We start from the raw sequence: 57671 nt of genomic DNA on the forward strand, positions 1-57671 counted from the left end.
CACTTCCATTTTACCAAGGAAAGGCTTCTTTTTGTTTTACAATTTGGAAAACAGGTCTGTCCCTAGCCATTTTTATGACTTATGGGACAGCCCCTCCTTAACTATTCGAAAACCTGTTCAAGCTATTTTAGTTAATCCGCAAAATAATCTTCAGGCACATAACGAATCTCCGACTTCGCATAGATGCTTAGCGTGTGACTCTCCCTGTCGTATACTACCCGTTCACCATCGGCGTAGTACCAGTGTTTCAAAAGGGGCCGGTCCTTGCGTTGGACGAATCGAAATACGTTCAGTTCCTGTCTAAGCTTCATAATCTGTTCCACAATCTGCTCGTCCAGACCCGTAACGGTAAATATGAAACCTGTACCCTCCTGTTGGAACCGATAGGACAGCGAATCTGTTTTGCTATTAGCTAATCCTCGCCCGGTCACCGCATGTTTAACCATAAACCATTCCTGTTGCGCCATACGTGTATATCCTCCTTCATCTTGGAGTTCATTTCATCAGCCATCTACGGCAAATCAATAATCATATAGAACGTATCTTCGTTTCCTTGCAGTTCGATTGAATCCCGCTGTTCCACACGAGCCGTGTCGCCTTCGTTCAACAGGTACTCTCCATCCAATCCCAGCTTGCCTTCGATGGAGAAAATGTACATTCGGCGGCCTGCATCCTGATTAAAGGTTAACGTTTCGTCTTTGGCTAATCGGCCAAGGTAGATCGTCATATCCTGATGAATGGTCGCAACTCTTGGTCCCCCATCTGGGGATACAATCGGCACAAGTGCTCCTGCCAATGCCGCTGGATCAAATGATGTGGTCTCATAGGAGGGCTCTAACCCTTTTGTCTGTGGCATGAACCAGAGCTGAAGCAAACGTACTTCTTCGGTATCGGATGCATTATGTTCGGTATGAATCATGCCACTGCCTGCTGACATCCGCTGGATACCACCAAAGCCTGTAACGGCTACATTGCCCAGGTTATCTTCATGTCGCAACTTGCCGTTCAATACGATGGATACAATCTCCATATCACTATGCGGGTGAGCCCCAAAACCGCGACCAGGCGCAATCACATCGTCGTTCGCTACCCGCATCGGTCCAAACGCCGTATTCTCCGAGTCTTGGTATTCTCCGAAAGAAAAGCTGTGACTACCCCGGAGCCAGCCTCGATCGAAGCTGGAGCGGGCATCGGATGGAATGACGTTAATCATAAAATGCATCCTCCTTATTTTTTCTTAGTAGCATACTTATTCTCATTGTAACAAACTATAGGCATGTCGTCCAAACAAGGTGAACCGGCTGTCGCCGTCCTCTAGCGGCTCAGCGTGTTTCATTCCGAAGAAATATAGAGAAGGATGGTGAAATAACATAACTTCCCTATATTTCAAAAAAAGTTCTCTACTGATCAGCCCGGTTCGCAAATACAATTCCCGAACCGGCCTGGCCAATAAAGAACCTCGTTACAGGACTCACCCTGCACTTCATTATTTTTTAACAATCGTTAGTCAATTCAGGCACTCACATTCTGACGAGCGTTCCCCTGTCTGGAGAACAGATAATCCACGGCCAGGAAGCGGCTTCCTGTGAAGAGCAGTGTCAGGGAACCCGCCAGCAGCAGGTAATCTAACTCGGTACCACTCAGGAACGGCTCACCCATTTTGGCTGTAAACAGAACGCCAACCATCACGATAGCAAACAGGGCTGCAAACACACGTGTTCCCAGACCCAGAATCATCGCTGCACCACCTACCAACTCAATGATGGCTACAACGGATGCAAGAAATCCAGGAATACCAATACTTTCGAAGAAACCTACCGTACCGCTGATTCCACCTTCGAATTTACTCCAGCCGTGCAATACAAAGACCAAACCGATCATAATCCTTGAGAAAAATAATCCAATCTCTACACTTTTATTATTCATGTTCATCATCCTTCCTAGTGTTATACTCGAACTCACATATAGCTAAGTTGATTCATCCAATGGACCAAACAAACAAGATAGACAGCAACAGGAAAACAGTAGCCGACATCAGAACGGCGTAGCGTGGTAACCTCAGCGTGACGTCCTGTTCCGGGTCCAGCAGACGTGAAATTCGGACATTCACCGACGTATCCGCAAATGAGGATTGAACGGTCAGTTCTTTGGCCCCCCAAGGTTCAGGACAAGCACGGAGCAGCTTGAGCAAAGCACTGCCAATGCCTGCCATATTGCCTGTACGCTCAATAGCCTCATTGTCCGCCAGAATTTCTCTCACAATATTGTAATGTTTCGAAGTATGCTTCAATACGGGAATATACGGCATCATGATTGCAAATACCGATAACAGTGTTGTCTTCAGTGGGTCACGGTGCCACAGATGATGGACTTCGTGGTACACAACTGCAGTCTCCTCTTCTGCATCCAGCATCGTCAGAAGCCCCGTGGAGAGTACGATGCAAGGTCTCCATAAACCAATTGTAAATGCAACCGGTGAATGCTTGTCCACCACAATGAATCTCGGCTGTCCGAGATGGTGATACTTGGACTCCAGTTCGCGAGACAATGCACGCACCTCCATGGAGCGAAGCTTACGTACGGCTGCTCTGGTTTTCATCATACGCACCATTAACAACCAGCCTGTTCCCGCAAATGTCAGCAATACCAGTGCCAGCAGGAAATGTCCCACGGATAACCAGCCCAGTCGACTCATCCAATGATTGCAGAGCCAGAGCAGGTTAAACGGGATATCCCAGCCAAAAATTTTGTACATCGCGTACATGAACATCTGCATGAACACGAGTAACGGAATGCCAAACCCGACGGTAAACAAAAGTTTCGAGCGGGTCTTCCACATCTTAATCGCTATCCTTTTTCCATTGTTTGATCTTCTGTTCCAGGCGTTCAATCAGACCCGCATCTGCTTCGTCCAGCGCATCCAGCATATGATTCAATGCCAAAGCTCCGAATTCATCCACCAACTCATGTGACAGTTCCTTGGATTGGTCGTTCATAAACTCCTCCTTACTCTGTACCGGTTGGTACAAAGATGTTCTGCCCTTTTGTGACTTTCCGAGAAGTCCCTTGTCTACGAGCCGGTTCATCACAGTCATGACTGTATTAAAATTGACGTCTTTGTCTTGTTCAAGTGCGGTCTGCACTTCACGGATGCTACTGCCAGGATGAGCCCATAAAATGTCCATAATCTTGGCTTCCAGCGGACCGAAAAATCGGTTGAGCCCACGCTCACCCACTTTGAAATTGTGTATTCTCATTTTCTGACACCCCTCACACTACCCATTGTAGTGCCAACAAATGAGAAGTCAACCTCTATGTCAGCTATTTTATGTAAATGATTTGTAAATTTGTTTTCCATTTCAGTAAAAAAGGCCAAAGACCGGGAAATTCCGCACGTTCGCGGTTTTCCCGGTCTTCACCGAATATCAGTCCGTATGATGTTGTGTGAGTACAGGGTCAAACTGCACTTTATTTTCCATCCTGTGACGGCATATGTGCAGAAATATCCACGCCGAGTCCATGAGCTAAACGTCCGCCAAGCTGTCCATCCGCCCGGAAGAAGTGGCACAGGGCACGCATTTGAATATCAACAGATACGCCCTTAAGGTCATTGATCAGATTATCAAGCAAATGCTGCTGCTCTACAGGAGTAAATGAACGGAAAAGCTCACCTGCCTGCGTGTAATCATCCGTCTTCTCGATTTTCTCTCTTGTAACATGCCCTTGCAACGGAACCTGACTGTCCCGGTATGCTGGATCTTCTTGCGGGCTGTTTCCGGAACTGTTGGGTTCATAGTTCACCGGAGATGGGTCCTGATTCACATTCATGAGTCCATCACGCTGATGATTACGAACGGGTGCGTACGGGCAATTCACCGGAATTTGTAAATAGTTCGGTCCAAGCCGGTGACGCTGTGTATCTGGATAGGAGAATAGGCGTCCTTGCAACAATTTGTCTTCGGAAGGCTCAATTCCGGGTACAAGCGCACTAGGAGAAAAGGCCGCCTGCTCCACTTCAGCAAAGAAGTTTTGCGGATTCCGATTCAGGGTCATGGTCCCTACAGTATGGAACGGCAATACATCTTCAGGCCATGTTTTGGTTGGATCGAGAGGATCAAAAGCAAAATCATCCATTTGCTCCGGCTTCAAGAGCTGTACCTGTAACTTCCACTGCGGGTATTGCCCGTTCTTGATATGTTCATGCAGGTCCCGGGTAGCATGGTTAAAGTCTTGCCCCTGTACCTCGGCAGCTTCCTGACGAGAGAAGCCTCGCACGCCTTGTGCAGACTCCCATTTGTATTTCACATAGTGGACCTGTCCCTGTGCATTAATCCATTTGAAAGCATGTACGCTGAAACCATCCATCTCCCGATAACTTGCTGGTGTGCCCAGATCAGAGAACAACCAGGTCATCATATGTGTTGATTCCGGTGAGAGGGTCATAAAGTCCCAATATCGGGCGGGTTCCTGAATGTTCGTATCTGGAGCTGGCTTCAGAGAGTGAACCATGTCGGGAAACTTTATGGCATCACGAATGAAGAACACGGGCAGATGGTTGCCGACGATATCATAATTACCTTCCCGGGTGTAGAATTTGACGGAAAATCCACGCGGATCCCGTGCAGTCTCTGGTGATCCCGTACCGTGAATAACGGTCGAGAAACGAACCAGCACATCCGTCTCCGTACCCGGATCTTGCAGGAAGTCCGCTGTGGTATAAGCCTTCATACTCTGCTCCAACGTAAATACGCCATGAGCTCCTGTACCCCTTGCATGTACAACTCTTTCGGGAATACGTTCACGGTCAAAGTGGGCTATTTTCTCAATAAGATGGTAGTCTTCAAGCAGTGTTGGTCCTCTTCTGCCTGCTGTGCGGGAATTCTGGTTATCACCGACAGGTGCTCCCTGATTGGTTGTCATACGTTCTGTCATCATGTCGTCCTCCTCTAATGGGTCTCACGGCTGTTATATATCTACTATATAAAATCATATTCGGCTTCGGTTTAAATATACATTTAGACTTGATCTAACTGTTAAATTGATTCTAACATGTCCTACTCTGCTCTTGCATGAGGTTCACATGAGATTAAGATGAGGTTCTTCAACACTTCATGAATGAACCATGAACATGTTTTTAAGAAAGTGATTCGGATTTACTCTATCTATTAGGTTTTACCCAAAAATACATGAGGTGAACGATAAAATTAGATAAAAAAAAGCGGACTAATCCGCCAGGCGGTAGCCCACTCCTCTTACAGTTACGATATATTGCGGCGAAGACGCGTTATCGCCTAATTTCTTGCGCAAGCTTTTGATATGAACATCGACCACATTACTTCCACCTGTAAAGTCCGTCTCCCAAATATCACTGAGCATCTCCTCACGGGAAATGACCGCACCTTTGGCGTCAATCAGCTTGAGCAACAGATCATATTCGGTCTTGGTCAGATGAATCCGGTTATCATCGCGCTGTACACTCATCCGTTCACGATCGAGCCACAGATCCTTGAATACGATCCGTTGCCCTTCCTCAGGCAAGAAGCCACGGTTGGGCAGAGCAGGACTGTTGCCAATCATGCGCTGCACCCGGTAAAGAGCTTCCTGCGGGCGTGCAGGCCACACCAGCAATTCCTCTTGAAGCATCGGTCCACTTGCGCTGCCAATCATCTTCTCACCGACCAGATACAGACAAGGCGTTGTATGTTCCGCTTCCCGGTTCAATCGGCTGCTGATCCCAGCGAATGCATCTATGGTTCCGGCAACAGACAGATCATAGATCAACAGATCAAAGACAAGACGTTCATGTAGATCCGGTTCCCAGCGATGGAAGACCAGTACATCAAAGCAGCTGTCTGTCAGAGCCTTCACCAATTCATGGACCTGTCCCGGCATTGGGCTAATCAGAATGACACGCCGTGTAGTCGGACAATTATCCACAACCGGTGCTGGATCGGACAAGGCAGGTTTGACCCGAAGGGGCAAACGGCGACCAGGCAACCTTACTTTTACTTGATCCGTTTGTTTCTGCATTCCCCGCAGACACCTCCAAAGACCACATGTGCATGGTCGATTGTATATCCGGTTTCTTCAGCCACCTGTTTCATCCATTGTGGAGGAACCTCCGTCATCACCTCGTCCACTTTGCCGCACACTTCACACATAATGTGCTGATGATCATCCATACGGGCATCGTACCTGCTTGCTGTCTCTCCGAGTTTAAGTTCCCGTATCAGTTCTTTGTCCGTCAGATAACGAAGAGAATTATACACCGTACCATAGGCCAGATTATATCCTTGTTCCACGAGTCGGTTCATGACATCAGCAGCTGTAGGGTGATCCTCCGAATGACGCACCACATCATATACCGCTTGCCGTTGTATCGTCAGATTTAAAGTTCTCACAACCATTTCTCCTTTATTATTGATCCATTTTATATGAAATCAGACACTGATCTTCTACTTATGATGGCCTTCTCTAAAAGAAAGAATAAATTTTGATTTAGATTAAGTATAAATCTTATTGTATATTGAAGTCAATATCACTCTAACATCCTGTATATGCAAATAAAACACCTTTCCCAGCAATCCCCTCATAAATTTGGGATAATATGGTTCGCTACAGCACCACTTTTCAGATAAAATATAGGGATGTGCGTAAAAAGGGGGAATGTCGGTTGTTTAGCACTTTTTTCATTAATATCTGTGTCATGATTACATTTATGTATGTGTCCGGGATCATCGCGAAGTTCTATAGTATCCGATTGCCTTTTCCCTCGTTACGTGTTCAGTTGATCGGCGGCTTATTATTCGGTATATATGGCACAGTACTCATGAATTATTCTTTCCCTCTGAACGAAACTACGATTGTAGATCTACGGCATCTGGCCATCGTTACCGCAGCGGTATATATGGGAGGATTGGCTTCGGTATTTACGGGACTTATGATCTCGGTCCTTCGTATTCTGATGTTCGGCATATCATCCTCTGCCATAGATGCAGGATTTGTGATGACTCTGATTGGACTGTCCGGTGTATACTTCGCCTATGCTCCCTGGTCCAGACTGACCAAAATAATTACAATGAATCTGCTTGGCATGACATTAATCTTTATCATCCTTATGTTGAATACGGACAGCATGAATTCATTAATGAAGATATATCCGTTACAAATGACCATTTCCTTTGCCGGTGGATTATTTATCTATTTCATCGCAGAATTCATTAATAAATCCAATGAAATGTTATTTCTATTGGAAAAAAGAGCATCTACCGATCATCTTACCAACCTGAGCAATCGACGACAGTTCGAAAAATCACTTCAACTGGAACTCCAGCGTGCGCGGGATTACCAACAGAAGCTTTCCTTGCTTGCCATTGATATTGACCGATTCAAAAAGGTAAACGACACCTATGGTCATTCCGCTGGCGATGCGGTCCTGAAGCAACTGGGACAACTGCTCGTTGAGCATGCACGTTCTGCTGATATCGTGTCACGAAACGGTGGGGAAGAATTCGCCATTCTCTTGCTCGACTGTGGACACCGTCAGGCCGTAGCTACCGCCGAATCTATACGGCAGGCTGTAGAGAAATACCATTTTGCTCTGCCCGACGGGCACACGACACGTCTAACCATCTCCATTGGCGTAGCCGTGTATCCCGATCATTGTGATGATCATGACGATGACGATTTCTTCGAACAGGCCGACCGTGCTTTATATGAAGCCAAGAATACAGGGCGTAACCGTGTATGTGCCTTAACTTTTCGCTCCTTGCCTCTTACACTTTAAAGTAATATCTAACCTTTCAATAAACAACCTTTCAACGTTCTCCAAAAAAGGGATGTCTCGTTCGCCTATTCAGGCGTACAGGACATCCCTTGCTTTATGGATCATTACATATCATCTCAGCTTGTGTGCTGACAGGAGATCAAGCAAGGATGCTCTCAATCTCCTCGACAATGGCAGCATCCAGCTTCACGCCAGATGCAGCCGCGTTTTCTTTTACCTGCTCGGGACGACTCGCCCCTACAAGTGCACTGGATACATTGTTCTGGCGCAGAATCCAGGCAAGGGCCAGTTGACCAACCTTCAGATCCAGCTTGTCCGCCACTTCAATCAGTTGACGAACTTTCCCGATACGATCCGCATTGATCTTTCCTTCGTCCCATCCTAGCTTGGCAGCACGGCTATTCTCTGGGATATCGGAAACGGACGTATATTTCCCGGTCAATAGACCTTGAGCAAGCGGGGAATATACGACTTGTCCGATGCCTTTACGCTCGCCGAGCGGGATAATCTCATTTTCGATATAACGGTCAAACATGTTGTACACCGGCTGATTGACCACGATACGATCCAGAAGCAGACGATCTGCTGTACCCAACGCAGCTTCCATCTGAGCCGCTGTCCACTGGCTGACACCTACATATAACACCTTGCCTTGGCGTACCAGATCATCGAGCGCGCGGAGTGTTTCTTCAATTGGTGTTTCGGTATGATAACGATGGCAGTAATAGATATCCACATATTCAACGCCCAGGCGCTTCAAGCTGGCTTCACATTGCTCCTTGATATGTTTGCGAGACAACCCCTGGTCATTCGGACCATCACCCATTTTGCCAAATACTTTGGTTGCAAGTACATAAGAGTCACGGGAATATGCTTTGAGCGTCTGCCCCAGCAGTTCTTCTGCTGCACCCCGTTCGTATACATTGGCAGTATCAAAAAAGTTAATGCCTTCATCAAATGCAGTTTCAATTGATTTCACCGCATTCTCACGTTCCACATACCCTCCGTACGTCAGCCAGCTTCCCAGGCTGATCTCGCTTACTTTCAGTCCGCTTCCACCTAATCTGCGATAATCCAATGTACATCCTCCTCTGTTGGTTATAAAGATGAAGTTCACTTTCTATTGTAACGTAACCAGCTCGGAATAAAAGGGCTTTGGCTCAGAAAATGGAAAATGAAAAGAAGCGCACCTAAGGTGCGCCGAATAAAGATTTATCTATGATCATGATTTAAGGCAAAGTAATGCTCAATGCATTCAACAGATCAGCCTGTCTGACCGGCTTGGTCAGAACAGCATCAAAGGCTTCTGCTTCATGCAATTCAATGTGCATACCATAAGGAACAAGAACAATGACGGGCAAATTCTGCAGTCGCTGTTTCAGTTCATGTACAAAATCGACCGCACCGCCTTCCAGTAACCCCATATCCACCACGGCTACATCCGGCATGAATCCTTCCTTAATCCAATCATGCGCTACTGTCAGACCTGAGGTCATATGTACATCCATCTCCCACCTACGCATCAGGGAAGAGACGCCTTGCAAAATGTCAGGGTCCTTGGCAAGCAACACCTTTTTCCCTTTTAACCGCTGCTGAACACTTGCGAGTTGAGGTAACTCCCAGTATCTGCGCAACGGAAGGGAGATGTTAAATTCCGTCTCATTTTCCTTCACACTGCTCACCTGAATACGGCCATGCATGAGAATGGCAAGATTCTGGCTTACAGCTAAACCCAGATTGCTTCCAATCAGTTTTTGGATATTCAAATTTTCATCTTGGCTGTTAAAGGTTTGTGTCTTCTTGTCCGATAACATCTGACCCGTGTACTTCACCTTGAGCAGAAGTGTACCGGTCTCCTCCAATTCTTCTCCGTTCACTACTGCTGTGATCAGAACCGAACCTTCACGCGTTGAATCGAGAGCATACTGAATGACGTGTGCAAGCAACTGTCCAATCTTGACTTCATCACCAACGAACACTTGAGATACATTCAGTTCAAGATTTAATCCCAACTCAATGTTCTTGCCCGTCGCAATCCCGGCATAGAGATACACGGTATTTTCAATGGTGCCTACCAGATCAAACGGATCATCATGTATAACCGTTTTACCTGCTTCATTAATGTTGAAATTCATCATATTATTCAGCAAGGAAAGCAGAATATTGCCGCTTGTCTCAATCATGTTCACATATTCGGACTGCTCCTCGGGCATATCTGGTGTGCGTATCAGATCTGTCAGTCCCAAAATACCGTTCAAGGGATTGCGAATCTCGTGACTCATTAGCTTCAACATCTGTGTTTTGGTCATGGCCTCAGATTCGGCACGTTCTTTCTCTGCCTGGAGCTGTTCTTGCATTTGTTCCGAATCACTCAATTTCAGCTCCTGAACATGCAATGTGCTTTCCAGATCAACAACATAACCCAGAAATACAGCCATCGCCTTCAGTGTCTTCATATCGGTTTCGCTGATCACATAACCAGGATCATCCATCAGACAGATGGTGCCAAATGTTTCGCCCGATCTTCTCATAATAGGCACGCCCACGAAGAAGCGATTGCCAAGTCCGCTCGTAACGCCCATGGATCGTGTCATCGGATGTTCACATGTATCCGGGATCGTAAGAACGCTACCGTTGTCTCTTAAAACCAGGCTGCAATATGAATCCGTAAATGGAAGTGCACTGCCTTTAACAACTAACTCTTCCGTACGATTAAAGGCCTCCAAAATGACATTGGTCACCCCGTCATTCGTGGCAACAAAGATGGTATTGACCTTCAATATACCGCTTAATACGTCTACGATATGGGCCGCAGCTTCCTTTATATCTTCATAGAAACCTCTCGTAATGCCTTCTGCCGTCCCCATGATCCACCCCTTTTGTCTTAGCTGCACTTTCTAATCTGTATATCAGAATGTTTAATCACGTACAAGGGTTCATCAAGAATCCGAATAGCTGTCACAATCTATACTTATATGATTAACACTGTAGAAGTAAAAGAGAATCATTCTGCCTGCCGATAGCCCGTTTTCGGACAAAAGCAGGTCTTTAACTGATGGTTTAAAGACCGAAAATGTATTGCAAATCGCCTTTTCAGATTGATTAAAGTCCATCTTGTCCGACTTCGTATAATTATCCTTGCAGGTAACTAGCAATTATACGCTTCTACTCAGACTTTGGGAACCTTTGTCCGCAGCAATTAAAGGAAAGTCCACTTGGTCCAGTAAGTTGTGTGACCATTATCACACCCAAAAAACCACATATAGTTTATAAATGGATAAGACGAATCTACATATAGTATTTAACATGAATTGAATGATATCCAAAATCATTTTAGGAGGAACCTTACATGAACATGCTTGAGTATGCCACTCCACCGGCATCCGATCTATTATCCGACCTGGGAAGACGAATTATTGGCGCAGAAGACGCCGATACGCTGAGGGAAAATGCGAATCTGAACGGAGACTCCTTCAGCGGTAAAATGAGCAGGCTCGGTTCGGAGACCGCCAAGTGGCATGCTCTGCGTCATGTGTTGCCGGAAGAGCTTGCCCAAGCTGTGGAGAATGGGGATCTGTATGTACACGATTTGGATCAGTATGCTCTTGGAACGACCAACTGTATCTTTATCCCGTTTGACCGTCTCCTTGCTGCGGGTTTCAACACAGGCAACGGATCAGTTCGCACACCTCAGACGATCATGTCCGCAATGGCCCTGGTTGCGATCATCTTCCAATCCCAGCAGAACAGTCAATATGGCGGTGTATCGGCCAATAAGATTGACTGGGATCTGGCCCCTTATGTACAGCGATCGTTCCGCAAACATTATCGCAAAGGGCAACGTCTATTTGGTGAGCATGCCCTGCTCGAGGATGAACAGCTTCATCTGGACAGCATCGAAGCGAAGAATCAATGTCCGCGGGCATATGCCTTCGCTTATGAAGAGACTGAACTGGAGACAGGACAAGCTGCTGAATCACTGATTCATAACCTGAATACGATGAGCAGCCGGGCGGGTGGTCAGATTCCATTTACTTCACTGAACTATGGATTATGTACTTCTGCGGAAGGACGGTTGGTATCACGCTCGTTGCTGGAAGCAACCATTCGTGGCCTGGGCAACGGGGAGACTCCCGTGTTCCCTCAACATATTTTCCAATGTAAACAGGGGATCAATCAGGCTCAAGGAGAGCCGAACTATGATCTGTTCCGGCTCGCAGTCACCTGTTCATCCCGGCGGATGTATCCTAACTTTGTCAATGTGGATGCCTCTTTCAATCTGCCTTTCTATCATCCGGAAGATCCGGATACGATCATCGCAACTATGGGATGCCGCACACGTACACTGGCAGACCGGTTTGGTCGCAATCGTCAAAGTGGTAAAGGTAACCTGTCCTTCAACACCATTAACCTCGTTAAGCTCGGCATCCGGTTTGGCATCTGCCAAGGTGCCAGAGCTGTCGCTGACCGGGCCGGATTCTATACTGCTTTGGAGTCGGTTATGCATAATGCCGCTTCCGGCCTGCTGCACCGCTACCGAATTCAGACAGCACAGCCTGCCAAGGCATCGGACTTCATGATGCGGGAGGGTGTGTGGGAAGGTGGAGAACAGCTTGACCCGAACGAGCCGGTTGCCGATCTATTAAAGCATGGAACATTATCTCTTGGTTTTATCGGTCTCGCGGAATGTATGACAGCTCTCTATGGGCGCCATCATGGGCAGGACCCTCATGTACATCGCGAAGCGCTCAACATTATTCGGACCATGAGAGAGTTCTGTGACCGGATGAGCGAGCAGCATAACTTGAATATCACCCTGTTTGCCACACCTGCTGAAGGGTTGTCCGGCAAATTCACGAAGATCGACAGAGCCCATTATGGCATTATTCCCGGGGTTAATGATCGTGAGTATTATACGAACTCGTTCCATATCCCGGTATACCACACGCTTCCAGCATATCGGAAGATTGAACTGGAGGCTCCTTTCCACACGTTATGTAATGCGGGTGCAATCTCCTATGTGGAGCTTGACGGAAACGTTCGGGCCAACACCGCAGCTTTCCTGCGAATTGTACAGTATGCACTGGCGCAGGATATCGGTTATTTCTCCATTAATCATCCGATTGATCGCTGCCCTGCATGTGGTTATGAAGGCGTCATTGGGGATGTATGCCCAGGCTGTGAAGCCCACGAGAATCATGTACACTTCCAGCGGTTACGCCGCGTAACTGGCTATCTGACCGGAGATTACAAAGTACGCTTTAATGCTGCGAAGCAGGCCGAAGTGCGGGATCGGGTGAAGCACCGGTGAATCTATATGGTTACATCCCGGAATCGGTGAATGAAGGGACAGGCCTACGTGCTGTGTTGTTCATCAGCGGATGTCGTCACGCCTGTCCGGGCTGCTTCAGTCCGGATTCATGGAGCTTTCGAGCGGGTGAGCCCTTTACAGAGGAGCGGCAGCAGCAGATTCTGCATGAAGTGACGACCCATCCGTTGCTGGATGGCGTTACGTTGTGTGGTGGTGATCCCTTTTTCTCGGCAGCAGAATGTACGTCTTGGGTCCAGCAGCTCCGCGCTGCAAGTCCTGATCTGACGGTATGGGCCTACACGGGATTCGAATATGAAGAACTGATTACCGACACTGCAAGAGCGGAGCTTGCCCGGTTGTGTGATGTGATTATTGACGGTCGATACGTTGAAGCGGAGCGTGATGTCTCCCTTCCCTTCCGCGGCAGCCGGAATCAGCGTTTGATTGATGTCAGTGCAACACTAGCCACTCGAACCATCGTTACAATGCAGCTCAGTATGCTGTAAACATTGGTTTTATTCCCCTCACCAACTAACAAGGCACGGGTCCCCAGCGGACTCGTGCCTTGTTGGTGTATAGCGGTCTTCTTTAAAAGAATAGGTTTTATCCATTCTCTCTATTTTCTTCTCTATTGCATGACGATATATAATATAGGTAGTTATTAAGTTAGCATTTAAAATTTAACCGTTTACATAAGGTAACCAGGGAGGAATCATCTTTTATATGGATATTGTTCAAGCATTAATTACATGTATGCCTTTCTTTCGAGATACGATTCGTCAGGATGTAACCCTCTCCGTTATTGATCATGAAAAATTCTTATATTTCTCAGCAGGGGAATCGTTAAAACAACTGAATTATCAACCCGGCGACCCTCTATTGGATGGAAATCGAAATTTTGCTGATCTCAACGGCGGTACAGTCAAACGATTCGATCACTACCCTAAAGATTTATTCGGTGTTCCTTTTGACGTGGCTTTTATCCCCATTAAAAATGAGAAAGGTGAAGTCATCGCCCTGTTTAACCTGCTCTACAGTATGGATGACCAGGACCAGTTACAACAGCTCATGGATGCTACCGAAAATCTGACTAACCAGTTAATTGACAGTGTACAGCATGTAGCTGCACACTCCGAGGAACTCAGTGCCACAACCGAAGAGATCCGGAACAATTCCAAACAAGCCGTACAGAAATCAGGAAATGTAACTCAAGTTGCCAGCTTCATTCGCGAAATCTCCGAACAGACGAATCTGCTCGGCTTGAATGCAGCTATAGAAGCTGCTCGTGTAGGCGAAGCAGGTGCAGGTTTTGGCGTTGTTGCCAAAGAGATTCGCAAACTGTCTGTGGATACCAAAGAAGCGACTGCCCGTATTGAAGATTCTCTTCTCTCGGTTCGGCAATCCATTCAAGGCATGGAGAATGAACTTGGTGAGATCACGGCAAGCTCCCAAGAACAGGCTGAACTCGTAAACAATTTCATGAGCACAATTGAGCAACTGAATGAAACCAACAAACAATTGAAGCAATTTGTGCAAAAAATGATTACGTTTGACGGAAAATAAAAATACGTTTAATGGACAATACAAGCACGGTTCATATCATAAAAATTTGTATAATTCGTTTCCTACCGCTCAGGGGATTTATGCAAAATGGTCATTAAACAACAAACTAAGCCTCCGAATAAGTTCGGAGGCTTTTTCATGAGCTATTTGACTTAACGAATCTCAAAGTGACTGATGCGCACACCCGCAGACAACACAATGTATACATCCTGCGCACCTGATGCACCTGTGAGTTCCGCCTTCACGGTAGACCACTGCTGGGCTTCACCTTGTGCCAGTTCCACACGTCCTGCGAGCGTACCGTCTGGTGAACCGAGTCGAACTTCCAACACAGCGCCTGCTTTTTCCGCGGATACACGAGCTTCAATTGCTGCTGCCCCACTACCCAGATCGGCATCCTTAAAGGCAATCCATCCTTGCTCACCAACTACACGGACAGCACTTCCGCCCTCTTTGCTCTCATCCAGATCAACACCCAAGTATGCATCATAATTCTCGGCATGAGTAGCCACACCCAGATTACGGGCAGGGATCGTCTCTCCTTCTACCGTCAGGTCTGCAACCAGCTGAACATCGGAGGATGACTTGGCAACCATAATAGAGTAAGTTCCACCTTCCACGACATACCGATCACGAGTTACATCCCAGATTGCCAGTTCCTGAACAGGCAAAGTAAAGCTGACCTTCGCTGTAGCTCCCGCTTCGATATGAAGACGACGGAATCCTTTTAACGTTTTGAGTGGACGTTTCACCCGGGATTTGCCTGCACGAACGTACAACTGTACAACCTCGTCGCTGGCAATTGAACCGGTATTGGTTACATCTACAGTTACCGTAACGTTGCCCTCTGTACCCACTTGAGCTGGGCTAAGTTTCAAATTGCTGTATTTAAATGTTGCATACGTCAGACCATGTCCAAACGGATACAATACATTGCCTTCAAAATATTGATATGTCCGACCAGATTGAATGATATCGTAATCTTTGATGTCGGTCAGTTGATCTGCCGATTGTACCCATGTCATATTCAGACGGCCTGCTGGTGCATAGTCGCCATACAAGACGTCAGCTACTGCGTTACCCAGTTCCTGTCCTGCGTGTGAAGTATACAATACCGCCGGGATGTTCTCCTGAACCCAGTTGGATGTGAACGGATAACTACCCACGATGACAACTACCGTGTTCGGGTTCGCGGCATAGACCGCCTCAACCAGACGTTGCTGGGATTCGGCGAGATCCAGACTTGGACGGTCAATCTCTTCTTTACCATTTACAAGCGGATTATTACCAACAAAGACAATCGCCGTTTCCGCAGCCTTAGCTGCTGCTACCGCTTCTTCAAGTCCGTTCACAATCACATCCTGCTTGAACGTCTCTGTGGCACCAAAGGTTTTCAGTTCTTCGGACACTACTAATGCATCGTTTCCACCATTAGGTGCAGTCACCGTTTTGCCATTCCAAGTAGTCAGACCTACACTGCCATCCTCTTGTGGCAACAGGTGGAATACTTCCTTCACGAACCAGCCGTATACTTCATCAGCGGAAGCCGTTACGGTCTCTTCATCTGTGGTCAGATATTTGCCGTTGCTTTCGGCCTGCAAGGTATAACTTCCGAAGCCCCAGTCGGACACCATAAACGTCTCCGCTTCTCCCGAAGCAATCACAGGTGATTTTTCACCTTCTGCCAGTCCAATTTTCTTCCCACTGGCTACGGAAGTTAACGTAATACGGTCATTACCATCCTTGAACGATACTTTATCGCTGCCTACTTTGCCACGGATCGCCTCAAGCGGGGATACGTTATACGGCATGGTGCCTGCATACCAGTCACGATAGACCGTTCCACCCAACTGACCAATCACAGCCACTTTACCAGCTTTTGTTTTGTCCAGCGGGAGCGTGCCTTTGTCGTTTTTGAGCAATACCACTTGTTCTCTTGCAGCTCTGAGCGACAGTTCTTTTGCTTTCTCTGTCATCATGGACTCTTCACCAATAGAAGCGTACGGGTTGCCTTCTTCCGGATCGAACTCACCCAGACGGAAACGCACACGGAACGTATTAAACAACGCCTTGTCGATGTCATCCATCGTGAGCGTACCTTGTTCCAATCCTTCACGCAGTGCCTGTTTGGACAGCTCAGCATCATCGGTGATGCTATCAATTCCGGCCTTCACGGATTCTACGGTACCTGGTGTGTGGGAATCATAGTATTTATGATCATTCTTGATGCCCATTACATCGCCTGCATCACTGACAATGAAACCATCCATGCCCCATTCGCCTTTGACAATCTCGTTCACAAAAGGATGCAACAACGCTGGCGTACCATTAATGGAGTTGTACGCCGTCATCATGGACTGTGCGCCGCCTTCCTTAAATGGCTTCTCAAACGCCTTTAGATAATATTCACGCATGTTACGTGGATCAATGCTGGACGAACCACTTCCGCGATCCACTTCGTTATTATTGGCGAGGAAATGCTTCAAGGTAGCGACCGCTTTGTAATACTTTGGATGGTCACCCTGAATTCCTTTGACCAATGCTGTTGTCAGCTCGGCTGTCAGTTCCGGGTCTTCACCATACGCCTCTTCATTCCGTCCCCAGCGCGGGTCACGTTCCATATCCACTGTAGGTGCCCACAGCGTAAGACCGTTCACTGCCGGATTTCGTTTATAAAATACACGCGCCTCGTCTCCGAGCACGGAGCCAATCTCTTTCATCAGATCCGCATCCCATGTGCATGCAAGCCCCACCGGTTGTGGGAAGGATGTTGCTTCTCCAAGCCAGGCCAGGCCGTGTGCCGCTTCTGTTCCATGTTTGTATGCAGGCACACCCAGGCGGTCTACTGCCGGCTGATATTGCAGCATGGATTCAATTTTTTCATCTTCCGTCAAGCGGGATACAAGGTCCTTCACCCGGGTGTCTAACTCTAGTGCTGTATCTTGAAACGGATATTTCGTTTGGTTGGTCGTCATATAGAATCTCCTTTGGTTATCGGTAGTTAATTAAAATGATAGCGAATACATATCTCAAGAAAAAACGAGGGTTAATTCGGATGAAATACTTCTTCCGATGGATAGATTAATCCTTTTAAAATCAACGTTTACAGGTTTAAAACTTGATCTCATTTTCAAAATCTAAAACGATTTCGGTAATCTTATCATATAGCATGTTTAACAAAAAAAACAGAGGTTCTGCGCAGGAAATTGTGAACATCCCCTCTGCAAAATCTGAACAACACCGTTTTTTCCTGGCATAGTCTGGCAATCATGAATAAGAGTACAACGATGTGCGCTGAACGACAATCGCATCAACCGAATGAAGATGATTAAGGAGGAAGACAAATGAACGACAATCAGCAGCCCAAGACGGGTCTGCCACCGGTCCCCGAATCGCTGTGGCGTGCTACGCATCAATTCGATGCCTATCCAAAACTGACCGAAGATATCACCGCTGATGTAGCGATTATTGGTGCCGGTATTGCCGGGATCACTACAGCCTATTTGCTCGCGCAGACGGGTATGCGTGTAGTCGTGCTGGAAGCTGGAAAAGTGTTGGATGGCACGACCGGTCATACCACGGCCAAGGTATCTGCACAGCACGGTGTCATATTTGATGAAATTATGCATCACTTCGGACAAGAACAGGCTCGGATGTACTATGAAGGCAATGCCGATGCAGCGAAGTGGATGCGCAATTTGGTGAAGGAAAAACAGATTAATTGCCAGTGGGCAGAGGAAGATGCCTACGTCTACATTCAATCGGAAGAAAACATCAAAAAACTGGAGATCGAGCTAACCGCTTATGGCAAACTCAATATCCCTGGCGAGTGGGTAGATCCACTCCCTATTCCAGTTCCCGCAAGGGCAGGTATTCGCATGCCGGGTCAGGCACGTTTTGATCCGCTGGCCTATCTTCACTACTTGCTCGATTCAGCCGTAAAACAAGGGGTACAGATCTACGAGCATACGACAGTTATCGATGTAGAGGAAGACGCTTCACTGCATGTACGAACCTATGGAGATGGCCCATCCGTAACAGCGGAACATGTTGTCGTGGCCTCTCATTTTCCCGTCTATGACCCCGGATTTTATTTCACGCGGTTACACGCAGAACGATCCTACGCTGTATTAGTCGAACCGGAGAAACCCTATGCAGGCGGCATGTACATCTCGGACGATACGCCGTACCGCTCCTTGCGTACCGTCTTACATGACGGCAAGGAACTTATCCTCTTTGGCGGCGAAAATCACAAAACCGGACAAGGCATCTGCACCTTCGGTCATTATGAACGCCTGGAGCAGTTCGCAGCGGAGACATTTGGCATCCGCAACATTCCTTTTCGCTGGTCAGCCCAGGATCTGATCTCCATTGACAAGGTGCCTTACATCGGACCGATTACCGGAAGACATGAGCGTGTCTATGTGGCGACCGGGTTTGCCAAATGGGGAATGACAACGGGTACCATGGCCGGTCATATTCTCGCAGATCGCATCACCGGACGTGACAACCCTCATGCTGTCATATTCGATCCGGCAAGATTCAAGGCCGATCCTGGTATGAAACACTTTATTGTGGAAAATGTGAATGTAGCCAAAGAATTAATCTCCGGTAAAGTAGGCATTGTGCACAAAAAGGTTAGCGATATTGGTGAAGACGAAGGAGCCGTCGTTCGTCATAATGGTAAACGTGCTGGCGCCTACAAGGACACCAGTGGCAAGCTGTTTCTGGTGGATACCACCTGCACCCATCTAGGTTGCGAAGTCGAATGGAACGAGGGGGAACGTTCGTGGGATTGCCCATGCCATGGTTCCCGCTTTGATTATGCAGGCCATGTCATTGAGGGCCCTGCTGTGGAAGACCTTAAAGTCCTGGATGCACAAGAATAACCGACATTTAGCGATTAACCTGTAACCAAAGAAACAAAAGTTCATCTCACAGACCGGATCGGAATCCGCCTCCAGACGGAAGCAACCGATCCGGTTTTTGCGTATGCTGAATTATAGCTAAACAGACAGCTTCAGCTAAGCATCAGTATTAAACGAACTTATTATCGATCAATCGTGATACGGAACTATTTTAAAGTCACTACCTTGCATTAAACAGTACTGGATGCTATGATGACTTCACCACTACTGAACAATATACACTAGCGATAAATGAAGCTACGAAGGAGGAACCTGTGTGAATGTGAACATCCAGTTCAAAAAAGGAGTATTGGAGCTGTGCGTCCTGGTATTAATTAACCGCCAGGATCGGTATGGCTACGAACTGGCTCAGGCGGTCTCCAAACATATCGAAGTTGCTGAAGGTGCACTGTATCCCTTGCTTCGCCGGCTTGTAAATGACGGTTACTGCACCACCTATCTGCAAGAATCAACTGAAGGCCCGCCGCGCAAGTATTACCGACTATCCGATACAGGTCGCGACTACATGACGGCACTGACGACAGAATGGAATGAATTTGTGCGCAATGTCGCAAATCTGATTGAGGAAGGAATCCCCAATGAATAGACAACAATTTATGAAAGCCATGGAAATTCATCTACGGCCGATGGACCCATTCGAACGGGCTGAGTTGCTCGCCGACTATGATCAACACTTCGAGCTTGGACTACGAGAAGGCAGGCTGGAAGAAGAGATCGCTCGGGAACTGGGACACCCGGAAGAGATCGCCAAGGAAGCACTTGGTGATCGTTATGACATTCATACACCGGGTTCAGATGCGTTCTATGCACCGACGTATCGCGAAATGCGGTCAGCCAAAAACAGCACCAGAGCCACTCGCAACTTTTTCACAGCCATCGGCCTGTTATTCCTGAATCTGATTCTTGGCATTCCTCTTGGTCTCATGATGTGGTCGGTATGGCTTGTTATTGCCAGCCTTTCCTTGCTGGTATTGGCTCCTGTGGCAGCGGTTGTGGATTTCTTATTCCTGAGCCAACTCGATAAAGCAGAGATCTTCGTTGCGATTGGCGCTTTCGGTGTCGGCATTTTGTTTGCCATCGCATCGAAGTATGTCTTTAGAGCCTTCAAAATAGTCACTCTTCAATATATTAGATGGAATAAAAACACGATGAAAGGAGATGTTTCCGCATGAGCACCAAAAAATGGCTTGCGCTTGCCGTGATATGTATCGGAATAGGTTTACTTGGGACATCCATCTATGGCGTTCAGTTCGGGGATGAACGGGAGCATTATTCTAAACGATGGGATTTCAAAGTAGATGAATTGCAGAACATTATCATGAATGCTAATTTCAGTGCAGATATTGAATTTGTTGTAAGCCCGGATTCGAATGGTTATATCGAAGTGGATGGCAAATGGGACCCTGCCGTAGTAAAAAGCTTCGAACAAGCCACTTTATCTAACGGCACATTCCAACTGTCTCAGACAGAACGTGACCGATTGCAATTTTTCACCCTGTATTGGAATGAACAAGACTCCACAATAACGGTTGCTCTGCCTGAAGGACACCAATTAAATGAGGTTAAGCTGGAATCCTCTTCAAGTGACTGGGATCTAACGGATCTGAGTGCCAATCAGCTTGAGCTGAATAATACCTCAGGTTCCATACGTCTGGAAAACATCAAGGTACCCAATATTGAGCTGGCTCTAACTTCGGGCGACATTACCGCTTCCATGATTAATGGAGACATGACCGTGAAACAGACATCCGGAAGCTTCACGGCAGATCAGATTGCAGGTCATGTAAACAGTAAGATTAAATCAGGAGATATTGAGATTACTGAATTATACGGCGCAGCTGATGTTCAATTCACTTCGGGTAGCATTCATATTGAACAGTCCCATTCCGCCCCGATTAATGCGTCGGGAACATCAGGAGATATTTTCATTCAAGCTGCACCTGATTTTGACGGAATTTATGACGCTAAAGCTACTTCCGGAAGTGTCGATGTACCTGAATCGCCAATGGTGAGCCGGGAAGTGATCAAGGCCCGTACTTCTTCTGGCAGCATCGAGATTACCAAATAGTGATGAAGCCAATTTCCGAACTGTGGGTAATAATAGTATAATTGAATGCTAGTCCATTTCTAAGGAGGAATTACCCACATGGAACTTAAAAATAAAACAGCGATCATCACAGGTGCCGGAAAAGGTATCGGCCGTGCGATCGCTGAAGCTCTTGCCAAAGAAGGAGTGCACCTCGGCCTTATTGCACGTACCGCTTCGGATCTTCAGGCTCTTCAACAATCACTCAGTCAAGAATACGGCGTGAAAGTAACCAGTGCTGTAGCAGATATCTCGGATCGCACGCAGGCCGAAGCCGCTGTAGCAGCCATCGAGATGGAACTCGGCGCAGTGGATATCCTGATCAACAATGCAGGTATCGCAAGCTTCGGAACATTGCTGGATATGGACCCAGAAGAGTGGGAACGCATCCTGCATGTCAACGTTATGGGTACATATTACGTTACACGCGCTGTCCTTCCAAGCATGATCAAGGAAAGTAGCGGCAGCATTATCAATATTGCTTCCACTGCAGGTGAACGCGGATTCGCTACGGGTTCGGCATACTGCGCGTCCAAGTTTGCATTGCTTGGCATGACCGAATCTCTGATGCAGGAAGTGCGCAAGTCCAACATTCGTGTAACGGCACTGACTCCAAGCACCGTTAATACGGAGCTTGCGACCAATGCCGGACTGAAAATTGGCGACGAAGATCGCATGATGCAAGCGGAAGATGTAGCTGAACTTGCACTCGCAACGCTCAAGCTGTCCGACCGTGTCTTTGTCAAAGCAGCAGGCATCTGGACGACTAATCCACAATAGACAGTGTGCTTCTGATTTTCTAACGAAACTCTCGCACCTTGTTGTTCCCTTTTGCAGGAAATGAGAAACGTAACGAATCTCAGCGACGTTATTTCGCCAGAAGTCTGTGGAATGTAGCTAAATTACACACACAGCAGTGAAATAAAGCGTCTGAGATTCGTTACAATCTCAATATCTGCTTAAAATCATCTAATAGGGCTCGCTCAGTTCGTTAGAAGATAAAAGGACGTTTCCCATTGTACATGTATGCAGGTTCGCATGTTCATGACTTGGGAGCCGTCCTTTTTTATTTTATAAATGATCCAGACTCAATTCTTTGGACACCGCAATGAGCACCACCGCAGGCTCCTCACCGATATTGGTCACTTCATGAGGCACTATCGCATTCCAGGTAAACGAATCCCCCTCTTCAAGAACTTCCACATCTTCGCATTGCTCCGCACGAATCTTGCCCTGCAACACCAAATGGCTTTCCTCTCCGGCATGTTTGCTCACCCCGGTTGAAGCACCTGGCGGTAACTCCACAATGGACATACGCATCGCACCTTTGGCTGTAAGCTGCTGCACTTTGATCTGTCCGCTTCCGGCTGTCGTCTCCTTGCGCTCGTTCTTGCGTACCACATTCATCCGTTGCTCCGGTGTCAGCAGCAAATAGGGAAGTGGCACTTCCAGATAATCCGCAATACTTTCAAGCGTAGCAATGGAAGGTGACGTTTTGTTATTTTCTACGTTGCTGATAAAACCTTTGGACAACCCCGTTCCCTCACACATCTGCATGATCGTAATCTGTTTCTGTTTGCGGATCGTACGAATAGCCAAGCCAATATCCATATCGCGTCCCTCCCTTCTATTGATTTTTAAACACTAGACGTCCGCGTCGCTTCTTCAGGTTATCTATTCAGCGCTTGTCTCAACAAATATAATCCGATTACCAAACGGATCTGTCACGGTCATCTCCCTTGAATTCCAAGGGGTCTCCTCGATACCGGGTCTCGCATTTTTGTACTCTTTCTGACGAAGTGCACCATGTAATGCATCCAAGTTATCCGTCTCCACACGTAAGGCGGCTCCAGGTGTACAATCTCCATGATGTTCAGATAAATGAATCACGATGGAATCAAGCGAAATTTGCATATATAAGGGCATATCCGGTTCAAATCGATGTTCCCAATCCAATTGAAAACCCAGGTATTCAAGGTAGAACTCTCTAGCTTTATTTTCATCAAATATTCTCAAAATAGGCACGATACGCTTTAACATCCTGATCACGTCCTCGGGAATAAAATATTATTGATCTTCAGTGATTCTTCATTAGCTGCACTCGACTTTCCTTATAAACAACATATATTCATCATACAAAAAAAGTATTGACCCTACAATGAAACCATGATAAATTTTGTTCATAAATAAGAATATTTATTTCATATTGGTGAACTTTATTGTCAGAACGATATATTTAACTCATTCCTCTTCAGGTGGTGTTTTCAATGAATTCTCCTTATATACATGAAGTCCGATTACCGTCTCATTACAATCCAGATCAGCGTTATCCCGTGATTTTCGCCTTACATGGTATGGGATCAGATGAGCAAGATATGCTTCGTTTGATGGAGCCTATGCAGTCTGATTTTATTATTGTTGCCATCCGTGGGCCTATCGTTCAGGGTAATGGTTATGCTTATTTTCAGATCAAAAGCATTGGCAACCCCATCCGTGAATTGTATGATGCCTCCGTGTTGGGGCTGCAACAGTTGATTGTTGATCTGTCCGCCAAATATGCTATTGATCCCAAGCGGCGTTATATCGCCGGATTCAGCCAGGGCGCCATTATGGCCATGACCCTATCGCTGATTATGGGAGATGCAATTAAAGGCATTGTAGCGATGAGTGGGTACATCCCGCAATTTGTGAAAGACGAGTACAAGCTGCAACCCGATTCGGAGCTGTCTGTGTTCATCTCGCATGGGGATCAGGATCATCTATTCCCGCTGCAACTGGGCGAAGATAACGCCAATTTCTTCCGTCAACATACCGATCACGTCACATATTTACCTTACAACGGTGGGCATCAGGTGACCCCCGATCTATACCAACAATTCCAACACTGGCTTCGGACGGATGCAAATCTGACTACCGATGACTCGAAAGGACTGAATTCATAATGATGCCATCCCTGTTTATTGCTCATGGTGCCCCATCACTGGCACTGGAGGAGAATGTGTATACCGAATTTTTGCAGAAACTCGGACAAGAACTGCCGAAACCTAAAGCAATCGTATTGTTCTCTGCTCACTGGGAATCCACAACTCAGCTTGTATCCTCGGTAGCCAACTATGAGACCATTTATGATTTCGGAGGTTTCCAGCCCGAGCTGTATCAGATCAAGTACCCGGCTCAAGGACAGGCAGAGACCACAGCCGAGGTGGAACGTTTATTCACAGAAGCCGGGATTCCGGTACAGACCGATGACGTTCGTGGACTGGATCACGGCGCTTGGGTCGTTCTACGCCTGCTCTATCCGGATGCGGATATTCCCGTAATTGCCTTGTCCGTGAATCGCTATCTGACAGGTGAGCAGCAATATCAGGTCGGACAAGCGCTAGCTTCCTTACGTGAGCAAGATATTCTCGTGATTGGCAGCGGCGGAACCGTCCACAATCTACGTCGATTGAACTGGGAAAGTGACGGCGTTGATCCGTGGGCATCAGAGTTCGACAACTGGCTACATGACAAGCTGGTGAGTTGGGATACGGAGTCTCTCTTCTCCTATGATAAACTGGCACCTTCAGCTCAAGCGGCCGTGCCTACGCCGGAGCATTTTGTACCGCTGCTGCTCGCCATGGGTGCGGGAGATCAGAACAAGCGGGCATCGCTCCTGTTCAAAGCCTATCAATATGGTAACCTGAGCTTGTCCTGCTGGAAGTTTGAATAAAGAGGATTATGTAAAAGGTTGGTTTCATTTATAAAGTAGATAAATAACTAGCGTGAGTTACAGGGAACGCCCCTGTTACTCACGCTTTATTTGTTGTTACCGCCCTTGAATAATGAGACCATTGTAGTATGTAAAGCAAGGACTCCGGTTTCTTGTGTGCTTTTCCGGATTATAACTATAATATGAGGTGAAATTAGGATCAGTTTGCTCGCATACACTCACCATATTATCTGAATAGCTCATACGGAGGGAATTGGATGCCAGAACAGCGTATATATGAATTGATGGAAGAACTGGATATGTTGCTGGAGGAGAAGGTACAGGATGAGGAAAACCGGGAGTTGCTCAACGAATATCGCGATTTTGAAGGCGTGACGGATGAGCAGCTCGACGCATTCGAGCGTGAACAAGGTATTCGATTACCTGCTGATTTCCGTGCGTTTTATAAACGTAAAAATGGGAGTGGTTATGGCTTTCACGTCTTGTACCCAACCCTTGAGAAAGGACGGGAATCCGAGCCATTTTACCTGTTATCCCTGGAAAAAATTCAAAAGGAGCAGTCCACGCTGGTGGAGAACCGTATGGATGATTATTTTACCGAAGAAGAGATCCGTGAGCTTGATCCCCGAATCAAACCCTACCTTTTTCAAAAGAAATGGATCACGTTTGGCATGCTTGGAGGTGGTTCGCTGTATCTGATGTTCGACTTTGATCCGACAGAGCAAGGAACGGTTGGACAGATTATTATGTACGTGCATGACCCGGATTTTGTATATTATGTCGCTGGGACGTTTACGGAACTATTGGAACAATCCAACCGGAATTTACGTGCCTTGGAGGCCATTGAGTACTGAGATAAACATGATTATATGACCCTTTTTGCATAATGCTGGGATATGTCAAAGCGGTTATAATAACATTTAGTGGAAATGCACATGCTGTATAGATATGACTGCCTTTTCTACACCTAATACATTGATCTGGGAGGAACATACGAAGTGGCTGAACAACCGAAGTCTGAGAGCTTTATGTCTCTCATCAAAAAAGGAAACACATCCTCCGCCGTAGCGATGGCAGGTAATGCTGTTCTTGCTGTGTGCAAAGGGGGAGCCTTCCTATTCAGTGGCAGTGGTGCCATGTTCGCTTCGGCGATGCATTCACTCGCTGATGCCATTAACCAAGGGTTTGTATTTGTCGGAAGTGTGTTGTCCGAGAAAAAACCTACACGCCGCTTCCCGACCGGATTCGGACGGGTCATTAACATTTTCTGCATGATCGCCGTTATTGTAGTTACCATTATGGCGTATGAAACGATCCATGAAGGTATCCATCTGTTGCAGCATCCTGTTGGTCATACCGGCGGTCTCTGGATTAACATCGGAGTGCTTGTTCTGAACATTGTCATTGACGGGGCCATTCTGATCAAAGCCATGAAGGAAATTCTCAAAGAAGCACGCGCACCCAAAGCCGCCGGATTTGCCTTGGTCCCTGCTGCCATCAAAAATGTAGGCCGTGCTGCGCCACCAACCCGTCTCGTATTCTACGAAGATGTTGTCGCTGTACTTGGTGCCCTGCTTGCGCTAATCTCCGTCGTGGTTATTGCCTTGACCAATTTTGCATTGCTCGATGGCATTGTGACAACGATTATTGGATGTCTGATGATCGCTGTAGCCTTCCGTGTCGGTTACGATAATATGATTGGATTGATCGGGGTTGCCGCTCCGCAGGATATTGAGGACAAAGTGTCCCAAACCATTCTCGCAGACACACACGTTGCCGATATTCAGATGATGCGTATCATTCAGGAAGGCCGTTATTATCATGTCGAAGGTCTGATTGAACTGACCAAAGGACTCAGCCTCGCCGATGCGGATGACATCAAGTTCCGTATTCAGGAGAAACTGATGACAAACCCCGACATCGCCGACGCTGCCATCTCCATTATTGAGGATGACGGTGTGAACAGCTGGGGCAAGAAACATTCGGATGTGGTGAAATAACAAGCTTCGTTTTGGATAAAAGAATGACAGAACCCACTCTTCAGCAGAGTGGGTTTTTAGTATGTTCAACTACACCCTCATCTAGGAAGAGGTAGTTGCCCAAAATGCTTACCTAGACTTTGGTCTAGGTTCATTTTAACTCCAAAGACGGAGGATAGACTTTTCCAGTTCATGGTATGCTGTGAATAACAAAGTAATTGCTCTACATACAACCGTTCGGAAAATTGATCTTGTATTAAGAAGGAGAGATATTATGGCTAAACGTACGATCCTTGCGCCTGTTCTCATTTTGCTGGGCGTGTACCTGATTCTGAACCAAGGAGGTTCACTCGGTCCGGGTACGATCTTTGCGACCTTCTGGCCCACGTTATTCGTGATTCCACTAGGACTGTTCTTCCACTGGCTCTACTTCTCCATGATTGGCAGAGGGGTTGGACTTCTGGTTCCCGGTGGGTTGCTGCTCACGGTTGGTATCGTCTGTCAGATCGCTATGCTGTTTAACAACTGGGGTACGATGTGGCCAGGCTTTATTCTGGCTGTAGCTGTTGGTTTGTTTGAACTGTACTGGTTCGGTGGTCGGAATAAATGGTTACTGATCCCCATCAACATTCTAACGGTGATATCGTTGCTATTCTTCGCTGTGATGTCGATTGGCACGATGCTGAGCAGCTTGAGCTTTATCCAACCGTTCGTGGCGATTGTGCTGATTATGGGTGGGGCATGGATCATGGTGGGTCGCAAAAAGCGCATGTAGTGTCATTCATATAAGATGAATAGGATGCGGGGTCACACTGAGCCACTCCGCGTGCAGAATAATCTTTCGATCGCTGTTATCCCCGGATTTTTTTATTCCCCTTTTACAATGGGAAAATCCGGTGATAAAGGCGAACGCTCCGCTTCTATAGCTTATTTCTGCCCGCTCCGTTAACGTGTGCCCTTTAATGTTCATCTTATATGGCACTTCAAGCGCTATTGCTCTGAAGTAAGTAATAAAAAAGGGTTGCTGCTTGTCATTCAAATGAAATGACGAGCAGCAACCCTTTTTGTCTTTTTTTCAGAATCTAACGAACTGTACACATGCTATTGGCGGTTATTTACTGCTTTTTGAGTTTTAACGAATCAGAGAGTTGCTATTCCGTACATTTAGAGTTCAAATCCGCGTTTTACACCCGTTTATACCGATATAGCGTTGCTGAAGTTCGTTACAGTTGGTGCTCTATCCATATCAGCCTATTAAGGTGCTGTGAGTTCGTTAGCATTTAGTACGTCCACCTAAACGATCCACGACAGATGAATGATAAAGGGGAGTTGTTTAGATATAAGTTCAGCATACTGCTGTATCTGACCACCCAGTCCCTCACCGCTCTACCCTGTTTCAACCGAATGAATACCTCTGCAATTGGCCTCATACGATGCATTCCGCTTCGTTGCATTGCAACCATCGCATCCCCGTGTATTCAGCCAATTTGCCTGACGTCTCTTATTTGCTGTGCATTTTAAACTCCAGGAACAGGTCGTTATAATGCGAGAGCATTTTTTTGCCCAGATTATCGTAGACCTCCAGCTTACCTGTCAGTGTCTCGTCTGGATAGAACCGTTCATCCTCGGAGATGTCCTCTGGCAGCAGCTTAAGCGCCTCGGCGTTTGGTGTGGAATACCCGACATACTCCGCATTACGAGCGGCATGGTCCGGGTCCAGCATGAAGTTGATAAACTGGTGTGCCCCTTCAATATTACTCGCCGTCTTCGGAATAACCATGTTATCGAACCAGAGGTTCGAGCCTTCTTCTGGCACCATGTAATCCAGCTTGTCGTTCTCATCCATAATCTCGGATGCATCCCCGGACCATACAAGTCCAACTGCCGCTTCCTCGTTCGCAAGCAGCATCTTGATCTCGTCACCAACAATCGCTCTGACGTTTGGTGTCAGTGTAGACAGCTTCTTCAGTGCTTCTTGTAAATGGTCTTCGTTGGTATCGTTCAGAGAATACCCGAGACTGTTCAATCCCATCCCAATGACTTCACGTGCACCGTCAAGGAGCAGGATTTGATTTTTCAAACGCGGGTCCCACAGGTCGTTCCAGCTATCAAACGTCAATCCATCCACCAGTTCGGGATTGAACACAACCCCCACTGTTCCCCAGAAATAAGGGATCGAGTACTTGTTGCCTTCGTCAAAGGACAAGTCCAAGAACCGCGGATCGATGTTGCTCAGGTTAGTCAGTTTGCTGTGATCAATTGGAACGAGCAGGTCTTCCTCTTTCATTTTGCTAATCGCATATTCAGAAGGAATCGCCACATCAAACGTAGTACCGCCCTGCTCAATCTTGGTCAGCATCGCTTCATTAGAATCAAACGTCTGATAGATAACCTTAATGCCAGTCTCGTCCTCAAATTCCTTGAGCAGATCGGGGTCGATATAATCGCCCCAGTTATAGATGGTCAGTGTGTTGCCACCAGAATACCCCTGACTCTTATTCAGATACGAAGCCAGGATCATCAGGGCAAACGCGGCCACAAAAACAATCGCAAATGTCCGTACCAGTTGCTTCATGGTCGCAGCCCCTTTCCTCCGGGAGGTATCCGTGTTGCACGGCGGTTAATGAAGTAATATCCGACTACCAGCAGCACCGTGAGCAGGAATAACAGGGTAGACAAAGCATTGATGGACAACGAAACACCCTGCCTTGCTCTGGAGTATATCTCTACCGAGAGTGTGGAGTATCCATTACCCGTGACGAAAAATGTTACTGCAAAATCATCGAGCGAGTACGTCAACGCCATGAAGAATCCGGCAAAAATACCTGGTTTCACGTATGGCAGCACCACACGCGTCAGAATCTGCCATGAACCAGCGCCCAGATCACGTGCGGCATCCATCAGTGTTGGACTCATCTCCTGCAGCTTCGGCAGTACCATGATCACAACAATCGGTACACTGAATGCGATATGAGACAGCAGGACCGAAGTAAAGCCCAATTTGATGCCAATCATGGTGAACAGGATCAGGAATGACGCACCAATGATGACATCCGGACTAACGATGAGCACGTTATTGAGTGACAGCAGCGTGTTCTTGGTCCGTTTGCGACGCACATGGTAGATCGCCAGTGCTCCTGCTACACCAAGGATTGTCGAGATCGCTGATGACAGGAGCGCGATGATAAATGTATTCAGCACAATGATGAGCAGCCGAGTATCAGCGAACACCTCTTTGTACCATTCAAGCGTGAATCCTTCGAAGCTGCGCATGTGGCCGCCACTGTTGAAGGAGTAGAAGATCAGATACGCAATCGGTGCGTACAATATGGCGAATACAACGGCTAGATAGACGTTAGACAGCTTTCCGTTTCTTCCCATTACGCACCTCCTTCTTGCCTGATCCAGTCAGGAACATAATAATCGCCATCGCAATAATCAAAAAGACGGCAATCGTTGAACCCATCCCCCAGTCCTGGGTGACGAGAAAATGCTGTTCAATCGCTGTTCCCAGCGTAATTACACGGTTCCCCGCAATGAGGCGGGTAATCATGAACAGAGACAGCGCAGGAATAAATACAGCCTGACAGCCTGATTTTACTCCACTAATTGTCAGCGGAAAGATAACCCGGCGGAATGTCAGCCAGGATGAGGCTCCCAGATCCCGCGCCGCATAGATCAAAGATGGATTCATCTCTTCCAGCGCATTGAAGATCGGCAGGATCATGAATGGAATGAAGATGTACACCGAGACAAAGATAAAACTAAAGTCGGTGAACAAAATCTGCTGTGTACCAATACCCACGACTTCAAGCAGGGAGTTGGTCAGACCGTAAGTTCCGAACAGACCGATGAAGGCGTACGCTTTTAACAAGAGATTGATCCAGCTTGGCAGAATGATCAGCAGCAACCACAGCTGCTTGTGCTTCGTCCGGGTCAGCATATACGCCGTCGGGTAGGAGATCAGCAACGAGAACGCCGTAATCAGAAATGCATACCAGAACGAACTGAGCGTCATCTGCAAGTACACCGGTGTGAAGAATCGGGCGTAGTTACCAAACGTAAAATTGCCCTCTACATCGAAGAACGAATAATAGATGACCAGCAGAACCGGCGCCACCACGAACAACACCATCCATAATACATATGGAATCAGATACGCATTGCGTGTGCTGGCCTTAGTCTGCATGAGCGGCCTCTTGGTAAGCTTCAAGTCGTTTGTCGAACTCTTCCTCGGTCTCGTTAAAGCGCATGACGTGCACAGCTTCTGGGTCAAAATACAGCCCTATCCGCGCGCCGACAACGGCTTTCTTGGTTGAATGAACAAGCCACTCATTGCCCGCATCGTCGTACGTAGATATCTCGTAATGCACCCCGCGGAATAACTGGGAGTCCACATTAACCTTGAGCTTGCCTTGGTCTTCGGTTGTAATCTCCAGATCCTCTGGGCGAATGACTATCTCTACCGGCTCGTCCCGCTGGAGACCCTGATCGACACACTCGTGCTGTGCGCCAGCGAATTCCACCACAAAGTCCTGCTTCATTTTGCCCGATACAATGTTCGATTCCCCGATAAAGTCGGCTACAAAGCGGTTAATTGGCTCATCATAGATATCATTCGGTGTACCGCTCTGTTGAATCACGCCGCCATTCAGGACAAAGATCTCGTCGGACATCGCCAAGGCTTCCTCCTGATCATGCGTAACAAAAATGAACGTGATTCCCAGTCGCTGTTGCAGCTCCCGCAGCTCGTACTGCATTTCGGTCCGTAATTTCAGATCAAGTGCCGAGAGCGGCTCGTCCAGCAGCAGAATTTCAGGTTCGTTCACAATCGCGCGTGCAATCGCGACACGTTGTCGTTGTCCACCGGACATTTCGCCAATTTCCCGGTTTTCATACCCGGATAGATTGACGAATTTGAGGGCTTCCAACACTTTGCTGCGAATTTCAGCCGTTTTCATCTTTTTGATCCGCAAACCAAAAGCTACGTTCTCAAACACATTCAAATGTGGAAATAACGCGTAATCCTGAAATACGGTATTCACCTGACGCTGGTGGGCAGGCACCCGGTTGATGAGTTTACCGTTAAAATAAATACTGCCCTGTGTTGGCTCCGCAAAGCCGGCAATCAGCCGCAATATCGTTGTTTTCCCGCACCCTGACGGGCCGAGAAGCGTATAAAATTTACCCCGCTCAATCTCAAAGCTGACCGCCTTCAATACGGCTTCATCCTGATCGTATTGCTGAGTCACCGCTTCGAAGCGGATAATCGGTTGTTGTTCTGACATGCTTCACATCGCCCCCTTATACTTGAGGTACCTCTTAAGTCTGTACACTTTCGTTCATGCATCCTTATAGATAACCCATCTATTATATATGATTCAGGTATATCCGCAATGGTTTTGATGTAAACGCCGCGTGTCATTTCTTCTTATTTTCAAAAATTCTGCATACATTACGGGTATATGTCGATATCTACGCATTCCTTTGGGAAATGAAGTACGTTTAGGATTCCATTTTATGTGTGAGAGGAGTCTTGGCTCTTGGATATTCGTCGAAACTTGCCCTTGCTGATGACCATTTGTTTCCTTAGTCAGATGGGCGGATTCATGATCCTGCCCCTGTTTCCTTTATTTATTGAAGAATTCGGCCTGTCCGGCTGGATGATGGGGGTTATTTTTGCGCTTTTTTATGTGGGGAAAGTGATTGGTGGCGTTCCTGCAGCGGCAATTTATAAGAAACTAGGTGGTAAAAAAGCTCTCATCCTGATGCTGTTACTACTCGCTGTCTGTATGGGTGGCTTCGCGCTGTCTACAGCCGCAGTGTTCTTCGGCCTGCTCCGACTTCTACAGGGGCTCGCTTCCACGGGCCTTACCGTGGTCGTACGTTCCATCATCGGAGATGAGGGGAATGTAGACAACCGCGGCCTGTACAATGGATATATCAGCAGTAGTGAGGGCGGCGGCATGGTGCTCGGTCCGGTCATAAGTGGCTGGCTCGCGCTGCACTGGCCATTGTCGGTTCCTTTTTTGCTCGTTACCGTATGTTGTCTGATGGCCGTGGTCGCTGCGATGGGGATGAAGACGACGGCACAAGCTAGAGCTACACATGAATCTGGGGACATGTTGAACGAACCTGTAATAGAGGAGCTTTGGACTAGCGTGAACCAAGAACCTCTGGACAACTCAACACATTCAGTGCTCCACACGGATGACGTTTCAGATGATGACACTATTATTGGCTCCCCTCCTCATACTACTATAACTGCTGCTCCTTTACCTTCACCACCGTCTGATGCAAAGCATACTCAAGTTGATTATACCTCCCTATCCAATCAAGCTCCCGAATCAACAACGATTGGCCCAACTACAGAGTTTACCCAGCGTCAACAGCTTCTCGGCTACGGTACGGTACATTTTCTGGAGATGAGCGCCTATGCCGTATTTCTCACCTATTTTGCACTGTATGCAGCTCACATCATGCATTGGGACCCGTTTGCCACCAGTCTCGCCTTCACCGTCTCCGGGATCTCTACTCTTGCTGCTGCTCCCTTTGTCGGTTATCTCTCTGACCGGTTAGGCGATCGTCTGCTGCTCTGCATGCTTGGTATGTTCCTGATTGGGATTGAGGTCGTTGTGTTTCTAAGCACGTCCTCCCATCTATGGGTCTACGTTGGCATGCTCATTGGCGGGGTTGGCGGTGCATGTTACATGGATTCGTTCTTTGCTCATATTGGTGATCATATCCCGGACGAGAGTCGAAGTTCTGTCATAGGCAAAATTGTCTCTGCTGCCGAGATCGGCTCCATCGTATCTCCGCTGGTTGCTGCGTTGCTTACGGAAGTTGGATCGCTTTACTCTGTGTTTGTGTTTAATCTGGTGCTGATTGCTGCTGCCATTGCCGTTCAGGCCGCGATGCGCAGTCGGTACAAGACAAGGCGGGTGTAAATGCAAAAGGGAGATGTCCCACAAGTCATGAATATGACGGAGGCATCCATTTATTGGCGTAATTATTTTCTAACGAACTACACAAGTGTTATTCGCTTCAATTTCCACAGGGCGGTATTTTAACGAATCACAAAAGTACTATTTCCCCGAAATGGTGCTCCCTCATCGGTTTCAGGCAGGTTAATGCCGATATATCGCCACTGAAGTTCGTTAAATTACAATTCCACAATTAATCCGCCCTGTAAGGCGCACTCGGTTCGTAAGCTCTACAACTCGTGAGATAAACCGTTTCGGTAGCAACCTCTCGATTATATTTTCCCCAATAATGTTGCTATGTGCACTGCATTTTCTTGGATTTTTCTTTTTAAGTAAGGGTCGGTCCTGTCAGGTAATTCCGTTGGTTTGTAAAACTTTGCTTCAAGAACTTCCACCCCATCTGGCTTGAGTTCTCCTTCATACTCCGTGCAAATATAACCAATGACCACATTGTAGTATTCATGCCCATTTCTTAATTTTGTGTATAACTCTTTTCCTGAGAAGACGCCATACAGATGAAGTTTCTTGATCTCTATCCCAATCTCTTCTCTGACTTCGCGCATTGCAGACTCTTCCACCGATTCGCCGAGCTCCATGTTTCCACCTGGTACTCCCCACGTATCATCCAGATGTCGAACTAATAGAATCTCACCTGTCTTGTTCAAGATCAATATACTCGGTCTCACCAAAATAACAGGAGCATTGCCAACCATTCCTCGCAACGTTTCAATATAGCCCATGGATTAATCCCCCTATGTGAATTCATGACCTCATTATAGGCGTGTTATATATTTCCATATAGAAAAAGAATCTTTTCATTTTTTTCCTATTTTAAAGCCCTTCGTTTGATAAAAAAGGATCACAAAAAATAACCCGTCTGCACAATTTAATGTGCAAACGGGCATTTCATTGGTGTATCTCCGGCCTGCGGCTGGTGATTCTCTACCTGTGCATTCTGCTGCTCACTGCTTCGCAGTTCTGCGGCAGATGCCACGCCATCTTTCAGGGTATACGCCTGATCCTGACGGAAAAAGTTCGGCTTCACGATCTCATTGCGATAGGAGCTGTGGAAAATATGCGTTGTCGCCGGGGACACTGGCGGAATCAGCCACACCCAATCTCCGGTCAGTTCACGCCCAGCCTTCTCTTCCCGCTGTTCAAATAAATCGAACTGCGTTGCCGCCGTGTGGTGATCCACAATGCTCACACCTGCTTTTTTGAACGAATGCAGCACAGCCACATTCAGCTCAACTAACGCACGATCCTTCCACAGCGTCGTTTCACTCGACGTATTCAATCCAAACGCTTCCGCCACCGCAGGCAGCTTGTTATACCGGAACGTGTCCGCCAGATTACGGGCGCCGATCTCGGTACCCATATACCAACCATTAAACGGCGCTGCCGGGTAGGATATACCACCAATCTCCAGACGCATATCGGCGATCATCGGCACACCATACCAACGCATACCCAGCTCAGCAATCTCCTTCTGCTCCGGGTGTTCAATCATCACTTCCACAATCTCTTCTTCGGGTATAACATACCACTCTGGCGCTTGTCCTTGAGCCTGAATAATGAGTGGTAACACATCATATGAGCTACCTGCTCCTTGCCAGCCAAGTGACATCGCCGCCTTGGTCAGTTCCACCGAAGCAGGATCTCCAATAATGCCTTGCTCTGTCTCATATCCTGCATAACGAATAAGTTGATGATTCCAGACACGTACCGGAGCTCCATTCGGCCCATCCGGTGGAAGGATAGTAATCATCGGAATTACTTTGCCTCCGTTGGATGCCACATGAATATGATTCATCACCGCATCCGCTGCCGTTCCTGCCGTATCGGCATGACGGGCATCCACGATCCGAAGTTTGTCCCAGAACAGCCGTCCGATGCAGCGATTACTGTTCCGCCAGGCCATTTTGCACCCCTGCTCTAATTCTTCTGTGGTATGCACATAAGTACCCGTTGCTTCGATCTCTCCCATAACGGCAACAAGCCGGGCCTGCACGTCTTCACGCGAATGACCCAGCTCTTCATAACATGTATATATAAACCGTTCAGCTTCTTCCTGCAATTGTTCCAGGTCTGACCGCATCATTCATTCCACCATTCTGTACATCTTGGATGCCATCATTATACGGCAAGCGCACTGGATTTGTAAGCGAACGGACAGTTTGTTCACGGACTCTACATATCGTTGTCAGGATGAAGGGTAACCTTGCTTATTTGCCCAAAAATGCGTTTAACATCCAAACCTCTTTATCCAGTGCAGCAGTGAATCCAATCAGCATATCTTCTGTTGCGTTATCTTCTGCTTCTCCTGCTTCGTGAATGCCTTGATGAATCACATCCACCATCGTACGCAGATCAGCAACCACCGACTCTACCATACGCTCAGCAGACAACTGGCCTTGTGCCTCTTCAATCGGAGACAGACGTAACTGTTCACCCATCGTAGCCACCGGACGTCCACCAATAGCCAGCAAACGTTCTGCAACTTCGTCCATATTTGCTGTAGCCAAGTTGTACAGTTCTTCGAATTTGGCATGCAGTGTGAAGAAATGAGGTCCTTGGACATACCAGTGGAAGTTATGCAGTTTCGTGTATAGTACGGACCAACCTGCGATCTGACGGTTCAGGACCTCTTGAAGTGCTGTGGCATTGTTAGCAAAAGTGTTGTTTCTAGTTTGGATTGTGCTCATGGAATTTATCCCCTCTCGAATATAAAAATAGAATTTGAATTTTATAATGGATTGCTTTGATTCGCTTCTTTTAATTTAGACTTAATCTAAATCTTGTTTTAATTATAACACCGCATATTATGTTTGGGAAGGCTCTGAACTACTCTTTCAAATGAAGATTTCATGAAGCACAGCTTCATAGAAACATTGGCGCAGGCTAATAAAAAAGATGATTTTAAGCAAACTCTCCCCAACCTATTGGAGTTATGATAGACTCATCTGATCGGATTATCCATAAATTAGTGAAATAGGATGATACCCATCATAAAGATAGTTACCATTATAGGAAGTTAACTTAGTCACTATTGCGGAGGTAAACATGAGAATATTTCAATTTAAACAAGAGTCAGGGAAAAAGATTACCAAATTCGATTCTAATTTCGTAATGTCACGTATAACGCAGACCAACAAAGCAGCTCATATCGGATGTATGCATTTAGCTGAGGGTGGGGTCATAGGTTATCACCAAGCTGTAGTTCCTCAACTCCTTTTAATAGTAAGTGGAGAGGGTTGGGTTAGAGGGGAAGCAAATGAATACATCAAAGTTCGTTGTGGCGAAGCGGTTCTCTGGGATAAACATGAATGGCACGAAACCAAAACAGAAGCTGGACTCATGGCAATTGTAATTGAAAGCGAAGAGTTAGACACCTCATTAATGATGCCTTTATAGAAGGTATAATATAAAAAAGCAGACCTGCACCTAAGACGGTAACAAGACTGCTCCTTTAAACATAAATCTCCTTAAGCTTGAACACACTCAAAAGTCAGAATACGACTGATCTCTTCATAGCTCGATGCTACAAAATGAGGTTGATGATCGGACTCCGGCAGCGCCTCCCGATGGTTGAACCAGATGACTGTCCAGCCTGCATCCACTGCACCTACCACATCATTACGCCACGAGTCTCCGATGTAATAGCTGGAACGGGCATCTGTCCCGGACTGCTGACTCACATATTCGAACAACCTGCGATCCGGCTTCGCATAACCAGTCATACCAGAGATAAAGACCATATGCTCGTCCACGAGACTGAGTACATCCAATGCTTCAAGCTTGCGCCGCTGATGCTCTCCTTCTCCATTGGTGATTAGACCGACGGTGTGACCTTCTGCCTGAAGCCTTCTGATTAACTCATACGCTCCTTCAAAAGGCACCATCTCGAACTGTCTGCTCAGATACTGTGCTTGCAGTTCTTCAGCCTGTCCCAACTGTAAGGGGAGTCCAAACTCCTCCATCGTCAACTCAAACCTCCGACGGCGCATTCGCTCTACTGCATCCGGCTCCGGTACAGCGGACAGATCTTCTTGTGCAGACAACCAGTCACTATAATAGCGAAAACGGTGATAGGCCTCAGCATAAGGAAAATCATCCGGCAGGCCGAGAACGTACTGCAACGCGCCACGAAGCGGCTGCAAGTGATCATATAACGTATCATCCACGTCGAAAAATATGTTTTTTTTATCATAAACAATTTTTTTATTTGATTGCATGAAAACAGAACTCCTTGTTTGGTCTTGAACATTCTCCTAATTAAGTCGTTAAAGTTCATTTAAATAGTTTTATTTGTAGGTCTTAAGCAAACTAATAAGGCGCAAAAAAAGATAACAGTATTCCCTTTGAATATAAATAGGGAATACTGTTATGGTTATTATGAATCACCATACTAAAGCTATTTTTTTAATAATTAACATTTTGTACAGCAGCTCTCTGATATACTTTATCACTTGGGCCAAATGTGATTCCTGGTGTGGAAGATATTGTAGCAGACCAGTTCACACTGGATGTTGTATATGCTTGTTTCCCTACCACATCAAAAGATCCATGAGAAGAAAGTGGTTTTTTAATTGTCACAAGCAGACTTGTTCCAGCGTAATATCCATTACCAGGAATCCCATCATAAGAATAAGTTACGCCCTTTTGTGCCGCGGCGTCAACAAGTATTGATTCTGCGGTATGAGACGTCTCTACACCGAGAAAATTTTTCGTTCTCCATGAAGCGTAAGCAGTTGATCTGACAATATTCCACTGTCCAGACCACGCAGCTCCAGCACCCACTGCTTTTGAATTAACATTTCCTTTTAGACCACCTGACACAAGTATATCTTTATATTGTGAAGTAGATGTATTGGGGTAATCTGCAGAACTTGCAACAGTTAAATAAGTATTTATATTCGAGTTAGACTGAATGGTGTATTCATCATCCTTTGGATTTTCTATGGTTGAAATGGTATAATCAGGATGTGTTTTAATGAATTTTACCATTTCATCTTTTTGAATATCATCCAGTTCTAAAACTTCTTGAGGATAACCCGCTTTTAAAAGAATTGCATCCTTGGAAACCGAAGGCTCTAAATCGGTTGCCATTGCGGCTAAAGGGAACATTAAAATTAAAGACAAACCTAATAGTAACACGCGACGTATTTTCATAATTCAATTCCTCCTATAATATGGTATAATAGTACTTTAACATACTTTAATAATAAAAAAAGGTTTTTTAAGAAAAAAATTGAAAAAGGAGTTTTGTTTCTAATGAAATTTACAAAAGCTGCAATATTATTCCTTGTCTTTTTTACTTTATTAGGCTGTAATTCAAAAGAAGATTTATTGAATAAATCTGATATTCTCCCTGAAAATATTATTGAAACAGTATTAATCAACTCGAACAAAGAAATTATTATATACGACGATATATATACTGAAGGTATTAGTACTGCTTTCTTAGCTAAAGGAGTAACTGGTTTTGGTAATAAAATTATAAAAACAGGTAGTTTTCTAGATACTAACGAAAAAAGTAAGGTATCCTATCATGTAACAAATCACAAATGGAGTGACAATGAAAACACATCTATTATTTATGGTTTAGTTAATGATCCTCAAATCACTAAATTAATAATTTCAGATCTGACTAAGCAGAATTTCATTGAGATATCACCACAGATGAAGGAAATTCGAAACAGGAGACTCTGGTATATCACTCTGGATAAGCCCTTCACTTCGTTTAAACTCGGGTTACAAGCATATAATGCTGAGGGAGAGATTGTTTACAAAGTTGAGCCATGAAATATTAAAAAGGCCATATTCTCCTATATAGAGGTAGAATACGGCCTTTTTTCTGATTAAAACACAGAATCGATTCTAATTGGAGGTACATCACAGAATGTGTGTATTCTAATTAGATTACTAACGATACAACCTTACCTGCATTCACATCAATCAGGCCATGGTCCGTGATTTTCAGTGCCGGACTTACCGCAAGAGAATGGGTGCTGATCGACATGATCGGGTTGTAATGCACATATCCAAGAGACAACATCGCTGCTCTCAATTCCTTCACTTGATGAGACACCACTGCGAGTGGTTCTTCCGTCAAAATGCCACCTACGGGAAGTTCCAGATGGGACAGCACCTTGCCGTCTTCCACCACACAGAACCCACCCTGGCTCGAAATCACTGTGTTAGCTGCCAATATCATATCTTCACGATTACGTCCTACAACCAGCAGGTTGTGATTGTCATGTGAATATGTTGTTGCAATAGCACCGCGTTTGATGGTGTCTCCACCGATCAGACCGTGTGCACGATTGCCGTTCACGCCATAACGTTCAAAGGTCGCGATTTGCGCATATCTGCTTTCTTCCCATAACAATTCGCCATCCGCAGACTGAACCGGTGCAATATGTTCTTCCACAAAAGTAGAACCATCCTTCACCATCATGACGCGGCATTGGTACTCACCTTCACCAGCGAGATCAACACCTGATCCACTGACTTTCGGGTCTGATAAACGAATTGCAAAATCTGCTGTATCCAGCTTCTCCAACTGCACACTCTTATAGAAGTGAGGTGGGAACTGCCCGGTTATCCGTTCCTGCTTATACGGTTCGTAATCGTCATAAGCTTTGCGGCCGTTTTTGTACACCTGATCAATAGAGAGATCATCCAAGTTGGATACCAACACATAATCAGCCACTTTGCCTGGGGCCACGCTGCCACGATCGGTCATTTTCATCCGGGATGCAGGGGTAGATGTTGCTGCATAGATCGCATCTTCCGGACGCATCCCCATCTGAATCGCTTTACGTACGATATGATCCAGATGGCCATGCTCCACCAGTGAATCCGGCATCACATCATCCGTTACAAAGCAGAAATGCTGTGCCACATCATGTTGAATCAGATACTCCATGACTTCCGGGGTCATTGATTTCTCTTGAATTTCAATAAACATACCTGCCGCAATCCGCGCCTGTAATCCCTCAATGCTCTGATGAGTATGATCGGAATCAATACCTGCATAGATGAGTCGGTGCAGATCGAGTCCAAGCAGTTTCGGTGTGTGACCTTCAATCACCAGATCGGGATAGTTTTTGCGAATATGCTGTAAAATCTGGTTCGTCTTGCATTCCGGATCACGGATGACATCGACATAGTTCATGATTTCGCCCAGACAGATGATCTCGCCAGTGGCGAGCAGCACGTCCATATCTTCGATTTCAATCGAACCACCTGTTGTCTCCATCGGGGTTGCCGGAACGGAACTTGGGATCGCATAGAACATATCCACGGTGGTTTCCCGACTCACAGCCATCATCTCCTGCACACCCTCCAGCCCGAACACATTCGCCATCTCATGCGGTTCTGCGACAATGGATGTTACCCCGCAGCCAATCAGACCATGAGAAAAGGTTTCCGGTGTCACCATCGTACTTTCGATATGCAGATGGATATCGATCAAGCCAGGAATCATGTATCTTCCCCGCGCATCAATGACTTCGTCTGCCTGAATCATCTCAGGTCCGCCGGGTCCAACATATAGAAATCTGCCGTCCAATACAGCGACGTTGTTCATTTCAAACCGTTTATAATAACTGTTATACACATGTACATTTACAATCAGTTGATCTGCACGCATGGGGCATAATCTCCTTCTTCACAAGCATTTCACCACGATGCGAACCGGACAATGAACCTGCACTTTAATCTGCTGTACTGCACATGACTGCGCACCACTGCCATCGTCCGGGAATCATCGCATGAAATGCCTTCTTTGTTGCTCTTATTTCTTAATACTGTTCCTTACATTCACGACTACTCTACCAATACAAGCTTGTCCTGTGGGAAGATCAGGCTAACACGTTGCCCGCTAAGGTATGGTGTTTCCATCTCCTGATTTGCTGTAAAGTCACCCAGTTCCGTCTCGATTACATACTGATAACTGCGTCCCAAATACGTGCTGACTTTGATAATGCCCGGCAAAGCATTCACCACATCCGCTGAGGTATCTCCACTGACAATCAAATCATCCGGGCGAATCGCGCCTTTACGTGCACCAGGACGTGCTGTTCCAGGATGTGCGGTTGCTGTAAATGTGCGTCCACCTGCACTCAGTGTGATTAATTCACCTGCATCACTGCGCTCCGCGAATTCAATGAAATTATGGAACCCGATGAATCGTGCTACAAACTCCGTTGCCGGATATTTGAAAATGGTTTCCGGGCGGTCGAGCTGCTCAACCACGCCTTTGTTCATAATCGCTACCTGATCCGAGATTGAGAAGCACTCTTCCTGGTCATGAGAGACATACAGCGTTGTGATGCCCAGCTCTTGCTGAATCCGGCGAATTTCCACCCGCATGTTGAGGCGCAGGTTGGCATCCAGGTTACTGAGCGGTTCGTCGAACAAGAGCAGGTCAGGTTCAATGACCAATGCACGAGCAATGGCTACACGCTGACGCTGTCCACCGGACAGTTCTTGTGGAAAACGTTTCTCAAATCCATTCAGGTTAACGACTTCCAAGATTCGCATCACACGGGAAGAAATATCCTTGTCTTTTACCTTACGCATCCGCAGGCCAAAGGCCACGTTGTCATAGACAGACAGATGCGGGAATAACGCATAACTCTGAAATACAAATCCGAAGTTCCGCTTGTTCGCCGGAACCTTCGTATAATCCTTGCCGCCGAACATAAACTTGCCCTGTGATGCTTCCAAGAATCCGGCGATGAGGCGCAGCGTAGTTGTTTTGCCGCAACCGCTCGGTCCGAGCAGGGAGAGCAGTTTACCTTTTTCCAGCTCCAACTGAAAATCCTTCAGGATTGTCTGCTTATCGTATGCCACGGATACGTGGTCTAATGTCAGCAATGCCATAGCGTTCTGCGCCTCCAATTAACGTTTAGTAAAGTATGAAAATCCGCCCATGATCCGTTCGATCACGAACATTAAGAGTCCGGTCAGTACCATCAATAGCACGGAAATTGCTGCAATCGTTGGGTCAAAATAATTCTCCACATACGTCAGCATCTGGATCGGTAATGTGCTTACCCCTGGTCCGGTCATGAACACCGAAATGTCCACGTTGTTGAAGGACTCCAAGAAGGCAATCAGCACGGCAGCGATAATTCCTGAGCGGATGTTAGGCAGCACGATCGTGAAGAACGTTCTTACCCGTCCCGCACCAAGACTCAGCGCAGCTTCTTCCACTGCAAAGTCAAAGCTCGACAGACTCGACGCGATAACTCGAATGATAAATGGAAGCATGATAATCGTATGACCAATCAACAATCCGAGATACATCGGCAGATGGTAGATTACGATCAGGTATTTCATCAATGTAAAACCAAGCACGATTCCCGGGATCAGTACCGGGGACAGGAACAGTGCGTTCAGCACGGACTTGCCTTTGAAATCGTAACGACTAAGTGCATACGCTGCCGGAACTCCGAGTACCAGCGCCAGTAGGTTCCCCAGCAGGGAAATGATGATGGACGTCTGGAATGTGCGGAGGAAACCGCCTGTGTTGAAAATATTCTCATACCAGCGGAAGGAGAACCCTTCCGGCGGAAATTTGAGTACCGTTCCCGGTTCAAACGAAGTGACCGATATGATCAGAAGCGGGCCCAGCAGAAAGATAAAGACCAGCAGACTGAACAGGCCCAGCCCGATATGTTTCTCCCGCATATGTCTACCCCTTCGGATTTAAAGTTTTGGCCATTTTGTTCATGACACCGACCACGACAAATGTAATTACAATCATAATCGCGGCAACAACCGAGGCCAGATACCAGTCGTTGAGGGTCATGGCGTTTTGATACAGGAACGTAGCAATCACGCGTTGCTTACCTCCTAGGAGGGCAGGTGTGGTATACGCCGTCAGGCTTCCGACAAAGACAAGCACGGCTCCGATCACAAGTCCTGGCACAGCCAACGGGAACACAACCCGGCGGAATGCCGTAATGCGCGATGCGCCCAGACTTTGTGCTGCTTTGAGCAGGTCACCATCAATGTTCTCCAGCACGCCCACCAGAGAGATAATCATCAGTGGCAGGAACAGATGCGTCAGACCGATCATCATCGCTGCCGGCGTGTACAGAATATCCAGCGGCTTGTCCACGATACCCAGGCCAACAAGGGTGTTATTGATCAGCCCTTTGCGTCCAAGAATGATCATCCAGCTAAACGAGCGCACGACCGGGCTCGTCAGCAGTGGGAAGATCGCCAGTGCCAGCAAAATGCCTTTGCGGCGCGGCGCTTTCTGCGAAATATAATAAGCTGTCGGGAATCCGAGCACCACACAGACGATGGTGGTGACCACGCTGACTTGCAGCGTCGTAAGCAATATTTTCAAAAAGTATGGGTCTCTGAAAAAATGCATGTATCCTTCAAACGTGAAGGAGTTTTCTTGGAAAAACGTCGACCCGATCGTCAGGACAATCGGAATGATCATAAATGCCGCCAAAAACACGAATCCCGGCAGCAATAGCCAGTAGATTACTGATTTCTTCATCGCGATACTCCTGACTTGTAAATTTAATTCGAGATTGATACTTGAATACTCCGATTACAGTACCGTCCTTCGATCCCTGTTATCCCCCGATTTTTTGATTCATTTTCATAGGTGAAAATCGGGGGATAAAGGGGAACGCTTCGCTTCTCCAGATCGGTTCTGCACTCTCCGCAATCGTATAAATATCTAATTGGTTAGAGCAACTACGCGTTTAATGCGTTGATAAACAGTTCAAGGAATGCTTCCGCATCTACGGTTTCGCAGACGAGGGTGTTGGGCTTCTCACCCAAACGGTTTTGGAAGTCGCATACCATCTGGCCATCGCACAGGCGGCTGGCGGTTTCGACATCGACGTAATACGATTTGCGTCCAACGAGTTCCGGGGCAAGGGCTACGCCCACGGCTAGTGGATCATGCAACGCGCAAGCGCGGACGCCGTTCATTTGTTCGTAACGGTTGATGTAAATCTCCGTGCTTTGAGCAACGTACGCGCGCAGTGCAGGGTCTGTGAGACGCTCAATCGTTGCTTCATTCAGCAATGTTTGACGCGTCACATCCAGTCCGACTTGGGTAAGCTTCTCAATACCTGCATGCAGTACGATGCGTGCGGCCTCTGGATCAGCGTATGTGTTGTACTCGGCGGTTGGTGTAATGTTGCCATGTCCACGAACTACGCCACCCATGAAGATGACTTCCTTCAATAAAGAAGGCAATTCAGGACACTTCATCAGCGCGAGGGCCAAGTTCGTTAAGGGTGCGGTCATGATTAATGTCAGTTCACCTGGATATCGCTTGGCTTGCTCCACGATAAAGTCTGGCGCAAAACCTTCTTCGGCTTTCTTAGACACGGCCGGATCAGGCAGCGCACCGCCCAATCCGTCCTGTCCATGTACCCGGTGTTCATAATGCGACTTGCGAGTGAGCGGTCCAGCTGCTCCGGCAATGACCGGAATTTCAGGTGCACCCGCGAGTTCAAGAATTTTGCACGTATTCTCTGTTGCCTGCTGGAGTGATACGTTCCCACAGACTGTGGTGATGCCGAGAATGTCCAACTTCCGGCTTTTGACGGCCAGCAAAATCGCCAGTGCATCGTCAATCCCCGTGTCCACGTCCAGAATGATGCGATTTTGCGCTTCACTCATCCGTTCTCAACTCCTATGCGGTGATATGGTTGCTTGCTGCAAATGATATAAGTTGAACTAAAGAATATTTACACTTACCACTCCGATGACAGAATAACCTTCCGATCGCTGTTATCCCCAGATTTTTTTGAACCCCTTCTTCAAGGGAAAATCCGGGGATAAAGGCGAACGCTTCGCTTCTTCACGTTATTTCTGCCCTCTCCGTTCTCGTGTAAAAAGTTTAGTTAAACTATATAGATCAGAGATAACTATTTAGTCGGTTACTTGTTTTATTGTGCAATCTCACGGTTCCAGCGATCTGTCCAGCCTTTAACCTGTTGATTCACAAATTCCATATCCAGCTTGTTCAGCTTCTCAACAACTTCAGCGCCATATGTTACGCCTTCTGCTTCTTCAGCAGTCAGCTCAACCTTCGTGTTTACCGGGGAATCGACTTTCGCTTTAGCAGATTTCGCTTGTACATCCTGGCTCAACTGCCAGTTGATGAACTCTTCAGCAAGCTCTTTGTTTTTGCTACCCTTCACAACATTGATCGTGTTCATCACGGCATATGCACCTTCGCTAGGTGTAACAAACTTTGCATTAGGCACGGCTGCTTTCAGATCTTTGAAATACATTTCCATGATCGGTCCGCCAGCAATTTCTTCTTGGGAGAACATGTTCACGAACTCGGACGTTTGGCTATAGAATTTCACCACATTGCCACTCAGTTTTTTCAGTTCAGCAAATGCCGCATCTTCATTAAATGTATCGTTTCCGGCTACACGGGAAGCTGCATCCACAACCATTGGGCCTGCTGTTGCCGTAATATTCGGGATGGTCAGGTTACCTTCGAACGCTGGGTCCCACAGGTCACTCCATGAAGTCACTTCTTTGGATACGAGATCCGGGTTATAAGCGATACCGAGCTGTCCAACCGTGTAGGCCGGGCCATAATCTTCACCAAGTGGTGCTTTGGCAATATCATAAATGTCATTTACATTTGGAATTTTGGAGCGGTCAATTTTCTCAAACAGACCTTCATCGATACCTTGTTGTGCATAATAATCAGACAGGTAGATAACATCGACATTTGATGTTCCTTGACGAATTTTATTCAGACGTTCAGCATTATTGCCGACTTCGAGCACGATGTCTACATTATGTTCTTTTTCGAATGGACCAAATACTTCTTCATTAAAGAAATCTTCGGAGAAGCCCCAAGTGGAGATAACCAATTTGTTAGCTGCGGTCCCCCCACTGCCTGATCCGCCTGTTGCATCATCCGTGCTGCTGCCACAACCTGAAAGTAATACCGATGTCATTGCCACTGCTGCCAAACCGCTAATCCACTTTTTCATCATGATCCTGATTCCCCCTGATATATGTGTTTTAACAACCCAACCATTAAGTTGAACTAAATTGATAACACATCTTACGTAGAAAACAGAAAGAACCTGGAGAAACGAAGTGTTCGCCTTTATCACAAGATTTCTCCCTTATTTAAAGGAAATAAAAGAAATCTGGGGATAACAGCGATCGAAGGGTCTTCCTGATTTTCGAAGAATATGATGTGTTATACAGAGTTAGTTCGACTTAAAAAACAAAAAGAAAAGCATTCTTGTATAAACAAGAACACTTTTCTTCGTAAACAAAGGAAAGCGACACCCGCTGCCGGTACATCATCGGTTTCTGCTTCAGAATCAATCCGAAGACAGACGCCATCATATGAAATTGTACGGAACCTGATCATGAATCGGGCCATAACCTTCGTATACATCAACAAGAATCAATCCTGCCGATCCATCTTAGGCCTGTTCCAGAATCACATTTGTGATTGCCCACTGAGTGGACGCATCATAATCCCGCAATATAGCTTCAATTGGCAAACCCATGTGCTGCTCGAGCTTCTCCCGGAATTTCTTCTTATATAAGACAGACATGCGGAAGTCCACTTCCAGCTTTAAGCCGGGGGCCTCCCCTTCCAGGGCGTCAGAGCGCGGTGAACGTCGGTGCTTCGCGTAGAAGGTCACAATATTCTGGTCAATGGTCACTCTCAGGAGAGTGGTGCCAAATCCGAACAGTTCCTTCGAGATTTCGTTATAATACTGGCACATCTTCTTCTTGCTCTCATTGCTGTCCAGTAGTTCCATGAACTCACCCACATCTCTTACTACCGTACATTCGACGTGTTAACACGATTGATTATACATAAATATACGATCATAGGCAACCCAAAAGATATAGTTAACATGAGAATAACACATAAAAGCGAACGATGAGACATTAACAGCTAAAAACAATTCGTCTTAAACCACAGTGAATTTACATTAATATGCCTGCATGTCATTCCTATACTATTGTTGCTTCTACACTCCGTTTTAATACACAGGATTCGAGGCTTTGTTTCAACTTTCCCTAAATGGGTACTAATTCCTGCGAAACATAGACAAACTTCGTCATTAACCGTTAAAATGAGACACAATGTTTACCTGTTTTTATTTTCTAGAAATTGGAGGCTTATACCATGAAATGTCCAGTATGTAATCACGAAAATGGAGATGCCCATTTTTGCGAGAGGTGCGGCTCTAATCTAACGCAAACAACCTCATCACCAACTCCTGTACCGAACTCGGAATCTGCTGCTTCCGAACCCGAATATACCCGTTGGTCCAGCACGCAGGCTACCTCTTCCCAGGCATCCGTTCCATCCAACACACCATCCGTCTCCATTCACAAGGAACAGGCGAGAGAATCAACAGGTACCAATGACCATGCTTCTGCAGGAGACAATAGCTCCAATCAGTGGAATAATATTGTGCAGAATGAGAAAGTTCAGCAAGCCAAAGAAGTAAGCAAACAGTATCTATCCTATTTCCTCAGTGTATTGGCCCGTCCTTATCAGACGATGAAAACCGTTGGTGACCAGCATTCCCTAAACGGATGGCTAACGATGGCGCTAATTGCAGTTCTATCTTCTACATACTTCTTAATTACCTTTAGTCGCATAGGCATGGACGGCTTGTTCATTGGTGGATTTTTAAGACCGCTGTTGTTCACCGTCATTATCCTGATTGCCTCAATTGCACTGATGTACGCTATTCTAAAGATTGAAAAAATAACCTTCCGTCCCAAAACACTGGTTGCCCAGTTCGGTACATTGCTTGTTCCTGCTGTCGTATCCCTTGTTCTGGCGAATCTGTTTATTATCATCTCGTATTCCATCGCGATTTCATTGCTTGCTGTCTCGTATATCATTATCTTTGTTGCGCTGAACTCGGTGCTGTTCCAATATCCACTGAATCGTACCAAAGCAGCCATCGACAGCATGTACAGCGTGCTGATCGCCAATGTGGTCGTGTTCTTTATTCTGTATCGATTGTTGGGTGAGATTATCATTGGGCTGATCCGCTTGATGCTTTCGCCGTTTGGTCGTCTGTAAAATAGTTCAGTTGGAATAAAGCTATTTACACTTGTTACTTCGATGACAGAACAACCTTCCGATCGCTGTTATCCCATTAGATATGTACTAGGCATTCCCTGCTCACGCGGGGAAGGTCTTTTTTTGGTTTTCCAAGGCAGCATTGCGCTGAGCATGATTCATACACTATAATGTGTAGTGCAATAGGTATGTTCTTATTTACGTAACAAACACGGAACTAGCAACTCCCGTTACGTAATGAGTGGATTCACCATTGCCACCAACACTACATTGTGTAGTGTATTAATCACTCATTTTACAAAGAAAGCAGAGGAACTCTCTATGGACATGACTCATATGAATCATATGCAAATGGAGCACGAGGCAGGTACATCCTACCTGTGGCTCATCGTAGGTGTAATCGTGTTACTGTTCTCCATCGCCGCCTATATCTGGGCATCACGCACACAGGGCAAAATTCTGGGCCACATGAAAAAGAAAGAGCGGGCAGACATCCAGAAAAAAAGTCGATCCCTTCGGCTGGCTGCACATGTAATGATGGCTGTGTCGATTATTACGTTTGGCCTGTTCTTCATGCAAGGTGCAGGTAAAACATATAATGTAGCTGATCTGGAGTCCAACGCGACAATCGACGTAACGGACGATAAATATTATGGGGCAGACCATACGGAGGACCCCATTCAGTATGAGATGACAATTCCAACATCGGGGCCGCATAATCCGCATGATATCAAGTTTGGATTTTACACCGACTTCCCGGGCTATAATTACCTGGTACACAATCTGGAGCACGGGGATATCATCATCTATTATCGTGAGAACGCAAGCGAGGATTTGAAGGAACATCTGAAATACCTAGCCAAATTCCGCGAAGCCGGAGCAGGTATTCTGGCTGTACCCAACAAGGATATTCCCGAAGGCAGTGAAGTCGTGGTGACCGCATGGACCAAAACGATGAAGCTCGACCAATTCGACGATGCCAAAGTAGGTACTTTTATCAATAAATATATTAATCAGGGACCTGAAAAGATTCCTGCCTCTGTTCGCCAGGGCGGCGGAACAATGTAATGACGTAATCACTCAGTCATATGAAGCCCCTCTAAGGAGTAACAATGAGGTTTCTTCCAATGATGGGCATGGTCAATATAGGATTGAAACGAAACTAGCTCCCGGATCAAATTGACTCGGGGGCTAATTCTTTATCGAACAGATGCCGATATTTCAATTAGAAAACTGTATATTTGATATACAATACATACGAACCAAAAAAGAAATTCGAGCATCGAGCACTAAATTAAAGGGACAAAAAGACGATTCATCCAACGGATCAAGGGGGAACACTTTTACCAATGAACAGTTTGTTTATGCGGATCTTTTTATTTTTTTCCTGTCTGATGCTGGCCGCGGGTGCGGTTCTTGGCATTACGTTGTACCGTTCATCGGCGCAACTGGTCGAGCAATCCATGGGCATGCAGGCACAGGCTGTGGCTGAACGGGCAGTTCAGTCCATCGACACCTCCCTGTATGCGCCACTAAGCACGGGACAAGACGAAACAGACTATTATGGTACATTACGCGAACAGCTTAGCCAGCTTCGCGAGGCCAATGGGTTGAAGTATCTGTACACGCTCGGTAAACGGCAAGAGAACGGGGCCACATCGTATTATTACGTTGTAGATGGCGCTGCTGCCGATGTGGCAGAGGATGACTTCTCGCCATACGGTTCTCCTGAAGAGAACCATTATGAAGGCATGTTGCAGGCTTTTGAGCAAAATGAACCTGTACGAGGTGATCTGACCCAAGATGAGTACGGGGCAACTATTACAGCTTATGTACCTATTCATGGAGCCAATGGGGAACTACTTGGTCTGGTTGGTGCTGACTTGGACTCCACCGCTGTCTATGAACTAATGACACGGAATCGGATGACGATGATCTGGACAGCCCTCTCCATCGTGCTACTCAGTGTCTTGCTGGTGTATGGCTTCGCCCATTACTTGACCCGTCCATTGGTGAAGCTGAAGAAGTTGATTACCGAAGTTGGAAAAGGCGACCTGACCGTCAACGTTGAACTTAGTCGCAAGGACGAGGTGGGACAGCTCGCTTCCGAGTTCAAACATCTGGTTACAGGTACCCGTGATGTCATGACGGGCATCCGTCAAAGCTCCGACTCTCTGCTACAAGCTGCAGAAGGTGTATCCAAACATTCACAGGCAACTGCCGAAGCTAGCCAGCGTATTGCCGAGCATACCAATCATACAGCCAGTGGAGCTGCCGAACAGGTGGCTCGTGCAGGAGAAGTTACGGTAGCCATGGAAGAGATTACACGCAGCATGCAGCACATTGCGAATTCTTCCTCTATGGTCGCGGATGTCTCACAGGAAACGACCAATAACGCAGTACAAGGTCAAGCCAACATCAACACAGCGATGGACAGTATGGACAAAATTCATCAAGCAAATGTGCAGATGGTAGCCTCCACCTCTCAGCTGGAGCAGTACTCAGGTAAAATTGAGTCGGTAGCACATCTGATGAAAGGCATCGCTTCACAGACCAATCTGCTCGCACTTAATGCAAGTATTGAAGCGGCTCGTGCAGGAGAGTATGGCAGCGGGTTTGCGGTGGTTGCCTCAGAGGTTCGCAAGCTTGCGGGGGAATCAGAGCAATCGTCCCAGCATGTAACCGAACTGATCGCCGAGATGACACGCCAGACTGCCCTGTTGTCAGAACATATGTCTGCCAGCACATCAGCAGTCCAATCCGGTCTCGCTGTTGTTCAGGAGGCAGGTCGTTCATTCACATCCATTCACACCGGGATTGAGACGATGAATGAACGTCTACATGAAGTATCCGCAGCATCTGAGCAGCTGTCTGCCAGTGCAGAAGAAGTATCCGCTTCCGTGGAGGACATGGAGCATATCTCACGCGAATCCTCTTCAAGTATCCAGAAGGTGTCTCATGCTACCGGAAGCCAACTGCAATCCATGGATGAGATGAGTGCATCCGCCGAATCTCTGCGGGTATTGTCCAGTGAGCTGAACGGATTGATTAGTCGATTTAAAATATAGCGGGCAGCTTAGATTGCAGATCAGCCCAAAACAAAAAGCCGCACGGCAGGGACAGGATCATGGGGTTCAACCCCATATCCAGACCACTACCTGCGGCTTTATTTTGTTGTACCTTTAAGGATGGCAAGCCTTACAGCTGCCTGAATTAGTAGCGCTGCGGAGCAGCTTTTTTACCCAAATCCGTCATGTACGTAAAGAATGCTTCCGGATCGGTATCATACACCAGTTGTACTGGACGTCCGTCTGCTTGCTCCACCGTGCGGCCCTGGCTAGGTCCATCCGGGATGACAATACAGTTTACGGTTTTCTTCTTCACGATGTCCTCGCGTCCAACGGAAGCTGTTGTCAGCACATCCCACAGATAGTATGTGGAATTTGTCTCACTGTACACCAGTGGCGGACAACCTGCGTAACAGTTACCCAGGAAATCAACGCCTTCGAAGCGACGCTCTGCTGCCCAACGGTTACGAACGGCTGGAGTCAGAGGTACTTTGTTCGTGCTTTCCAGTGCAACCAGATCGATCTGGATACCACTCTGCCATACACGGTAAGCCGCTTCCGGGTCCCAGAATACGTTCCACTCTGCTGTGCCATCATGCTCAGGTTCTTCTACGTTACCACGCTCAAATGTACCGCCCATCCATACCAGCTTGTCGATTTTCTCTTCAATGTCTGGTGCTTCGTCCAGTGCACGCGCAAGGTCTGTCAGTGGGCCTGTGAACAGGAGCAACGTTTTGCCTTCGGTATTGCGCACTTTCTCGATCAGATGCTGGTGTGCCGGAATGGCAGAGAGTGGTGCTTCCATTTTGCCGGACTCGTTCAGTACAGGAAGTGCATCTACATAGAAGGAATGCAGTCTCCACGCCGCAGGAAATGGATTTTTCCCTCTGGAGTTGGATTTGGATACCTCTACGGAATATGTACCGAAACGATCGATAATTTTACGGCTGGCATCTGTTGCTGGCTCCAGATATCCGTCTGCCGGAATAACCGATACGCCGGTTACATGTACATTGTCCATTTGCAGAAGCATGAACAGCGATACGAGGTCATCCACGCCGCCGTCATGGTTAAAATACACATTAAGTTGGTTCGTCATGCTTGCTTTCATCCTTCCCCTGGTTGTCCCATTGATGTTGATCATCCGTCTGCCAAGGCCGACGCTCTCTCTATTATGTCCCATAACCCTTAGCTACGTAAACCTTCCCCATGCAAAGAAAACAAGGATCACGCCTCATCCTGCGGATATTTTACAGTTCCACCATTCCATCTCAGGAGGACAACTGGTAGAGGTCATCAACGTTCGAAAAATAAAGAAATGGACAGCAGGCTTGAAGCCCCGCCGTCCTTCTCACCCATTCCATGCATTACATGGACTGGTTCTGTTTCTCTTCATTCTTCTCTGCAATCGACACATACTTTCCTGGCCAGAAGGCCCATTTACCCAGCAATGCGGTGATCGCCGGTACCATGAACGGACGAACCAGGAAGGTATCCAACATCACACCAACGGCTGTGATTATACCAAACTGCACCAACACCTGAATTGGCAATGTAGCAAGTACCGCAAACGTTCCTGCCAAGATCAGACCTGCAGATGTAATAACAGAGCTTGTCTCGCCAACACCTTCTCTGATCGCTTGACGAAGCGGCATCGTTTTGCGTTTCTGCCAGATGCTAGAGATCATGAAGATGTTGTAGTCTTCACCCAGTGCCACGAGGAATACGAAGGAATACAGCGGAATCGCTCCCTGAATGGCATCTGCGCCAAGTCCGTAGTGAATGATGATCCAACCCAGACCCAGTGCAGAGAAATACGACAGAACAACCGTTGCAATCAGGTATGCTGTGGCTACGATTGAACGCAAGTACAACAGTAGTAACAATGTAATCATGCCGATGACCACCGGAATAATGATCTTGGCATCCCGTTCTCCAGTCACTTCAATGTCATACTGTTCAGCCGTCTGACCATCGATCCATACCTGACTGTCCACATTAGATACACCAGCATCTTGAAGCGCCTGTTCTGCAGTAGCCCGCAGATCCGGAATATGCTGCATCGCCTCCATGGAGTATGGATTCAGATTGAACTCCACATCAAAGGCGGTAATGTTGGCATTCTCGGCACCCTGCTGAGCATCGCCTACTTTGCTAATGTAATCCAGCGATTCGAGACGTTGCTTCAGATCAGTTTCTTTGCCTTCGGCATCAACGATCACTTTGACTGGAGCCAGCTCACCTTGGGAGAATTGTTCACCGATGACTGTGAAACCTTCGCGGGAAGGCACATCCTCCGGGAAGGAAGACAACAGATCATACGTGAATTTAACCTGAGTAGAGAATGCCGCCAGTCCTCCCAGCAATACCAACGTAATTGCAAGAACGGTCCATGGCTTTGTTACTACAACACGGCCAATCCAGCTTTCCTTCACTTTGCGCGGGGCAGGAGCCGGTTTGCCTTTTTTCTTAGCACGCTCCACTTCCATCTCATGTGTACGTGGTACGAACGGATAGAATGAACCCCGACCGAAGATCGCCAGAAGCGCCGGAACCAGTGTCAGACTTGCAATAAACATGATAAAGATGGACAGACTGAATGGTACGGCAAAGCGATGATATGCACCGTATTCAGCCAGCAACAGTACCAGTAGTGCTGCAACGACCGTGAATCCACTCATGGCAATGGCGCCAGATGATCCGGTAATTGCCTGGAAAATGGCTTTCTTTTTGTCCGGCTCATGATAGAGAATCTGGCGGTATCTGGAGATCATGAACAGGCAGTAATCCGTTCCTGCTCCAAATAACAACACGGTCATGATCGAAATGGACTGTGCATCCACCGTAATCCAGCCTTGATCTGCCATGAATCCGAGTATGGGGCTTGTCACCATATACGCGAATCCAACCGCAATAATCGGGATAATTGCCAGTACAGGCGAGCGGTAGATCAACAGCAACAGTACTAATACCAGTACAACCGTAGCGATCAGCAAGGATACATCGGCGGAGGAGAATAGCCCGCTCGCATCAATGGATATCCCTACTGGCCCTGTCACACGGGCAATCAGTGTATTGGTATCATCTATGGCTACATCGAACGGATTTGCCCCGAAGATGTCTTGTGTTTTTTGCTCAAGTGCTTCAATAGCTTCCTTCAATTGTTCTGAATCGGCACCTTCATTGAAGAAAAGTGGCATAACCAAAGTACTTCCGTCTTCCGAAAGCTGGCCTTTCAATGCCTGTGGTGGCAATTGATAGAGTGGCACAACGGACTGCTGTTGTTCTACCGGATCTTGATCCAGTCGCTCCGTTAATGCCTGAATGTTCTCAATCTGCTCATCCGTCAGACCGCCGGCTTGACGCCATACGATCAGCGCGGGCAATCCTTCACCACCAGGGAATTCCTTCTCGGCAAGTGCAGCTGCCTGAACCGATGGTTTGGATTCACTCAGATCCTGTGCGTTATTGGTTTCACGATCACCTACAGCAGGCCATACCATGCCAAGCACAACGGCGATAATGATCCATACCAACAGCGTAATCCATTTGCTTCGTTTGCCGGCAACCCAGCGGCCGTAACCCGAACCTTCCTGCATTGTCTCTTCATCTCCCTATTCTGTTTCTATGAAGCCCTAATATATATGATGGTGTAGTAATGAACCACGGGTCATAGTATAATCGAGTTAATTATATATACCGGAAGGTTAATTTTGCAATGCCTAATTTTGTGAACACTTCTAACAAGCAATTAAATACGTAAAGAGGTATGTACTTATGAGCAAAAAAACAAACATTCCCCGTTCACCGGGTAGACCCAAAACAGGTGTGGATCAAGCGTCTGTGCAAACCAACATATTGATGACCGCGTCACGTCTGTTTATGGAATACGGGTATGAGCCCGTCTCTCTCCAGCAGATTGCTTCGTTATGTAATGTGACCAAAGCATCGATCTATTATCACTTCACCAGCAAAGCCGATCTGTTCACCGTTGCCATTACCCGCATGATGGCGATGGGCATGCAACAGACTTCGCTCCGGCTGGATGAACCTGGTACGTTGCAAGAACGACTGGTTAAGGTTGCCGAAGCCAAGATGCAGCATTCCCATATTGAAACGGAGACCATGATGCGAGAAGCCGAGAAACATCTGGACACGGAGCAGCTCGCTCAGATTCGGGAAGCAGAGGTTCATATTTTTGAAGTGCTAGCTACCCATTTTCAGAAGGAGATGGATAATGGTTATTTGTGGGTCGGGAACCCTATGCTGCTTGCCCATGCATTTACGTCACTGCTGATGCTCGCGAACCGCGAAGATGTACGCAACATGAATGGCGGCAGCATCGAGGAACTTGCGCAGGAACTGGTGGCGCTGTTTCTGGATGGAGCTGTTAGGCGAAACTAAAATATATAGCTGTATCTCAAAAGCAGTTATGCCAAAAACCATCGGGCGATGCAATGAACACACCTACCGATGGTTTATTGGTTGAAATCTAATCATGATTATAGGACTCTGCTCCTGAAAGTTTTGAATTGATCCTGTAATTACTTACCTGTTACTTAATCGACAGTGATATAAATAGATATATTAGGGCCATCACTACTATTCTCCGTATAGAATTTACCTTCACCCGTTGGTCTTCCGTTTTTAAACATGCCAACATAGACTAACTTACCGTTCAAGTACCCTTTACCTTTGCCGGTAATGGCTCCATTTTTAGCCTGCCCATCATAGATGATTACACCATCTTCGTACAATTTAATTTTGCCAGAATACGTGGGTACTCCTTTATCAAATGCACCAACATAGGCAATTTCTCCATATTGATATGCTTTACCTTGTCCCTGTGGCAAACCATTCTTAAACGTACCCTGATAGAACATTTCACCATATTCTGTATACCACTTACCTTGACCATGAAACGAACCATTCAAAAAATCGCCCTTATATTTAACCGTTCCATCTGGATAATATTCGGTACCCTTACCTGAAGGAAGCCATGTTTCCTTATCCACCTTACCAACATAATTAAACTTTCCATTTGGGTAATAAGTCTTTCCCTGTCCATTAGAAATATCCGAGTACAGCTTTCCATCTGCGTTATACCTTTTTCCTTCATGAGGCATTCCCGCTACAAACTTACCTTCAAAGCTCTTCTTCCCAT

Annotated in this window: 53 protein-coding genes (1 of these 53 running past the window's edge); 21 read left to right on the forward strand and 32 right to left on the reverse strand. The window is 46.8% G+C overall.

Annotated features, from left to right (window positions below; genetic code table 11):
• Positions 1–131 precede the first annotated feature (131 nt).
• The 8 genes from J2Z28_RS26855 to J2Z28_RS26890 form a co-directional block, all read right to left on the reverse strand.
• Positions 132–467, reverse strand: coding sequence for a hypothetical protein (locus J2Z28_RS26855; protein WP_211085215.1), 336 nt, complete (start codon positions 465–467; stop codon positions 132–134).
• Between the two features lie 44 nt (positions 468–511).
• A complete protein-coding gene (locus tag J2Z28_RS26860; protein WP_211085217.1) occupies positions 512–1213 on the reverse strand; it encodes a pirin family protein in 702 nt (233 codons plus the stop codon).
• Between the two features lie 299 nt (positions 1214–1512).
• Positions 1513–1926 carry a DoxX family protein gene (locus tag J2Z28_RS26865; RefSeq protein WP_211085219.1) on the reverse strand — a complete coding sequence of 138 codons (414 nt, stop codon included), beginning with the start codon at positions 1924–1926 and terminating at the stop codon, positions 1513–1515.
• A gap of 52 nt (positions 1927–1978) precedes the next feature.
• On the reverse strand, positions 1979–2839 hold the full coding sequence (locus J2Z28_RS26870; protein ID WP_211085221.1) for a M56 family metallopeptidase: 861 nt from the start codon (positions 2837–2839) through the stop codon (positions 1979–1981).
• A gap of 1 nt (position 2840) precedes the next feature.
• Positions 2841–3257 (reverse strand): BlaI/MecI/CopY family transcriptional regulator, encoded by a 417-nt coding sequence (locus J2Z28_RS26875; RefSeq protein WP_036612800.1) that lies wholly within the window; start codon positions 3255–3257, stop codon positions 2841–2843.
• A gap of 211 nt (positions 3258–3468) precedes the next feature.
• Positions 3469–4932, reverse strand: coding sequence for a catalase (locus tag J2Z28_RS26880; protein WP_280530862.1), 1464 nt, complete (start codon positions 4930–4932; stop codon positions 3469–3471).
• A gap of 291 nt (positions 4933–5223) precedes the next feature.
• The gene (locus J2Z28_RS26885; protein ID WP_211085224.1) at positions 5224–6030 is read right to left on the reverse strand and encodes a winged helix-turn-helix transcriptional regulator; all 807 of its coding nucleotides are present in this window, start codon (positions 6028–6030) and stop codon (positions 5224–5226) included.
• Positions 6006–6401 carry a Fur family transcriptional regulator gene (locus tag J2Z28_RS26890; RefSeq protein ID WP_211085226.1) on the reverse strand — a complete coding sequence of 132 codons (396 nt, stop codon included), beginning with the start codon at positions 6399–6401 and terminating at the stop codon, positions 6006–6008. Before J2Z28_RS26890 ends, J2Z28_RS26885 begins: the two co-directional genes overlap by 25 nt.
• Positions 6402–6673: 272 nt before the next feature.
• On the opposite strand from J2Z28_RS26890, the gene J2Z28_RS26895 reads away from it, so the two are divergent.
• Positions 6674–7786 carry a GGDEF domain-containing protein gene (locus J2Z28_RS26895; RefSeq protein ID WP_211085228.1) on the forward strand — a complete coding sequence of 371 codons (1113 nt, stop codon included), beginning with the start codon at positions 6674–6676 and terminating at the stop codon, positions 7784–7786.
• A 139-nt stretch (positions 7787–7925) separates the two neighbouring features.
• Here J2Z28_RS26895 and J2Z28_RS26900 read toward each other — a convergent pair whose 3' ends face one another.
• Together J2Z28_RS26900 and J2Z28_RS26905 are read right to left on the reverse strand one after the other, a co-directional pair.
• On the reverse strand, positions 7926–8864 hold the full coding sequence (locus tag J2Z28_RS26900; protein WP_047840782.1) for an aldo/keto reductase family protein: 939 nt from the start codon (positions 8862–8864) through the stop codon (positions 7926–7928).
• A gap of 151 nt (positions 8865–9015) precedes the next feature.
• Positions 9016–10653 carry an ATP-binding response regulator gene (locus J2Z28_RS26905; RefSeq protein ID WP_211085230.1) on the reverse strand — a complete coding sequence of 546 codons (1638 nt, stop codon included), beginning with the start codon at positions 10651–10653 and terminating at the stop codon, positions 9016–9018.
• Positions 10654–11135: 482 nt separating this feature from the next.
• Here J2Z28_RS26905 and J2Z28_RS26910 point away from each other — a divergent pair, with 482 nt between their 5' ends.
• The 3 genes from J2Z28_RS26910 (at position 11136) to J2Z28_RS26920 (ending at position 14660) form a co-directional block, all read left to right on the forward strand.
• Positions 11136–13097, forward strand: a complete 1962-nt coding sequence (locus J2Z28_RS26910) for an anaerobic ribonucleoside triphosphate reductase (protein ID WP_211085232.1) — start codon at positions 11136–11138, stop codon at positions 13095–13097.
• Entirely contained in the window at positions 13094–13603 is a 510-nt protein-coding gene (gene nrdG / locus J2Z28_RS26915) for an anaerobic ribonucleoside-triphosphate reductase activating protein (protein ID WP_211085234.1), read from the forward strand. Before J2Z28_RS26910 ends, nrdG begins: the two co-directional genes overlap by 4 nt.
• Positions 13604–13820: 217 nt before the next feature.
• Positions 13821–14660, forward strand: a complete 840-nt coding sequence (locus J2Z28_RS26920; protein ID WP_036612816.1) for a methyl-accepting chemotaxis protein — start codon at positions 13821–13823, stop codon at positions 14658–14660.
• A 152-nt stretch (positions 14661–14812) separates the two neighbouring features.
• Here J2Z28_RS26920 and J2Z28_RS26925 read toward each other — a convergent pair whose 3' ends face one another.
• Positions 14813–17635 carry a glycoside hydrolase family 3 C-terminal domain-containing protein gene (locus tag J2Z28_RS26925; protein ID WP_211085236.1) on the reverse strand — a complete coding sequence of 941 codons (2823 nt, stop codon included), beginning with the start codon at positions 17633–17635 and terminating at the stop codon, positions 14813–14815.
• Between the two features lie 369 nt (positions 17636–18004).
• Between J2Z28_RS26925 and J2Z28_RS26930 the strand changes: the two genes are divergently transcribed.
• From J2Z28_RS26930 to J2Z28_RS26950, 5 genes are all read left to right on the forward strand, one after another.
• Positions 18005–19549 carry an FAD-dependent oxidoreductase gene (locus J2Z28_RS26930; RefSeq protein WP_211085238.1) on the forward strand — a complete coding sequence of 515 codons (1545 nt, stop codon included), beginning with the start codon at positions 18005–18007 and terminating at the stop codon, positions 19547–19549.
• A gap of 295 nt (positions 19550–19844) precedes the next feature.
• On the forward strand, positions 19845–20174 hold the full coding sequence (locus J2Z28_RS26935; RefSeq protein WP_036612821.1) for a PadR family transcriptional regulator: 330 nt from the start codon (positions 19845–19847) through the stop codon (positions 20172–20174).
• Positions 20167–20760, forward strand: a complete 594-nt coding sequence (locus J2Z28_RS26940; RefSeq protein WP_211085240.1) for an HAAS signaling domain-containing protein — start codon at positions 20167–20169, stop codon at positions 20758–20760. The genes J2Z28_RS26935 and J2Z28_RS26940 overlap by 8 nt, the downstream gene beginning before the upstream one ends.
• Complete coding sequence (locus J2Z28_RS26945; RefSeq protein WP_211085241.1) at positions 20757–21656, forward strand: DUF4097 family beta strand repeat-containing protein; 900 nt, start codon at positions 20757–20759, stop codon at positions 21654–21656. Before J2Z28_RS26940 ends, J2Z28_RS26945 begins: the two co-directional genes overlap by 4 nt.
• A 78-nt stretch (positions 21657–21734) precedes the next feature.
• Entirely contained in the window at positions 21735–22454 is a 720-nt protein-coding gene (locus J2Z28_RS26950; RefSeq protein WP_062836838.1) for a 3-ketoacyl-ACP reductase, read from the forward strand.
• A gap of 291 nt (positions 22455–22745) precedes the next feature.
• On the opposite strand, the gene J2Z28_RS26955 is transcribed toward J2Z28_RS26950, so the two are convergent.
• Together J2Z28_RS26955 and J2Z28_RS26960 are read right to left on the reverse strand one after the other, a co-directional pair.
• A complete protein-coding gene (locus tag J2Z28_RS26955) occupies positions 22746–23285 on the reverse strand; it encodes a helix-turn-helix domain-containing protein (protein ID WP_211085243.1) in 540 nt (179 codons plus the stop codon).
• Positions 23286–23348: 63 nt separating this feature from the next.
• Positions 23349–23714 carry a glyoxalase superfamily protein gene (locus J2Z28_RS26960; RefSeq protein ID WP_211085245.1) on the reverse strand — a complete coding sequence of 122 codons (366 nt, stop codon included), beginning with the start codon at positions 23712–23714 and terminating at the stop codon, positions 23349–23351.
• Between the two features lie 227 nt (positions 23715–23941).
• On the opposite strand from J2Z28_RS26960, the gene J2Z28_RS26965 reads away from it, so the two are divergent.
• From J2Z28_RS26965 to J2Z28_RS26985, 5 genes are all read left to right on the forward strand, one after another.
• Positions 23942–24616: an alpha/beta hydrolase gene (locus J2Z28_RS26965; protein ID WP_211085246.1), complete on the forward strand. Its 675-nt coding sequence runs from the start codon at positions 23942–23944 to the stop codon at positions 24614–24616.
• The gene (locus tag J2Z28_RS26970; protein ID WP_211085248.1) at positions 24616–25386 is read left to right on the forward strand and encodes a DODA-type extradiol aromatic ring-opening family dioxygenase; all 771 of its coding nucleotides are present in this window, start codon (positions 24616–24618) and stop codon (positions 25384–25386) included. The genes J2Z28_RS26965 and J2Z28_RS26970 overlap by 1 nt, the downstream gene beginning before the upstream one ends.
• A gap of 257 nt (positions 25387–25643) precedes the next feature.
• Positions 25644–26240: an SMI1/KNR4 family protein gene (locus J2Z28_RS26975; protein ID WP_211085249.1), complete on the forward strand. Its 597-nt coding sequence runs from the start codon at positions 25644–25646 to the stop codon at positions 26238–26240.
• Positions 26241–26384: 144 nt separating this feature from the next.
• Positions 26385–27386, forward strand: coding sequence for a cation diffusion facilitator family transporter (locus J2Z28_RS26980; protein WP_143781100.1), 1002 nt, complete (start codon positions 26385–26387; stop codon positions 27384–27386).
• Positions 27387–27639: 253 nt separating this feature from the next.
• On the forward strand, positions 27640–28140 hold the full coding sequence (locus J2Z28_RS26985) for a hypothetical protein (RefSeq protein WP_017691802.1): 501 nt from the start codon (positions 27640–27642) through the stop codon (positions 28138–28140).
• Between the two features lie 726 nt (positions 28141–28866).
• On the opposite strand, the gene J2Z28_RS26990 is transcribed toward J2Z28_RS26985, so the two are convergent.
• Genes J2Z28_RS26990 through J2Z28_RS27005 form a run of 4 tightly spaced genes read right to left on the reverse strand, consistent with a single transcriptional unit; the run spans position 28867 to position 32653 of the window.
• Positions 28867–29940 carry an ABC transporter substrate-binding protein gene (locus J2Z28_RS26990; protein ID WP_036667861.1) on the reverse strand — a complete coding sequence of 358 codons (1074 nt, stop codon included), beginning with the start codon at positions 29938–29940 and terminating at the stop codon, positions 28867–28869.
• Positions 29937–30746: an ABC transporter permease gene (locus tag J2Z28_RS26995; RefSeq protein ID WP_036612847.1), complete on the reverse strand. Its 810-nt coding sequence runs from the start codon at positions 30744–30746 to the stop codon at positions 29937–29939. Before J2Z28_RS26995 ends, J2Z28_RS26990 begins: the two co-directional genes overlap by 4 nt.
• Positions 30721–31554 (reverse strand): ABC transporter permease, encoded by an 834-nt coding sequence (locus J2Z28_RS27000; RefSeq protein WP_017691799.1) that lies wholly within the window; start codon positions 31552–31554, stop codon positions 30721–30723. Before J2Z28_RS27000 ends, J2Z28_RS26995 begins: the two co-directional genes overlap by 26 nt.
• Complete coding sequence (locus tag J2Z28_RS27005; RefSeq protein ID WP_211085250.1) at positions 31544–32653, reverse strand: ABC transporter ATP-binding protein; 1110 nt, start codon at positions 32651–32653, stop codon at positions 31544–31546. The genes J2Z28_RS27000 and J2Z28_RS27005 overlap by 11 nt, the downstream gene beginning before the upstream one ends.
• A gap of 255 nt (positions 32654–32908) precedes the next feature.
• Here J2Z28_RS27005 and J2Z28_RS27010 point away from each other — a divergent pair, with 255 nt between their 5' ends.
• Positions 32909–34312, forward strand: coding sequence for an MFS transporter (locus J2Z28_RS27010; protein ID WP_211085251.1), 1404 nt, complete (start codon positions 32909–32911; stop codon positions 34310–34312).
• A gap of 308 nt (positions 34313–34620) precedes the next feature.
• Here the strand turns inward: J2Z28_RS27010 and J2Z28_RS27015 are convergent, their stop codons facing one another.
• The 3 genes from J2Z28_RS27015 to J2Z28_RS27025 all read right to left on the reverse strand — a co-directional run bounded on the left by J2Z28_RS27015 (position 34621) and on the right by J2Z28_RS27025 (position 37053).
• Positions 34621–35088 carry an NUDIX hydrolase gene (locus tag J2Z28_RS27015; RefSeq protein WP_211085252.1) on the reverse strand — a complete coding sequence of 156 codons (468 nt, stop codon included), beginning with the start codon at positions 35086–35088 and terminating at the stop codon, positions 34621–34623.
• 146 nt (positions 35089–35234) lie between these two features.
• On the reverse strand, positions 35235–36446 hold the full coding sequence (locus J2Z28_RS27020; protein WP_211085277.1) for a nitric oxide synthase oxygenase: 1212 nt from the start codon (positions 36444–36446) through the stop codon (positions 35235–35237).
• Between the two features lie 127 nt (positions 36447–36573).
• The gene (locus J2Z28_RS27025) at positions 36574–37053 is read right to left on the reverse strand and encodes a Dps family protein (RefSeq protein ID WP_211085253.1); all 480 of its coding nucleotides are present in this window, start codon (positions 37051–37053) and stop codon (positions 36574–36576) included.
• A gap of 358 nt (positions 37054–37411) precedes the next feature.
• Here J2Z28_RS27025 and J2Z28_RS27030 point away from each other — a divergent pair, with 358 nt between their 5' ends.
• Entirely contained in the window at positions 37412–37762 is a 351-nt protein-coding gene (locus J2Z28_RS27030) for a cupin (protein WP_127548865.1), read from the forward strand.
• A gap of 71 nt (positions 37763–37833) precedes the next feature.
• Here the strand turns inward: J2Z28_RS27030 and J2Z28_RS27035 are convergent, their stop codons facing one another.
• Together J2Z28_RS27035 and J2Z28_RS27040 are read right to left on the reverse strand one after the other, a co-directional pair.
• Entirely contained in the window at positions 37834–38583 is a 750-nt protein-coding gene (locus J2Z28_RS27035) for an HAD family hydrolase (RefSeq protein ID WP_211085254.1), read from the reverse strand.
• A gap of 187 nt (positions 38584–38770) precedes the next feature.
• Positions 38771–39520 (reverse strand): hypothetical protein, encoded by a 750-nt coding sequence (locus tag J2Z28_RS27040; protein ID WP_211085255.1) that lies wholly within the window; start codon positions 39518–39520, stop codon positions 38771–38773.
• Between the two features lie 102 nt (positions 39521–39622).
• On the opposite strand from J2Z28_RS27040, the gene J2Z28_RS27045 reads away from it, so the two are divergent.
• Entirely contained in the window at positions 39623–40153 is a 531-nt protein-coding gene (locus J2Z28_RS27045; RefSeq protein ID WP_211085256.1) for a hypothetical protein, read from the forward strand.
• Between the two features lie 112 nt (positions 40154–40265).
• On the opposite strand, the gene J2Z28_RS27050 is transcribed toward J2Z28_RS27045, so the two are convergent.
• The 7 genes from J2Z28_RS27050 to J2Z28_RS27080 form a co-directional block, all read right to left on the reverse strand.
• Positions 40266–42005: an adenine deaminase C-terminal domain-containing protein gene (locus J2Z28_RS27050; protein WP_211085257.1), complete on the reverse strand. Its 1740-nt coding sequence runs from the start codon at positions 42003–42005 to the stop codon at positions 40266–40268.
• Positions 42006–42181: 176 nt separating this feature from the next.
• Positions 42182–43240, reverse strand: a complete 1059-nt coding sequence (locus J2Z28_RS27055; protein WP_036612866.1) for an ABC transporter ATP-binding protein — start codon at positions 43238–43240, stop codon at positions 42182–42184.
• 18 nt (positions 43241–43258) lie between these two features.
• Positions 43259–44050 carry an ABC transporter permease gene (locus tag J2Z28_RS27060; RefSeq protein WP_017691790.1) on the reverse strand — a complete coding sequence of 264 codons (792 nt, stop codon included), beginning with the start codon at positions 44048–44050 and terminating at the stop codon, positions 43259–43261.
• A 4-nt stretch (positions 44051–44054) separates the two neighbouring features.
• Positions 44055–44876, reverse strand: a complete 822-nt coding sequence (locus J2Z28_RS27065) for an ABC transporter permease (protein ID WP_036612869.1) — start codon at positions 44874–44876, stop codon at positions 44055–44057.
• A 203-nt stretch (positions 44877–45079) separates the two neighbouring features.
• Entirely contained in the window at positions 45080–46018 is a 939-nt protein-coding gene (locus J2Z28_RS27070; protein WP_211085258.1) for a nucleoside hydrolase, read from the reverse strand.
• Positions 46019–46287: 269 nt separating this feature from the next.
• Positions 46288–47358, reverse strand: coding sequence for an ABC transporter substrate-binding protein (locus J2Z28_RS27075; protein WP_211085278.1), 1071 nt, complete (start codon positions 47356–47358; stop codon positions 46288–46290).
• A 447-nt stretch (positions 47359–47805) separates the two neighbouring features.
• A complete protein-coding gene (locus J2Z28_RS27080) occupies positions 47806–48150 on the reverse strand; it encodes a Na-translocating system protein MpsC family protein (RefSeq protein ID WP_017691786.1) in 345 nt (114 codons plus the stop codon).
• A 374-nt stretch (positions 48151–48524) separates the two neighbouring features.
• Between J2Z28_RS27080 and J2Z28_RS27085 the strand changes: the two genes are divergently transcribed.
• The 3 genes from J2Z28_RS27085 (at position 48525) to J2Z28_RS27095 (ending at position 52507) form a co-directional block, all read left to right on the forward strand.
• Entirely contained in the window at positions 48525–49439 is a 915-nt protein-coding gene (locus J2Z28_RS27085; protein ID WP_076328685.1) for a zinc ribbon domain-containing protein, read from the forward strand.
• Positions 49440–49760: 321 nt separating this feature from the next.
• Positions 49761–50507: a DUF3105 domain-containing protein gene (locus J2Z28_RS27090; RefSeq protein WP_211085259.1), complete on the forward strand. Its 747-nt coding sequence runs from the start codon at positions 49761–49763 to the stop codon at positions 50505–50507.
• 281 nt (positions 50508–50788) lie between these two features.
• Positions 50789–52507 (forward strand): methyl-accepting chemotaxis protein, encoded by a 1719-nt coding sequence (locus J2Z28_RS27095; protein ID WP_211085260.1) that lies wholly within the window; start codon positions 50789–50791, stop codon positions 52505–52507.
• Between the two features lie 145 nt (positions 52508–52652).
• Here the strand turns inward: J2Z28_RS27095 and J2Z28_RS27100 are convergent, their stop codons facing one another.
• Both J2Z28_RS27100 and J2Z28_RS27105 read right to left on the reverse strand, forming a co-directional pair.
• Positions 52653–53606, reverse strand: coding sequence for a nucleoside hydrolase (locus J2Z28_RS27100; RefSeq protein ID WP_127548851.1), 954 nt, complete (start codon positions 53604–53606; stop codon positions 52653–52655).
• A 268-nt stretch (positions 53607–53874) separates the two neighbouring features.
• Positions 53875–56106, reverse strand: coding sequence for an MMPL family transporter (locus tag J2Z28_RS27105; RefSeq protein WP_211085261.1), 2232 nt, complete (start codon positions 56104–56106; stop codon positions 53875–53877).
• 178 nt (positions 56107–56284) lie between these two features.
• On the opposite strand from J2Z28_RS27105, the gene J2Z28_RS27110 reads away from it, so the two are divergent.
• A complete protein-coding gene (locus tag J2Z28_RS27110) occupies positions 56285–56911 on the forward strand; it encodes a TetR/AcrR family transcriptional regulator (RefSeq protein WP_211085262.1) in 627 nt (208 codons plus the stop codon).
• A gap of 155 nt (positions 56912–57066) precedes the next feature.
• Here the strand turns inward: J2Z28_RS27110 and J2Z28_RS27115 are convergent, their stop codons facing one another.
• Positions 57067–57671, reverse strand: the 3' portion of a protein-coding gene (locus tag J2Z28_RS27115) for an MORN repeat-containing protein (protein ID WP_211085263.1). The gene runs 193 nt beyond the window's last position; the window shows 605 of its 798 coding nt (coding positions 194–798); its start codon lies beyond the right edge, outside the window; the stop codon is at positions 57067–57069.

The organism is Paenibacillus xylanexedens, from assembly GCF_017874615.1.
GTDB classification, from domain to species: Bacteria; Bacillota; Bacilli; order Paenibacillales; family Paenibacillaceae; genus Paenibacillus; species Paenibacillus xylanexedens.

Coding starts and splice junctions, on each gene's coding strand:
- J2Z28_RS26955 (WP_211085243.1), bottom strand. CDS start 23,285: ATGGATATTGGCTTGGCTATTCGTACGATCCGCAAACAGAAACAGATT.
- J2Z28_RS27100 (WP_127548851.1), bottom strand. CDS start 53,606: ATGACGAACCAACTTAATGTGTATTTTAACCATGACGGCGGCGTGGAT.
- J2Z28_RS27110 (WP_211085262.1), top strand. CDS start 56,285: ATGAGCAAAAAAACAAACATTCCCCGTTCACCGGGTAGACCCAAAACA.
- J2Z28_RS27000 (WP_017691799.1), bottom strand. CDS start 31,554: ATGCAGACTAAGGCCAGCACACGCAATGCGTATCTGATTCCATATGTA.
- J2Z28_RS27040 (WP_211085255.1), bottom strand. CDS start 39,520: ATGAAAATACGTCGCGTGTTACTATTAGGTTTGTCTTTAATTTTAATG.
- J2Z28_RS26860 (WP_211085217.1), bottom strand. CDS start 1,213: ATGATTAACGTCATTCCATCCGATGCCCGCTCCAGCTTCGATCGAGGC.
- J2Z28_RS27055 (WP_036612866.1), bottom strand. CDS start 43,240: ATGGCATTGCTGACATTAGACCACGTATCCGTGGCATACGATAAGCAG.
- J2Z28_RS26865 (WP_211085219.1), bottom strand. CDS start 1,926: ATGAATAATAAAAGTGTAGAGATTGGATTATTTTTCTCAAGGATTATG.
- J2Z28_RS27030 (WP_127548865.1), top strand. CDS start 37,412: ATGAGAATATTTCAATTTAAACAAGAGTCAGGGAAAAAGATTACCAAA.
- J2Z28_RS26940 (WP_211085240.1), top strand. CDS start 20,167: ATGAATAGACAACAATTTATGAAAGCCATGGAAATTCATCTACGGCCG.
- J2Z28_RS27050 (WP_211085257.1), bottom strand. CDS start 42,005: ATGCGTGCAGATCAACTGATTGTAAATGTACATGTGTATAACAGTTAT.
- J2Z28_RS26995 (WP_036612847.1), bottom strand. CDS start 30,746: ATGGGAAGAAACGGAAAGCTGTCTAACGTCTATCTAGCCGTTGTATTC.
- J2Z28_RS27070 (WP_211085258.1), bottom strand. CDS start 46,018: ATGAGTGAAGCGCAAAATCGCATCATTCTGGACGTGGACACGGGGATT.
- J2Z28_RS26925 (WP_211085236.1), bottom strand. CDS start 17,635: ATGACGACCAACCAAACGAAATATCCGTTTCAAGATACAGCACTAGAG.
- J2Z28_RS26855 (WP_211085215.1), bottom strand. CDS start 467: ATGGCGCAACAGGAATGGTTTATGGTTAAACATGCGGTGACCGGGCGA.
- J2Z28_RS26965 (WP_211085246.1), top strand. CDS start 23,942: ATGAATTCTCCTTATATACATGAAGTCCGATTACCGTCTCATTACAAT.
- J2Z28_RS26970 (WP_211085248.1), top strand. CDS start 24,616: ATGATGCCATCCCTGTTTATTGCTCATGGTGCCCCATCACTGGCACTG.
- J2Z28_RS26910 (WP_211085232.1), top strand. CDS start 11,136: ATGAACATGCTTGAGTATGCCACTCCACCGGCATCCGATCTATTATCC.
- J2Z28_RS27045 (WP_211085256.1), top strand. CDS start 39,623: ATGAAATTTACAAAAGCTGCAATATTATTCCTTGTCTTTTTTACTTTA.
- J2Z28_RS27005 (WP_211085250.1), bottom strand. CDS start 32,653: ATGTCAGAACAACAACCGATTATCCGCTTCGAAGCGGTGACTCAGCAA.
- J2Z28_RS26930 (WP_211085238.1), top strand. CDS start 18,005: ATGAACGACAATCAGCAGCCCAAGACGGGTCTGCCACCGGTCCCCGAA.
- J2Z28_RS26990 (WP_036667861.1), bottom strand. CDS start 29,940: ATGAAGCAACTGGTACGGACATTTGCGATTGTTTTTGTGGCCGCGTTT.
- J2Z28_RS26885 (WP_211085224.1), bottom strand. CDS start 6,030: ATGCAGAAACAAACGGATCAAGTAAAAGTAAGGTTGCCTGGTCGCCGT.
- J2Z28_RS27060 (WP_017691790.1), bottom strand. CDS start 44,050: ATGCGGGAGAAACATATCGGGCTGGGCCTGTTCAGTCTGCTGGTCTTT.
- J2Z28_RS26950 (WP_062836838.1), top strand. CDS start 21,735: ATGGAACTTAAAAATAAAACAGCGATCATCACAGGTGCCGGAAAAGGT.
- J2Z28_RS27105 (WP_211085261.1), bottom strand. CDS start 56,106: ATGCAGGAAGGTTCGGGTTACGGCCGCTGGGTTGCCGGCAAACGAAGC.
- J2Z28_RS26920 (WP_036612816.1), top strand. CDS start 13,821: ATGGATATTGTTCAAGCATTAATTACATGTATGCCTTTCTTTCGAGAT.
- J2Z28_RS27035 (WP_211085254.1), bottom strand. CDS start 38,583: ATGCAATCAAATAAAAAAATTGTTTATGATAAAAAAAACATATTTTTC.
- J2Z28_RS27015 (WP_211085252.1), bottom strand. CDS start 35,088: ATGGGCTATATTGAAACGTTGCGAGGAATGGTTGGCAATGCTCCTGTT.
- J2Z28_RS26975 (WP_211085249.1), top strand. CDS start 25,644: ATGCCAGAACAGCGTATATATGAATTGATGGAAGAACTGGATATGTTG.
- J2Z28_RS26875 (WP_036612800.1), bottom strand. CDS start 3,257: ATGAGAATACACAATTTCAAAGTGGGTGAGCGTGGGCTCAACCGATTT.
- J2Z28_RS27080 (WP_017691786.1), bottom strand. CDS start 48,150: ATGGAACTACTGGACAGCAATGAGAGCAAGAAGAAGATGTGCCAGTAT.
- J2Z28_RS27095 (WP_211085260.1), top strand. CDS start 50,789: ATGAACAGTTTGTTTATGCGGATCTTTTTATTTTTTTCCTGTCTGATG.
- J2Z28_RS26960 (WP_211085245.1), bottom strand. CDS start 23,714: ATGTTAAAGCGTATCGTGCCTATTTTGAGAATATTTGATGAAAATAAA.
- J2Z28_RS27025 (WP_211085253.1), bottom strand. CDS start 37,053: ATGAGCACAATCCAAACTAGAAACAACACTTTTGCTAACAATGCCACA.
- J2Z28_RS27075 (WP_211085278.1), bottom strand. CDS start 47,358: ATGAAAAAGTGGATTAGCGGTTTGGCAGCAGTGGCAATGACATCGGTA.
- J2Z28_RS26870 (WP_211085221.1), bottom strand. CDS start 2,839: ATGTGGAAGACCCGCTCGAAACTTTTGTTTACCGTCGGGTTTGGCATT.
- J2Z28_RS26905 (WP_211085230.1), bottom strand. CDS start 10,653: ATGGGGACGGCAGAAGGCATTACGAGAGGTTTCTATGAAGATATAAAG.
- J2Z28_RS27065 (WP_036612869.1), bottom strand. CDS start 44,876: ATGAAGAAATCAGTAATCTACTGGCTATTGCTGCCGGGATTCGTGTTT.
- J2Z28_RS26945 (WP_211085241.1), top strand. CDS start 20,757: ATGAGCACCAAAAAATGGCTTGCGCTTGCCGTGATATGTATCGGAATA.
- J2Z28_RS27085 (WP_076328685.1), top strand. CDS start 48,525: ATGAAATGTCCAGTATGTAATCACGAAAATGGAGATGCCCATTTTTGC.
- J2Z28_RS27020 (WP_211085277.1), bottom strand. CDS start 36,446: ATGCGGTCAGACCTGGAACAATTGCAGGAAGAAGCTGAACGGTTTATA.
- J2Z28_RS27090 (WP_211085259.1), top strand. CDS start 49,761: ATGGACATGACTCATATGAATCATATGCAAATGGAGCACGAGGCAGGT.
- J2Z28_RS26880 (WP_280530862.1), bottom strand. CDS start 4,932: ATGACAGAACGTATGACAACCAATCAGGGAGCACCTGTCGGTGATAAC.
- J2Z28_RS26985 (WP_017691802.1), top strand. CDS start 27,640: ATGGCTAAACGTACGATCCTTGCGCCTGTTCTCATTTTGCTGGGCGTG.